The sequence below is a fragment of the Streptomyces sp. NPDC052687 genome (assembly GCF_040678395.1).
GTDB lineage: Bacteria > Actinomycetota > Actinomycetes > Streptomycetales > Streptomycetaceae > Streptomyces.
In genome coordinates this window covers 1-54,724 of sequence record NZ_JBFATR010000044.1, presented here as the reverse complement: position 1 = coordinate 54,724, position 54,724 = coordinate 1, and the positions used below count along the sequence as shown (strand labels likewise).

Here is a 54,724-nt window from a genome sequence, read left to right as displayed (position 1 = left end):
TGGCGGCGGAGGTAGTCGACGGCGAAGTAGTGGTACTCGCGCTCCGGCAGCCGCCAGCAGCGCAGCGCCACCGCCGCGCAGTCGGCCTCGCCGGGGCGGGGCATGCCCGCGAGGACCGTGCGGGACAGGGCGCGGCGCTCGGGCGTGGGCAGGCCGAGGAAGGGGGCGACGTCCTTCATGTAGGCGCGCATGGACGCCGCCCGCGCGGGGTCGGCGGCGGCGCCGTAGACGGCGGTGAGCCGTGGCAGCAGGGTGTCGGCGAGCTCGCTGTGCGGGATACCCGCTGTTCCGGTGCCGGTCGCTCCGGTTTCTGACGTTCCGGGGCCGGTCGACCCGGGGCCGGTCGACCCGGGGCCTGAGGTTCCGGTGCCTGACGTTCCGGTGCCTGTGACGCCCATGAGACGAACCATACGGCGATCACACACATATGTCGGTTAGTGTCACCGGATGCTTGATGCCACCACCCGCTCTGGCGGCACTGCCACGGTCTCGGCCTCTCCCCGGGCCACCGTCCTGGCCGGTCCCCCGGAACTCGCCGTCGCCGTCCCCGCGCGTGCCGGTCTCCCCGCGCGCTGCGCGCGGGTCCTGCTGTCGCCCTGGTCCCGTTTCGCGCTGCTGGTCGCGCTGCTCGTCGGTGCCGCGTCCTGTGTGCTGCTGTTCGAACCGCAGCGGCTGCTCGCGCACGGCTGGCCGCCGCAGCTCTCCGGTGCCGCGGCGGCGCTGGTGTTCGCGGTGGCCTACGGCCTGTGCACGGTGGCGTTCGTGCCCCGGCCGCTGCTGAACCTGGCGGCGGGCGCGCTGTTCGGTTCGCAGCTGGGGCTCGGCGCGGCGGTGGGCGGCACGGTGCTCGGCGCTGGGCTGGCCTTCGGGCTGGGCCGGGTGCTGGGGCAGGACGCGTTGCGCCCGCTGCTGAGGGGGCGGGTGCTGACGGCCGTGGACGGTCAGCTGAGCCGGCACGGCTTCCGCTCGATGCTGGCGGTGCGGTTGTTCCCCGGAGTGCCGTTCTCGGCGGCGAACTACTGCGCGGCGGTGTCCCGGATGGGCTGGCTGCCGTTCCTGCTCGCGACGGCGATCGGTTCGGTGCCGAACACCGCCGCGTACGTCGTGGCCGGCGCCCGTGCCTCGGCGCCGACGTCGCCGGCCTTCCTGATCGCCATGGCCTGCATCGCGTTGCCCGCGCTGGGCGGTGCGGTGGTGGCGTGGCGCAAGCGCCACCACCTGCGGGGCCGCTGAGCCGCCGGACCCCCTTGGAGGACCGTCCGTCAGATCCCTTCGAGGATCATCGCGTTGGCGAGGCCGCCCGCCTCGCACATGGTCTGCAGGGCGTAGCGGGCGCCGCGGGCCCGCATGGCGTGGACGAGGGTGGTGGTCAGCCGGGTGCCGCTGGCGCCGAGCGGGTGGCCGAGGGCGATGGCCCCGCCGTGGACGTTGATCCTGGCCGGGTCGGCGCCGGTCTCCTGCTGCCAGGCGAGGACCACGCTGGCGAACGCCTCGTTGACCTCGAACAGGTCGATGTCGTCGAGGGTCAGGCCGGCCCTGCGCAGCACCTTCTCGGTGGCCGGGACGACGCCGGTGAGCATCAGCAGCGGGTCGGAGCCGGTGACGGCGAAGCTGTGCAGCCGGGCGAGGGGGCGCAGGCCGAGGCGGGCGGCGGTCTCGCTGGTCGTGACGAGCACGGCCGAGGCGCCGTCGTTGATGGGGCTGGCGTTGCCCGCGGTGATGTTCCACTCGATCTGCGGGAACCGTTCGGCGAAGCCGGGGTCGTGGTAGGCGGGCTTGAGTCCGGCCAGGATCTCGGGGGTGCTGGAGGGCCGTACGCACTCGTCGCGCGCGACGCCGTCCAGGGGCGCCACCTCGGCGTCGAACAGGCCCTGGTCCCAGGCTGCGGCCGCCTTGTGGTGAGAGGAGACGGCGAACGTGTCCATCTGCTCGCGGGTGAGCGACCACTTGGCCGCGATCAGCTCGGCGCTGATGCCCTGCGGGACGAGGCCGTCGGGGTAGCGCTCGGCGACGCCGGGTCCGAATGGGTCCGCGCCGGGCGGCACGTTGGACCACATGGGCACCCGGCTCATGGACTCCACACCGCAGGCGACGGCGAGGTCGTACGCGCCGGACATGACGCCCTGGGCGGCGAAGTGCACGGCCTGCTGGGAGGAGCCGCACTGGCGGTCCACAGTGGTCGCGGGGACCGACTCGGGGAAGCCTGCGGACAGCACGGCGTAGCGGGTGGTGTTCATGGCCTGTTCGCCGACCTGGTCGACGGTGCCGCCGATGACGTCGTCGATCAGCGCGGGGTCGACGCCGGAGCGTTCGACGAGGGTGCGCAGGGTGTGGGCGAGGAGTTCGACGGGGTGGACGTGCGCGAGGGCGCCGGTCGGCTTGCCCTTGCCTATGGGGGTGCGAACGGCTTCGACGATGACTGCGTCACGCATGGTGCGGGCCTCCTTGGCCGCCGTGGCGATGACCGGCGGCGCGCGCCGGCCGCCCACCGGATCGATTACCAGTGAGTAGGAAATCTGGACTCACCATAGCCGGGTGGGTTGGAAAATCAAACCCTCCCCTAGACTTCTCCTCATGGCCGCTCGCAAAGACCCGCGTCCCTGCTCGATCGCCGACGCCCTGACGCTCGTCGGCGAGAAGTACTCCCTGCTCGTCGTGCGGGAGGTGTGTCTCGGCAACGGCCGCTTCGACCAGCTGGTGCGCAACATCGGCGCCCCGCGCGACGTCCTGGCCACCCGGCTGCGCCGCCTCGTGGACGCGGGCGTCCTCACCAAGCGGGCCTACAGCGAACGCCCGCAGCGCTTCGAGTACCGGCCCACCCAGGCCGGCCTGGAGCTGGTCCCCGTCCTGCTGACGCTCATGGAATGGGGCAACCGCCACCTGCGCCCGGACGGCGACCGCCCCATGGTCAACGAGCACGTCTGCGGCCACGAACTCGTCCCCGTGGTCACCTGCCAGGCCTGCGGCGAGGCCGTCCACCACCAGGACCTGACCCCGCACCCGCAGTCCCCGGGCTGGACGGTGTCGGGCCCGACGGCGGCCTGACCCGGCCGGCCGCGAAGAGGATCAAGCCCGGTCCGGGAACCCGGTGGTCCCCGTCGTCCCCTGTCCGTAGACGTCCAGTCGCCCGCACATCCGGAACCGCCCCCGCGCGGAGGGCCGCCCCGCCCGTACGACGGCGTCGGCGAGGTGGGAGGCGTCGCCCTGTTCGAGGCGGTCGAGCCGGTCCCCGGTGGCGGCGGCTGCCGCACCGCGCTCCCAGCGGGCCCGCCACTGCGCGATCCGGGGCCGTACCAGCGCGGCGGCGGCCCGGTGGAAGCCGGCCGGCGCCTCGGGGCCGCCCGCGCGGAGCGCGCGACAGCCCTCCAGCGCCAGATCGCGCCGCGCACGGCCGATCCGCTCCTGTTCGGCCTCCGGCGCGCCGGCCGGGATCGCGGTCGCGGCGGCGTACGTCTCGGGGTCGGCCGGGTGACGCGGGGGCAGCGTGAGCACCGCGTCCCCCGCCTCGGGCAGGCCGCTGTTCTGCATGAGGACGGTGATGCGCAAGCCGCCGTCGTTGACGAGCCGGTGGACGGTGCCCGGCGTGAACCAGGCGACCGTTCCCGGCGCGGGCGGCGTGACCTCTTACCCGGAGACGGTGAGCGTCTGAACGGACCCGTGTCCGCCGGTCACGGCGTACCCCTCCGTACAGACCAGGTGCAGCTGGGGCGTGCTCCCGCACACCCCGTCCGCGGCCGGCCAGTCGTACACCGAGAAGCCGGAGACGGCAATCCCGCCGGGCAGCCCCTGGAAGGCACCCGCGCTCACCACGGGTGCGCCTCCAGGTACGCGGCGATCTCCTCCCGTCCCCACGCCCCGTCGGCCACCACGACCCGGTAGCGACGACTGAGGGTGTCGCCAGGCGCCAGCTCCAACTCGTCGAAGAACGCCCAGGACGGCGCGACGGCCGCGAACGGGTCGTTGCGTACGAACCAGTGGGCGGGGTGGGCTCCGCGCGTCCCCGCGTGGTCGTTCTCCGGGGCGTGCGCGAAGACCAGCGTGGCGTGGCCGTCCACGCCGTCGTGCTCCCCGGTGTAGGCGAGCCAGGGCGCCTTTCGGCCCATCAGACCGGGCCCCTCGCCGTCGGGGCCGGTGATGCGGCCGCCCCGGAAGGCGCGCGGGCCGCGCCAGAACAGGCCGGTGTAGCCGGCCATCTCCCGCCCGGCGGTGGTCGGGCTGCCGAACCGCAGCGGTTCGCCGCGCCGGTTGGTGATGGCGCTCGTCCAGGTCAGCGCCCACGAGCCGGCCGCCGGATCGACGTCGTGCACCTCGATTTGCCGCCGCTCCTCGGCCCACAGCTCCCCGCTGTGCGGATGCCAGGTCAGCCGCTCCGCGAGGACGACCCGGCCGCCGTCCGCGCTCACCTCGTCGAACGCCACGTGCGCCATCGAGCCGACCCGCTCGGGCAGCGCCACGTAACCCTCGCCGTGCACGTAGGAGTTGCCGCCCCACAGGTTCGCCCCGGACAGGTGCGAGGCCGTCATCTGCAGGCCCTTGTGCCAGCGGTGGTCGTTGGGCCGGTAGCCGGTCACGACGGCGCCGGACAGGGTGCGCAGCGGGTGGAGATACGGCTTCGGGGCCTCCCAGGCCGCCTCCGGCCGGTAGACGTAGGCGAGGAGTCCGACGCCGGTCTCGCCTTCGGTGACGGTGACGCGGTCGCCGTGCGTGTGGGTGACCTGCAGCGCGGTCATACGGCCATCTCCCGGCCCTCGCCGAAGGCGCCGCCGGCCGGTCCGGCGGGCCGGGCGGCGGGCCCGTCGGCACCGGGCGCCCAGCCGGGCGCGCCGCCGTGCAGCTCGGTGTAGTAGGGGTCGCCGGGGCCGATCTCGCCCCGCCGCACGGTGGTGTCCGTGAACGCCGACTTGTACAGCGCGGTGACCAGCTCCAGGCTCTTGCGTCCGTCCGCGCCGCTGCTGCGCGGCCGCTCCCCCGCGCGCATGCTGGCGATCAGCTCCCGCAGCTGCGCCAGGTGGGAGCTGGGCACGTCCGGCCCGAAGTCCCGCCAGGCCGCGGCCTCCGCCTCGGGCACGCCCGGCGCGGGCGTGATGCGCCAGGACGCGTTGCTGTAGCCGTACAGGTGGGTCAGCTCGATGGTGCCCCGCTCGCAGTCGACGCGGATCCGGCTGACCTCGTCGGGGCTGAGCACGCTGTTGACGACGGTGGCCAGCGCCCCGCTCTCGAACCGCACCAGCGCGGTGGAGACGTCCTCGGTCTCCACGTCGTGCACCAGCCGCCCGGCCATGGCGCGCACCTCGCGCCACGGGCCGAGCACGTCGAGGAGCAGGTCCATCTGGTGGATGCCGTGCCCCATCGCCGGACCGCCGCCCTCCGAGCGCCAGCGCCCGCGCCAGGGCACGGCGTAGTAGGCGCTGTCGCGGTACCAGGTGGTCTGGCAGTGCGCGACCAGCGGCCGGCCGACAGCGCCCTCGGCGAGCAGCCGGCGGACGTGGGCGGCGCCGGACCCGAAGCGGTGCTGGAAGACGATCGCGGCGTACGGGCCGCCGTCCGTCCCCTCCTCCGCCTCGACGGCGGCGAAGTCGGCGAGCGAGGGCACGGGCGGCTTCTCGCACCACACCCAGGCCCCGGCGCGCAGCGCGGCCACGGTCTGCTCGCGGTGCAGGGTCGGCGGGGTGCAGACGCAGACGAGATCGGGACGCTGCTCGCGGAGCATCCGCTCCAGGTCGGTGTACGGGTGCGGGATCCCGCCCTCCGCGCAGAACGCCTCGACGGCCGCCGCGTCGATGTCGACCGCCGCGACCACCTCCGTCTCGCCCTCCTCGGCGAGCCGGGCGAGGGCGGGCAGATGGTGACCGCGGGCGATGGCGCCGGTGCCGATGACGGCAACGCGGACCGGGCGGACCGGGCGGACGGGGCGGCCGGCGAGGGAAGCGGACGTGGACATGGATCTGATCAGCACTCCTCCGGGGTGGCGAGCCAGGAGAGCACCCGCCATAGCAAGCGCTTTCCCTCGCCTGGCAACGTAGGTGCCCGCGCACCGGCCGGTCAACACCCGGAGCGGATCACCCCACCGATCACGGCCCGACGGCCGCCGGCCCGCTTCGAAACCCCTGTGTCGGGCTCTTCACCCCGGGACGCTACGCTGCCCCTCGACACACCTGATCACCGCGCGCGCGGGCCCGGTGTGCCCGTCTTCACCGCGCGCGGAGGCAAGGACGTGTCCGTCGTCCGTTCCACGATCGGCACTTGGACTCCTTAACTTCCATGTCTTGGTTCGAATCACTCATCCTCGGACTCGTCCAGGGGCTGACCGAGTTCCTCCCCGTGTCCTCCAGCGCCCACCTGCGGCTGACCGCAGCCTTCTCGGGCTGGGACGACCCGGGCGCCGCCTTCACGGCGATCACCCAGATCGGCACGGAGACCGCCGTGCTGATCTACTTCCGCCAGGACATCGGCCGGATCCTCGCCGCGTGGTCGCGCTCCCTGTACGACAAGGCATGGCGCAAGGACCACGACGCCCAGATGGGCTGGCTGGTGATCGTCGGGTCCATCCCGATCGGCGTGCTCGGCGTGACGCTCAAGGACCAGATCGAGGGCCCGTTCCGCGATCTGCGGCTCACCGCGACCATGCTGATCGTGGTCGGCGTGATCATCGGCATCGCCGACCGGCTGGCGGCCCGCGACGAGACCGGCGGCCGGCACCGCGCGGTCAAGCAGCGCAAGGGCCTGCAGGACCTCGGCGTGCGGGACGGCCTGATCTTCGGCCTGTGCCAGGCCGCCGCCCTCATCCCGGGCGTCTCCCGCTCCGGCGCGACCATCAGCGGCGGCCTGTTCATGGGCTACCAGCGCGAGGCCGCGGCCCGCTACTCCTTCCTGCTCGCCATCCCCGCGGTGCTGGCCTCCGGCCTGTTCGAACTCAAGGACGCGATGGAGGGCGGGCACGTCTCGTGGGGGCCGACGATCTTCGCGACGATCATCGCGTTCGGCACCGGATACGCGGTCATCGCGTGGTTCATGAAGTTCATCTCCACCAAGAGCTTCATGCCGTTCGTCTGGTACCGGCTGGTGCTCGGTGTGGTGCTGATCGTGCTGGTCATGATGGGTGTGATCAGTCCGCACGCGGGCGAATCGGCCCACTGATCGGCGTCTCCTTCCCGATCATCTCCACTCGTCTCCCACTCGTCTCCCACTCGTCTCCCGCTCTCCCGGCGATGCCGCCGAAAGGCCCCGGCGGCATCGCTCCGCAGGGGCCTTCCCACATGGGTGAACCCAGTGGGCGCGCACCCACAGCAGGGCCGTGACGAGATTCGCCGGACCAGCTCGTTCGAGAGATGGCACAACGGCAAAATGCACATAAAGGGCGAATACGGCACATCGCGGTGGTTACTCCGAACACAACCCCCCACAGAACGGAGACCATCTGATGATCATCAAGAAGATGCACGACTTGGGCGTCCGCAGCGAACACGCCTACATGGCCGCCTTCGCCTCCATCGGCCTCACCGTCGTCGCCTGGGCCGCCAGCCTGAACGCCGAACCCGGCACCGGCGTCGCCCGAGCCGACCGATGGGGCATCTTCGTCGGCGAATGGGCCCCCACCTTCTTCGGCCTCGGCCTCGCCCTCTCCCACTACGAACAGCAGGACGGCACCCTGACGGGCAGCGTCCACGAGCTCCGGCCGACAGCACAGGCCGGCTGACTCCGGCCAGGGGAGAGCCGGCGCGTTCCGCGCTCGTGACGGACTCCATACGGATCGAGTAGCCGTGCGGTAGCGCAGTGTCAGTGCTACCGCCTAGGCTTGCCCGCATGTCCCCAGATTCCGGTGCCCCTGGTTCCGTGCGCTCTGCGGCCGAGGTGAATGAACAGATCCGCGCGCTGTGGCTGCGCGCGGGCGGCACCCTGTCGGCTCAGGAGCGCGAGGAGTACGAGCTGCTGGTGGTCGAATGGGCCGCCGCCATGCGGGGCGAGATGATCGAAGCGGCGTGACACCGCGGCGTCGGCCAGGCCCGCGGGTGGGCCGGCGCCCCGTGGTCCGGGCGAGACCCGGACGTGCGCGGGCGCCCCGCCGTCCGGCCTACGCCAGCAGATGCGCCAGCACCTCGTCGTCCAGTGGATACGGCCGCTCCGCCGGGAGCAGTCCGGCAGCCTGGTCCGGCTTCCCCGCCCAGACCAGGCCGTGGATCTCCGTGGCGAGCGGTGTCACGTCCTCGATGCCGACGATCCACTCGTCCGCGTACCGCGCCGCCGCCTCGCCCGCGAGCCCCAGCTGCAGCGACCGGTGCGGCAGGGCGGTGAAGCGCAGGTCGCGTTCGGGGTCCCATTGCACGCGCGCGGGGGCCCGCCGCAGCTGCCGCTGCCAGGCGGCCCGGTCGGGGTGGAGTTCCGGGACGTAGTGGGAGAGGCAGGCGTGGCGCAGCGCCCACAGGAAGCCCTCACGGGTGATCTCGACGGCGAGGACGGTCTCCTGGTTCTCCTTCGTGCCCCAGCCGCAGCGGTACATCATCCACAGGAAGGACGGCTTGATCCAGGTCATCCGGTCGCGCTTCCAGGTGGCCGGGAAGCGGCCGGTGCGGGCGGCGACCCGTCCGATCTCCGGGCGGTAGGCCTGGTAGACGGTGAGCGTGGTGTGGGTGTGCCGGGCGCGGACCTGGAACCGGGGTTCCGGATCCGGCCGTTCGTCGTACTGATCGTTCACGCCGCTCACCCTGCCCCACGCCACCCGCTCGGAGCCACCGGATATCGCTGCCCGCATGCCCTCTTGGCGGGACCGGTCCCGTGGCCAACACTGAGCCGATGACGCAGCGCGCGGAGCTCGCGACCGTGATGGACCGGCTGGCGGTGGACGGGCTGATCACCGACTACGCCGTGGCCGTGGACGACGGCGACTGGCAGGCGTACCGAGAACTGTTCGCTCCGGACGGACGGGCGGACTACCGCTCGGCCGGCGGGATCGAGGGCGAGGCGCGGACGGTCGCCGCCTGGCTCGCCGAGTATCTGGGGGCGTTTCCGGTGCGGCAGCATCTGATCGTCAACCGCCGGGTGCGGTTCGGGATCCTGGAGCGCGACACGGGTGACACGGCGTGGGTGCAGGCCGACTACGTCACTTCGATGGGCCCGGCCGCCCCCGGCGGCGCGTCCGGGCCGGCCGGGCTGTTCTGCGGCGGCCGGTACTCCTTCGGCCTGCTGCGCACGGTCGACGGGTGGCGGCTGCGCGAGGTGATCGCGCGGGAGAAGTGGCGCCGGTCCCCGGGGGACGAACGGGCGGCGGGGACCGGCTGAGCCGGTGCCCTCTGTACCGAGATCGTCCGCAGCGCGCACACTGGACCCACCAGCAGGGAGGCGCCGTATGAAGACGTTCGGTCAGTGGCTCGACTCCCCGTGGCGGCGTTCCGTCCTCGCCGCGGCGGCGGGCGCGCTGCCGGTGTTCGCGTTTCCCGGCCCGTCCCTGTGGTGGTTCGGCCTTGTCGCGCTGGTGCCGTGGATCCTGCTGGCCCGGACCGCGCCGACGGGCCGGCGGGCGCTGCACGACGGCTGGTGGGGCGGGTTCGGGTTCATGCTGGCGGTGCACCACTGGCTGCTGCCGAACCTGCATGTGTTCACGTTCGTCATCGCGGCGCTGCTCGGCGCGCTGTGGGCGCCGTGGGGATGGCTGGTGCGCCGATTCCTGGGCGGCGCTCCCACGCCGGGCCGGGTCGCGGCCGCCCTGGCCGTGCTGCCGTCGGCCTGGCTGGCGGTGGAGCTGGTGCGCTCCTGGCAGGGACTCGGGGGGCCCTGGGGGATGCTGGGCGCCAGTCAGTGGCGGGTGGAGCCGGCGCTGCGGCTGGCCTCGGTGGGCGGGGTGTGGCTGCTGAGCTTCCTGGTGGTGGCCGTCAACACGGCCGTCGCGGTGCTGATCGCGGTGCGTGCCGCACGGGTGCCGGCGGCGGCCGGGCTGCTGGCCGCGGCGGCGGTCACGGCGACGGCCTGGTCGTGGGCGCCGCGCCCGGAGGTGCGCGGCGAGGTGCGGATCGCGGTCGTGCAGCCGGGGGTGATCGACGGCCCCGGCAAGCGGTTCGACCGGCAGGAGCGGCTGACCCGGCAGCTGGCCGGTCAGGACCTGGATCTGATCGTGTGGGGCGAGAGCAGCGTCGGCTTCGATCTGACGACCCGGCGCGACCTGGCGCGGCGGCTGGCGGACCTGTCCCGTCTGACGGACACGCCGGTGCTGGTCAACGTGGACGCGAGGCGCTCGGACCGGCCCGGTATCTACAAGAGTTCGGTCCTGGTCGGCCCCGGCGGGGTGACCGGCGACCGGTACGACAAGATGCGGCTGGTGCCGTTCGGTGAGTACATCCCCGCGCGGTCGCTGCTCGGCTGGGCCACGTCCGTCGGCGAGGCGGCCGGCGAGGACCGGCGGCGCGGCACCCGGCAGGTGGTGATGGACGTCGGCGGCGGTCTGCGGGTGGGGCCGATGGTGTGCTTCGAGTCGGCGTTCCCCGACATGAGCCGCAGCCTCGCCCGCTCCGGGGCGGACGTGCTGATCGCCCAGTCGGCGACCTCGACGTTCCAGCAGAGCTGGGCGCCCGCGCAGCACGCCTCGCTGGCCGCGCTGCGCGCCGCGGAGACCGGCCGCCCGGTGGTGCACGCGACGCTGACCGGGATCTCCGCGGTGCACGGCCCCGAGGGGCAGCGGATCGGCTCCTGGCTGGGCACGGACGAGAGCACCGCCGAGGTCTACGCGGTGCCGCTGGCCGCCGGGACGACGCCGTACGCCCGCTTCGGCGCCTGGCCGGTGTACGGGGCGCTGCTGGTGCTCGCGGGGTGGGCGGTCGCCGAGGGAGCGGTCAGGCGGCCGGGCCGGAGCGCTCCTGCACCGCGCGTACCACCCGCTCGCACAGTTCGTGCGTCGCCAGCGCGTCCCGGGCGCTGAGCACCTTGCCCGCGCGGACGGCGTCGAGGAAAGCGAGGACGGCCTGCTCGATGCCGCGCTGCCGGGCGACCGGCACCCAGTCGCCGCGCCGCCGCACGGTCGGCTGCCCCTTGTGGTCGATCACCTCGGCGAGGTTGGTCACCTGCCGCTTGGTGTCCTGTCCGGACACCTCGAGGATCTCCTCGTTGGAGCCGCTGAGCCGGTTCATCACGCCGAGCGCGGTGAAGCCGTCCCCGGCGAGCTGGAGCACCACGTGGTGGAGCAGTCCGGCTTCGGCCCTGAACCGCACGGTGACGTCGTCGACCGGCCCCGGCACCAGGAATCGCAGGGTGTCCACGACGTGGATGAAGTCGTCGAGGATCATCGACCGCGGCTCTTCCGGCAGCCCGACGCGGTTCTTCTGCATGAGGATCAGCTCGCGCGGATGGTCCGCGCACTGCGCGTAGGCGGGCGCGTGCCGGCGGTTGAAGCCGACGGCGAGGCTCACCCCGCGCTCCTCGGCGAGGGCGACGAGCCGTTCGGAGTCGGCCAGTTCGTAGGCGAGCGGCTTGTCGACGTACGTCGGTACACCCGCCTCCAGCAGCCGGGTGACGATCTCCGGGTGGACGGCGGTGGGCGCGTGCACGAAGGCCGCGTCGAGGCCCTGGGCGAGGAGCGCGTCGAGGTCGGCGTGGCGCTGCCGGGCGGGCAGGTGCAGGCTGTCGGCGACCCGGTCGAGGGTGGCGGGGGTACGGGTCTGGAGGTGCAGTTCCACCCCGGGCAGGAACCCGAGCACCGGCAGGTACGCCTTTTGCGCGATGTCTCCGAGCCCGATGCAACCGACCTTCACGTCTGCTCCCCTGCCGCGGTGCCCGCGTCCGCCCCGTTGGTTCCGGTGGAAGCATACGGGGGCTGCGGAGGCCGCCAGTCGGCGATCCCGTCGAAGCCGCGCAGGACGAGCGCGGGGGCGGCCAAGGAGAGGGTGGTGAGCGCGGTGTTCCGTACGGCCGCGAGCGCGCGGCTGCCGGTCATGTTGAGCCGGGCGATCCTGACGGCCTGGCGGGCGATCGCCGTCGTACGGGGCAGGCGGGCGGCGGTGTAGGCGGGCAGGTCCCGGGCGTGGTGGGCGAGGACGACGGCGTCCTCGACGGCCTGGTTGCCGCCCTGGCCGAGGGTGGGCGGCATGGCGTGGGCGGCGTCGCCGAGGAGGGCGACCCGGCCGCGGTGGTAGGCGGGCAGCGGCTCGGCGAGGTGGTACACGTCGTGGCGCAGGACGTCCTCGGGGCGGGCGGCGGCGAGGACGGCGGGGATCGGGTCGTGCCAGTCGCCGTAGCGGCGCACGAGTTCGGCCCGCTCGTCGGCGGCGCGTCCGCCGGCGGGGGTGACGGCGGCGGCGTACGCGTACACCCGGCCGTCCTTGAGGGGATGCGTGCCCCAGATGCGGCCGCGGCCCCAGGTCTCGTGGGACGCGAACCGCACGCCGGGCACCGGGATGACGACGCGCCAGGTGGTGAAGCCGGAGTAGGCGGGGCCGGGGTGCTCGGGGAAGAGGGCGCGGCGTACGGCGGAGCGGATACCGTCGGCGGCCACCACCAGGTCGGCCTCCAGCTCGCCGTCGGGGGTGGTCACGCGGGCGGGGCGGTGGGCGTCGCCGGGGTCGGCGAGCCCGGCCGGGCAGGCGGTGCGGATCACGCCCTCGGGGAGCAGCGCGGCGAGATGGTCGATGAGGGTGGCGCGGTGCAGGAGCACCAGGGGGCCGCCGAAGCGCCGTTCGGCCGCGGCGGCACTGGAGCGGGAGAGCCAGCGGCCGGACGGGGTGCGCAGGCCGCCGTCGCCCTGCCAGGCGGACAGGTCGCGGATGGTGTCGCCGAGGCCGATGACGTCCAGTACGCGCAGGGCGTTGGGGGCCAGCGAGATGGCGGCGCCGACGGGCTCCAGCGAGCGGGCCCGTTCCAGGACGGTGACGGCGTGGCCGCCGCGGTGCAGGGCGACGGCCGCGGTGAGGCCACCGATGCCGCCGCCGATGACGACGGCGCGTGCGGGCTGTGCCATGGCTCCTCCTTCGGACTACACGTGTAGTGCCTGGCTCGGTCAGACTGTACTACGGCCGTAGTGAGGCGAGGTGGCCGGGCGGTAGATTGATCGCCATGTCCGTACACACCGCCCGGGACGCCCGGACACGTGCCGACCTCGTCGCCGACACCGCCCTCGCCCTGCTCGCCGAGCGCGGGATGCGCGGGCTGACCCACCGGGCGGTCGATGAGGCGGCCGGGCTGCCGCAGGGCTCGACGTCGAACGTGGCGCGCACCCGGCAGGCGCTGCTGGAGCTGGCGGTGCGCCGGCACGCGGACCGGGAGGCGCGGATCCTCGCCCTGAACGAGATGCCGGACCCGCGAGGCGGACTCGACTCCGTCGTGGACGGGCTGTCCCTCGCGGTGCACCGCTCCCTGACCGACCACCGCGACCTGCTGATCGCCCGCTACGAACTCGCCCTGGAGGCCACCCGCCGCCCCGAACTGCGCGCCTTCTACGACGCGACGGGCGCCCGGTTCCGCGACCAGCTCTCGGCGCTCGTCACGGCGATGGGGTCCACCTCCCCCGAGCGGCACGTCCTGTCCCTGGTCGCCTGGGCGGACGGGCTGATGTTCTCCTGCGCGGCGGGCTCGTTCAACGACCGGGTCCCCTCCCTGGACGAGGTGCGGGCGGGGCTGCGGGAACTGCTGGGCGCGATGCTGGGCACCTGACCGGAGGCCGGCCCGGACGTCACCCCCGCGCCTCGGGAACCCTCCGCACGGGGACGGAGATCACCCGTACGGCGTAACGTCCGCCCACCCCTCGTGTCGCGGACACGCCGGACCCGCCATGGTGGCCCGGTGCATCGAACGACGACCACCGCAACCCTCCTGGTCACCGTCGCCGTGTCGGCCCTCTCCGGCTGTACGACGGTCCCCCGGCCGCCGGCGCCCGGACCGTCGGCCGCGCCATCCCCACCACCGGCGGCGGAACCGAGCGGGCGGGCCGCACCGCAGATCGTGCAGGCGCCGGCCCGGGAAGCCCTGGAACTCGTCGGGCCGTCCCCGCGCCGGACCCCCTCCGCCCCCGGGCCGCACTCCCCCACGGCACCCGCGACCGCCTCCGCGCCCACCGCGCCGACCGCCGCGCCCCGGACCGGGCCCCGGCCCGAACGGCAGCGGCCTGCGCACCCGCGACACCCGCAGCAACGGGAACCCCGCGCCGCGAAGCCGCCCCGGACGAACGTCCCGGCCGTCCCGGACCTCCCGCGGTCCGGACGCCCGGACGTCGGCAAGCACACCCCGCAGGGTCCGGCGCACGTCTGCGCCCTCGGCCGCACGTACGGCGGCTGGCAGCCGGGCAGCCCCGAGTCGAGGATCTGCGACGACACGTACGGCCGCTGAACCGGGAGGGCCCCCGCCCCGGCCGCCCGCGCGCCGCCCGCGCTCAGGGCCGGTGCTGCGGCGGCGGCCCCCACGGTCCGCCGCCCGGAGGGTCGCTCTGCGGGCCGGCGTCGGCCAGGGTCAGCTCCAGCCGGCCGATCGCCGCCCGCACCCCGTCGCCGTAGCTGTCGTCGGCGAGGGCGTCGGCCGCACCGCGGGCGCGGCGCAGGTGGGTGCGGGCGGCGTCGTGGCGGCCGAGCTTGACGTAGTCGGCGGCCAGGTTGAGGTGGAGGGAGGGGTAGAGGGCCCGCACGGCGAGCGTGCCGTGGTGGGCGGCGAGGCGGTCGTCGCTCAGCTCCTCCGCGGCCGTCAGGGCGCGCAGGTCCCAGGCCAGCTCGTCCGAGGGGTCGTCCTGGGTGTCGGCCAGGTAGTGCGCCAGCGTGCAGCGGTGCAGCGGATCCCCGTCCTCCCCGATCTCCGCCCAGAGCTGGAGGAATCTCAGCCGCGCCTCTTCCCGGTCCCCCGCGTGATGCAGCATCACGACCTGTCCGATCCGGCCCATCACCGCGTCCGGCACCGCCTGCTCCTGCCGCTCCATCACCACACCCCTCCGCCCGCTCACCGTCGATCCCGTCCCTCCCGACGCTAACCGCCCCCACCGACAATCCGGACCAGGCGGCTCCGGTACGGCGGGACGGACCGCACGCGCGTCGTCGCGACGGCCGGACACCCGCGGGCTCCGCCCCCACGACGACGCAAGGCCGGCCCGCCGCGACGCCGAAGGGCTGGCCCACCGCGACGCCGAAGGGCCGGCCCGTCCCCGACCGCGAAGGACCGCCCACCCGCAACGCCGAAGGGCCGGCCCGTCCCCGACCGCGAAGGACCGCCCACCCGCAACGCCGAAGGGCCGGCCCGTCCGCGAGCGCGGAGCGGAGCCGGCCCCTCGGGCGGGCCCTGTCAGGCGCCCAGGTTCGGGATGCGCCAGTCGATCGGCTCGTGGCCCTGGCGGGCGACGGCCTCGTTGATCTGGGTGAAGGGGCGCGAGCCGAAGAACTTCTTCGCGGACAGCGGGGAGGGGTGGGCGCCCTTGACCACCACGTGCCGGGTCTCGTCGATCAGGGGCAGCTTCTTCTGGGCGTAGTTCCCCCACAGCACGAAGACCGCCGGGTCCGGGCGCTCGGCCACCGCGCGGATCACCGCGTCCGTGAACTTCTCCCAGCCCTTGCCCTTGTGCGAGTTGGCCTCGCCCGCGCGGACCGTGAGGACCGCGTTCAGCAGCAGCACGCCCTGCCGGGCCCACGGCATGAGGTAGCCGTTGTCCGGGACGGGCAGGCCCAGCTCCTCCTGCATCTCCTTGTAGATGTTCCGCAGCGACGGCGGGGTCTTCACGCCGGGGCGGACGGAGAAGCACAGACCGTGTCCCTGGCCCTCGCCGTGGTACGGGTCCTGGCCGAGGATGAGCACCTTCACCCGCTCGAACGGCGTGGCGTCGAGCGCGGCGAAGACCTCCTCCCGCGGCGGGTAGACGGGACCCTTCGCCCGCTCCTCCTCGACGAACTCCGTCAGCTCCTTGAAATAGGGCTTCTGGAGTTCGTCGCCCAGGACCCCGCGCCAGGACTCGGGCAGCATGGCGATGTCGGTCACGTCAACTTCCTTACGGTCTGCGGTCGCTTGCCGGTCTGTAGGTCTCAGAACCTACAGGCGACCACTGACAACGCCCCGCGCGGGAGCCGTCACCAGCTGGTCTTCCGGTCCAGCTCCCACATCAGCATGATCGTCGACGGGTCGAGCGCCCGCTCGCCGCCGGAGATCTCCTCGCTGGCCGCGATGTACTGCTTGCCCTGCCACAGCGGCAGCAGCCGCGCGTCGTCGACGAGGATCTGCTGGGCCGCCTCGAACTCCCGCTCCACCTGCCCGCGGTCGGTCTCCCGGCGGGAGCGGGGCAGCAGGTCACCGGTGATCTCGGGCGCCGGGTAGGGCGTACCGAGGGCGTTCTCCTTCCCGACGAACGGCGCGATGTAGTTGTCGGCGTCGGGGAAGTCGGGGAACCAGCCGCGCCCGAACACCGGGTACTCGCCCTTCTGGTAGCCCTCGACGTACGTCTTCCAGGGCCGGCTCTTCAGGGTGATCTCGAACAGGCCGGACGCCTCCAGCTGGCGCTTCAGCTCCTGGAAGAGCACCGCGGTCTCGGAGCCGTAGCGGTCGGTGGTGTACCAGAACGTGAGCGGGACCGGCTCGGTGATGCCCGCCTCGGTGAGGATCGCGCGGGCCTTGTCGGCGTCGGGGTCGCCGTAGTCGTCGAAGTAGCCGGTGGAGTGGCCGGTGATGCCGTTGGGGACCATGGAGTACAGCGGCTCCACGGTGTTCTTGTAGATCTTGTGGGCGATGGTCGCCCGGTCCACGATCTGCGCGACGGCCCTGCGCACGGCGGTCTTGCCGGCCCACCGGTCGCCGGGGTTGAACACCAGGTAGCTGATGTCGATGCCGGCGCCCTCGACCAGCTGCAGCGGCTCGTCGGGGTCCTTGCTCTGCAGGTCGACGATGTCGTCGGCGGCGAGACCGCGGTAGGTCAGGTCGATCTCCTGCGCCTTGAGGGCCTTCACCATGGCGCTCGAGTCCTGGAAGTACCGGATGGTCACCGCGTCGTTGCGGCGCTCGGCGTACCCCTCGTAGTGATCGTTGGTGACGAGCTCCGCGTGGTCGTTCTCCTGGTACGACTGGAGCTTGTACGGCCCGGAGCCGACGATGTCGTCGCCCTCGCGCAGCGCGTCGGCCGGGTAGCTGCCCGGCGGGACGATGGACATCGCCGGGGTGGCGAGGACGAACGGGAAGGTGGCGTCGGAGGTCCTCAGGTGGAAGACGACCTCGCGCTCGCCGCGCGCCTGCACCCGGTTCAGGCTGCCCAGCAGCCCCGCGGGCCCGGACGGCGCCTTGATGTTGAGGATCCGGTCGATCGAGTGCTTGACGGCCTTGGCGTCGAGCGCGCTGCCGTCGGAGAACTTCAGCCCCTCGCGCAGCTCGCACCGGTAGACCCGGTTCGCGGTGTCGGTGAACTCGCAGCTCTCGGCGGCGTCGGGCTGGGGCGTGGTCGAGCCGTTGGGGTAGCTGAGCAGCGTCTGGTAGACGTTCCGGAACAGCTCCCAGGAGCCGTCCCAGGACGCGGCGGGATCCAGGGTGGTGGGCGCGCTGGTGGTCCCCACGACGATCGGGCTCTCGTCGGCCTCCCCGCTGTCGGAGAACAGGCCGCAGCCGGTCACCAGGGATATGGAAGCGATCGCCGCCACTTGCCGCAGGCATCGGTTCCGGTTGAACACGCGCACGCTCCTCGATCTGCCATACCAAATGTCGGCAGACACTACCGCAGCAACACGCCGTGTGGACCGTCCGTGCGAAAGGTAGTCGATCACCTTTTGCATGACGACGTTGTCAGGGCCAGGACCGTGCCGATACGGCGACACGGGCGCCGTTTCGTCAACATCGATCGCGTCACGCGCGGGGCACGAAACCGTATCGACGCGGAAGGCGGCGCCCGTGCGTCAGGCCCCCGGACGCCGGGCCGCCGCGGGGGTCGGCCCACCGCGGCGGTCGGACAGCCGGACAGCCGGACGGATCAGGCGACACCCGAGTTCAGGAAGACGCCGCCGTCCACGACCAGGGTCTGGCCGGTGATCCAGTCCGCCTGCTCGGAGGTGAGGAACGCGGCGGCGCCGCCGATGTCGGACGGCACGCCGAGCCGCTTCAGCGGGTAGACCGCGGCCGCCTCCTCCTCGCGGCCCTCGTACAGGGCCTGGGCGAACTTGGTCTTGACCACGGCCGGGGCGATCGCGTTGACCCGGACGCCGGGCGCGAACTCGTGCGCCAGCTGCACCGTCAGGTTGATCATCGCGGCCTTGCTGATGCCGTAGGCGCCGATGAAGGGCGAGGGCGCGAGGCCCGCGACGGAGGCGATGTTGACGATCGCGCCGCCGTTGTCCTTCTGCCAGGCGTGCCAGGTGCGCTGGGCGAAGCCGAGCGCCGAGACCACGTTGGTCTCGAAGACCTTGCGGGCGACATCGAGGTCGAGGTCGGCGATCGGGCCGAACACCGGGTTGGTCCCGGCGTTGTTGACCAGGTAGTCGACCCGGCCGAAGGCCTCCATGGTGCGCTCGACGGCGCGCGCCTGGTGGGCCTCGTCGTGGGCCTTGCCGGCCACGCCGATCACCCGGTCGGCGCCGAGCTTCTCGACGGCCTCCTTCAGGGCGTCCTCGCCCCGTCCGGTGATGCAGACCCGGTCGCCGCGGGCGACCAGCGCTTCCGCGATGCCGTAGCCGATGCCCCGGCTGGCGCCCGTGATGAGCGCGACCTTGCCCGAGAGTTCAGTCATGGTTCGTGTTCCCTAGTCGAGCGGTCCGCCGGCGACGTACAGCACCTGGCCGGAGACGAAGCCGGCCGCCTCGCCGGTGAAGAAGGCGACGGCGTTGGCGATGTCGTCCGGCTCACCGACGCGCTGCACGGGGATCATCGAGGCGGCGGCGGCCTTGAAGTCCTCGAAGCCCATGCCGACCCGCTCGGCGGTGGCGGCGGTCATGTCGGTGGCGATGAAGCCGGGGGCGACGGCGTTGGCGGTGATGCCGAACTTGCCCAGCTCCTTGGCGAGGGTCTTGGTGAAGCCCTGGAGACCGGCCTTGGCGGCGGAGTAGTTGGCCTGGCCGCGGTTGCCGAGCGCGGAGGACGAGGAGAGGTTGACGATCCGTCCGAAGCCGGCGTCGACCATGTGCTTCTGGACGGCCCGGGTCATCAGGAACGAGCCCTTGAGGTGCACGTTCATGACGGTGTCCCAGTCGGAGACGCTCATCTTGAACAGCAGGTTGTCGCGGAGCACACCGGCGTTGTTGACGAGGATCGTCGGCGCGCCCAGCTCGTCGGCGATCCGCGCGACGGCCGCCTCGACCTGCGCCTCGTCCGAGACGTCACAGCCGACCGCGATCGCCTTGCCGCCCGCCGCGGTGATCTTCTCCACGGTGTCCTTGCAGGCGGCCTCGTCGAGGTCGATCACGGCGACCGCGCGGCCCTCGGCGGCCAGTCGTACGGCGGTGGCGGCGCCGATGCCGCGCGCGGCGCCGGTGACGACCGCGACCCGCTGCTCAGTGGTGGACATTGCTGCTTCTCCTCGCCCTAGGGATGCGGCTCCCGCGGTACGCCCATCCAGTGAGCGACCGCTTAGTACCTTCAGCAGACGTGACGCTAGAAGCCCTGGCACGCGGTGTCAACGCCCCACGGGCGCGTGTGATCCATCACCCGGCGGTCCAACCCGGGGACATCCGTTCGGCCTACTGCCGCGCGCCCGCCGGCAGCACGGCACCTAGCGTCGGAGGCCGAGCCATCCGTGCCCGGAAAGGAGGCGCTCCATGCGCCGTCACACCGGCGCCGCCGGCATAGTCCTCGCGATCGCCGCGACCATGCCGCTGGCAGGCCCCGCCCACGCCCAGGACGACCTCGACTGCCGTCACTTCGCCTATCAGGAGGACGCGCAGAGCGTCTACGACTCCGACCCCCGCGACCCGCACGGTCTGGACGAGGACCAGGGCGCCGACGACGGCGTCGCCTGCGAGGTGCTGCCGCGCCGCGGCGGTGGCCTCACCTCCTCCACCTTCGCGCCCCGGCGGACCGCGACCCCCGCCGTCACGGCGACCACCCTCGCCCCGGTTCCCGTGACCACGCCGGCCGCCCCGGTGGCCACCGCCACGCAGACGCCGCGCGGCGTGCGGGGCGGGCTGGGCGGTGCGTCGCAGACCGGTCCGGGCACCTGGGACCTGGCCGTCGGCGCGGCCTTCGTCGCGGGCGCCGCGCTCACCACCGCCTACGTGGTCCGGCGCCGCAGGAACTGACGGAGCCGGGGCCTTCAGCGGCCGCCCGCCCCTCCGCAGGCGCCCTCGGCGAGGCCCCGCGGGCCCCTCACCGCACCAGCAGCTCCAGCAACCGCTCCGTCTCCGCGGCCGGATCCGTGGTGAGCCCCGTGTGCACCGGTCCGGGCTGGACGATCGTCGAACGGGGGGCGATCAGCCAGCGGAAGCGGCGCCCCGCGTCGTCGCCCGCGGCCTGGCCCGCCGCCTCGCCGCCGCCGCACACGCTCTCGACGGCGCGCAGCGCGGCCCGCACCCCGGCCACGTCGGCCCGCGGGTCGAGGGCCAGCAGCCGCGCCTCGTCGAGGTGGGTGCGGGCGCCGACGTAGCCCTTGGCGCGGCAGTAGACGAGCACGCCCGCGTTGATGCACTCGCCGCGCTCGACGCGCGGGACGACCCGCAGCAGCGCGTACTCGAAGACGTCCCGGTCGTCGCGCCGGCCGGCCCGGATGATGTGGCGCTCGGTCACGTGGTTCCCTCGATTCCGGTGACGCGGTCGTGGACGACGGCGGCGCGCTCGAGCAGCGGCCTCGCGTACGCCATTCTCAGGTCGTCCGGCGAGCCGAAGCCGGGCTCGTCCGCCAGCCAGGCGTCCGGGATCTGGGCCGTGACCTCGGCGAGCAGTTCCTCGGTGACGCGCGGCGCGAGGTCCGCGGCGGCGGCCCGGACGTCCGGCGCGAAGGTCCGCAGGGCGTGGTCGGAGGCGTCGTACGGGCGGGCGGCGGAGGTCTGCGCGGACGGCCAGTTGTGGTGCCAGATCATGGTGGCGCCGTGGTCGATGAGCCACAGCTCGCCCCGCCACATCAGCAGGTTGGGGTTGCGCCAGGAGCGGTCGACGTTGTTCACCAGCGCGTCGAACCAGACGATCCGCCCGGCTTCCTCGGGGCCGACCGGGAAGGCGAGCGGGTCGAAGCCGAGCGCGCCGGAGAGGAAGTCCATGCCGAGGTTGGTGCCGCCGCTGGACTTCAGCAGCTCCTGCACCTGCTGGTCGGGCTCGCCGAGCCCGAGGTCGGGATCGAGGTCGACGGTCACCAGCCGGGGGGTGCGCAGGCCGAGGCGGCGGGCGAGTTCCCCGCAGACCACTTCCGCGACCAGGGTCTTGCGTCCCTGCCCCGCTCCGGTGAACTTGAGGACGTACGTCCCGAAGTCGTCGGCCTCGACGAGTCCCGGCAGCGAGCCGCCCTCACGCAGCGGCGTGATGTAACGGGTCGCGATGACTTCCTTGAGCATCGCCCCAGGTTACTGGGGCGTCGGGCGGCACCCGACCGGGGCGGTTCGCTGCGGACCGGGGCGGGCGGCGCCCCTATCGGGTGAAGAACCGCGCGGCGGCTGAACCGGAGCCGCGCGGCGGCCGTACTGCTGGACATCACACGGCACACCACAGCACGAGCACACCCCAGCACGAACAGACCGACGGCATGAACAGACCGACGGCATGAACAGACCGACGGTACGCGCAGTCAGCGGAAGGAAACCTCAGGATGGCCACGGAATCGCTTCACCCCGGGTCGGGCCCGGCCCGTCGTACCGTCATGGCGGCGGCCGGAGCGGCGGGTCTCACCGCCGCGCTGGCCGCGTGCGGGTCGGGCGACGGCGACGGGAACGGGGACGGGGACGGCGGGGAGGCCTCGTCCGGCACCGTGCTCGGCGCGACCTCCGAGATCCCCGAGGGCGGCGGCAAGGTGTTCGCCGACGCGGGCGTGGTGGTCACCCAGCCGACGGCGGGCGACTTCAAGGCCTTCTCCTCGAAGTGCACCCATCAGGGGTGCGCGGTGAAGGACATCCGGGACGGACTGATCATCTGCCCCTGTCACGACAGCCACTTCTCGGCCACCGACGGCAGCGTCAAGAAGGGTCCGGCGACCAAGCCCCTGCCGCCGGCCGGGATCACCGTGGAGGGCGAGGAGATCAAGCTGACGTGACCCCGGGCGCCGCGGGCGCCGCCGCCTCCGTGCCGACCCGCTCCCCCGCCGCCCGCAGCGCCCGTACCGCCGCCCGGATCGACGGCCGGCGGTCGGCGTCGGCGCGCCAGACGACGTAGACATGGCGCCGCACCCGCTGCCTCAGCGGCAGGGCGACGACCCCGGGCGGCAGCGGGTGGCGGCCCAGCAGCGGCACCACGCACACCCCGAGCCCGGCGGCGACCAGTCCCAGCTGGGTGTGCGTCTCGGCGGCGCGATGGCCGAGGATCGGCTCGATGCCCTTGGAGCGCAGGGTGAACATCAGCCACTCGTGGCAGAACTCCCCCTCGCCCCAGGTGATCCACTCGTCCTCGGCGAACTCCGCGAGGTCCACCTCGTCCCGCCCGGCGAGCCGATGGCCGACCGGCATGGCCACGTCGGCGGGATCGTCCAGGATCGACGCCTTGACCAGGCCGTCGGGCAGCGGCATCGGCTTGTTGTACCAGTCGAGGACGACCGCGAGGTCGAGGTCGCCGCGGACCACCCCGCGGATGCCGCGCTCGGGTTCCAGTTCGCACGAGCGCAGCCGCAGCGCCGGGTGCTCGGCGCGCAGCGCGGCGAGGGCGGTGGGGAACAGGCCGCGCGCGGCGGTCGGGAACGCCGACAGCCGCAGTTCGCCGGCCACCTGGCCGCGCTGGGCCTCCAGGTCGGACTGGGCGATGGCCACCTGGGACAGGATCCGCGCGGCGTGCTCGGCGAGCAGCCGGCCCGCGTCGGTGAGCCGGACGCCGCGGCCGTGCCGGACGAGCAGCCGCTGCCCCACCTCCCGCTCCAGTTTGGCCAGTTGCTGGGAGACGGCCGAGGTCGTGATGTGCAGTCCCTCGGCGGCGCCGCTCACCGATCCGTGGCGGGCGAGCGCGTCCAGGGTGCGCAGTCGGTCCAGGTTCAGCATCCCGCGATCGTACGACCCGACGCTTAAGCAGCGCTACGAGATATCGCGTGCGAATTCTCGATTGTGCTACGAGATCCACACCGGCAAGGTGGGCTGCATGACCACCGCCGCCTCCGCCACCCGCACCCCGTCCGCCGCCCTCCCCCGCCCTCGCCGCACCGTCGACTGGCGGGTCCGCTTCGCCGTGCTGTCACTGATCTGGGGCTTCAGCTTCCTGCTCATCAAGGTGGGCACCGAGAGCTACGCGCCGTTCCAGGTCACGCTCGGGCGGCTGGTGTTCGGTACGGCGGTGCTGGCGGCGGCGATGGCCGTGAGGCGGGAGCGGCTGCCGCGGGGCGCCCGCACCTGGGCCCACCTCACGGTGGCCGCCTTCCTGCTGAACGCGCTGCCGTTCTCGCTCTTCGCCTACGCCGAGCTGACCATCCCGTCCACGCTCGCCGGCATCTGCAACGCCACCTCACCGCTGTGGGGCATGGCCCTCTCGCTGGTCGCGCTCTCCGAGGACCGCCCGTCCCGGGTGCGGGTCGCCGGGCTCGGTCTCGGCTTCCTGGGCGTCCTCACCGTGCTCGGCGCCTGGCAGGGTTTCGCCGGTCTCGACGCCGGCGGCACGGCGATGGCCCTGCTGGCCTCGCTCAGCTATCCGGTCGGCTGGATCTACGTCCGCCGTACGCTCGCCGGTTCCTCCCACTCGCACCTGTCGCTGACCGGCGCCCAGCTGCTGCTCGCGACCGTCCAACTGGCCGTCGTCACGCCGCTGTTCACCACACTGCCGGCCACGTTCCCCGTCGTTCCGCTGCTGGCCGTCGCCGCGCTGGGCGCCCTCGGCACCGGCTTCGCCGTCCTGCTCCAGTACGGGCTGGTCGCCGAGGTCGGTCCGACCACCGCCCAGATGGTCACCTACTTCATCCCCGTCATCGCCACGGCGGCCGGTGTGCTACTGCTCGGTGAGTCGCTGACGTGGTCGACGCCGGTGGGCGCGGTGATCGTGCTGGCGGGCGCGGCGCTGACCCAGGTGCGGCGCGGGGAGCGGTCGTAGTCGTGGCGGTGGCGGCGGTCCCGGAACCGGTCGCTGCCACTGCCGCTGCCACTGCCGATGCCGATGCCGCGCCGGTGGTGGCGGTGGCGCCGCGCGGGCTCACGCGTAGCCGCGTACGGCTCCCGGCGCCACCGCCACCGCCGCCGCGACGGCCTCGGCCAGCGCGCCCGTCTCGGTCTCGGTGAGCCCGGAGACGGTGATCCGGATGCCGGGCGGCGCGCCGATCCGGAAGCGGGCGCCGGGGGCGACCGCCCAGCCCGCGTGCAGGAGGCGGGCGACGGCACCGGTCTCGTCGGGGACCGGGATCCACACGTTCATGCCGCTGCGCCCGTGCGCGGCGATGCCGCGGTCCGCGAGGGCGTCGACGAGGGCGTCCCGGCGCCGCCCGTACGCCGCCGCCACCGCGCGCGCGTCCACCGCGCCGTCGGTCCACAGCCGCACCACCGCCCGCTGGGTGATCCGGCTGACCCAGCCGGGCCCGAGCCGCTGCCGGCCGCGCACCCGGTCGACGGTGACCGGGTCCCCGGTGAGCACGGCGAGCCGCAGGTCGGGGCCGTAGGCCTTGGCGACCGAGCGCACCATGGCCCAGTGGCGGGTGGTGCCGGCCAGGGGGTGCAGGGGGAGGTCGACGATCCGGTACCCGTGGTCGTCCTCGATCAGCAGGGTCTCCGGGTGCTGCCGGAGCACGGACCGCAGGGCACGCGCGCGGGTGGCGGACACCGCGGCACCCGTGGGGTTCTGGGCCCGGTCGGTCACGATCAGGGCGCGGGCGCCCGCGGCGAGGGCGGCGCGGACGCCGTCGGGCAGCGGCCCGTCGTCGTCCACCCCGACGGGGAGCGTGCGCAGCCCGAGCGCCGGGACGAGGTCGAGCAGGCTGCCCCAGCCGGGGTCCTCGACGGCGACCGTGTCGCCCGGCTTCAGATGGGCGGCGAGGACGCGCTCGATGGCGTCGAGGGAGCCGGAGGTGACCGCGACGGGGCCGCCCGGCACGCCGTCGGCGTCGAGGTCGGCGCGGGCGATCCGCTCCAGCTCCGGCTCCACCGCCGCCTCGCCGTAGAGCACCGGCTGCCGGTCGCTGTGCGCGGCCGCCGCCGCGAACGCCGCCGCCAGCGAGGGCAGCAGCGCCGGGTCGGGGTTGCCGGCGGCCACGTCGCGCACGCCTTCCGGCACCTCCACCCGGATGTACTCCCGTCCGGTCGTGGCCGGCGTGGCCCGCACCCGGCTGCCGCGACGGCCGTCGGTCTCGATGACCCCGCGTTCGCGCAGGATGCGGTACGCGGCCGCGACGGTGTTCGGGTTCACGCCGAGGTGCTGCGCCAACTCCCGCATGGGCGGCAGCAGTTGACCAGGCTCCAGGTCACCGCTCGCCACCGCCTCCTCGACGCTCGCGGAGATCTCCGCTGCACGCCGCCCCCTGATCGGATATTCTCCTAGCACAAAGCAGATTATGCACTAGTGCCAATGGAGAGCGCCAATGCAGGGGACCCAGCAGACGCCGTCACCGCCCGCCGCCTACACCCCCACCGACCGCACCGTCCCCACGCGCTCCGCCGACCGCGCCTCGTACGACAGGGAGTTGGTGCACGCGATACTCGACGAGGGCTACGTCTGCCACCTCGGCTTCGTCCGCGACGGGGCCCCGGTGGTGCTCCCGACGCTCTACGGCCGCGTCGGCGAGCGGCTCTACGTGCACGGCTCCACCGGTTCGCGCCCGCTGCGCATGACCGGCAAGGCCGAGCCGGGCCTCCCCGTCTGCCTCACGGTCACCCATGTCGACGCGCTCATCCTGGCCCGGTCGGCGTTCCACCACTCGATCAACTACCGCTCGGTGGTGGTGCACGGCATCGCCCACGACGTGACCGACCCGGAGGAGAAGCGCGAGGCCCTGGACGCCCTCGTGAACCACGTGGTGCCGGGCCGGGCGGCCGACTCCCGCCCCGCCAACAGGAAGGAACTCGCCGCCACCGCCGTCATCCGCCTCGACCTCGACGAGGTCTCCGCCAAGCTGCGCACCGGCGGAGTGAACGACGAGCCCGAGGACCTCACCCTCCCGCACTGGGCGGGCGTCGTCCCCCTCCGCAAGGGCTACGACACCCCGGTCGCCGACCCCGCCCTGCCCCCGGGCACGCCATTGCCGGAGTACCTCGCGGCGCTGTGACGCGGCTGGAGGGGGCGGTGGGCACCGAGCGGATTTGATCTCCCGACTGGGTTCGGATCAACGCCGGGTGGGAGGCGGTCCGGCAGGGACGACTCACCGGCCTGGGGCGCGCTCGGCGGGCAGTACGGAAGCCGCAGGGTGGACGGTACGGCAGCCGCAGGGTGGACAGTACGGCAGCCGCAGGGTGGACAGTACGGCAGCCGCAGGGTGGACAGTACGGCAGCCGCAGGCGGACGCACGGACGGTCAGGCGCGAGCCGAAGCCCCGCACGGACGATCAGGTGCCGGTCGAAAGCCCCGCACGCACGGCCAGGCGCGAGCCGAAGCCCCGCACGCACGGCCAGGCGCGAGCCGGAGCCCCGTACGGACGAGCAGGTGCCGGTCGGAGCCCCGCGCGGACGATCAGGTGCCGGTCGGAGCCCCGCGCGAACGCCCCGGCGTCAGACAGTTCTCCGCGCGGACGGCTCCCGCTCCGCCTCCGGCCCGCCGCTCGCCACCGGCTGCGGACCGCTCTTCGCGGGCGTCGAGGACTGCGCGATGAACGCGCCCGCCAGCACCATCGCGCCGCCGGCCAGCTGCGGGGCGGACAGGTGCTCACCGAGCAGGACCCAGGCGAGCACGGTCGCGACGACCGCCTCGAGGCAGGCCACGACACCCGCGACCGGCGGTGACAGCCGCCGGACGGCCACCACACCGGTGACGTAGGCGACGACCGTGGCGACGAGCACGATCCAGCCGAGCAGCACCCAGGCCGCGACCGGGGTACCGTCCATGCGCGCGGTGCCGCTCAGCACCGACCAGTCCATGCCCCAGGGCCGCGCCACGACGGTCAGCACGGCGGCGCCGACGAGCAGGCCGTAGGCGATGACGCCGAGCGGGTCGGGCGCGCCCTCTCCGGAGTCGCTGCCCTGGTCGGACAGGACGAAGTAGCCGACCTGGCAGCAGGCGGCACCGAGCGCGAGCAGCAGGCCGAGCGCGTCGAAGCCGAGCCCCGCCCACACCTCCACGACACAGGCCAGCCCGCCGACCGCGAGCACCACCCCGAGCGCGGCGGCCCGGGTCACCGGCCGCCGCTGCACGAACCGCACCCAGCCGAGGACGAGAGCCGGCGCCAGGTACTCCACGAGCAGTGCGACCCCGACCGGGATGCGGGAGATCGCGGCGAAGTAGCAGGCCTGGACGCCTGCCACGGCGAGCAGTCCGAATCCGGCGAGCAGCGCGGGCCTGCGGCGCAGCAGCGCCCGGTGCCGTACGGCGAGCGGCAGCATCACCAGGGCGCCGCCGGCCACGCGGAGCCACACCACGTGCAGCGGATCGAGTCCGGCCTCGATCAGCGGCTTGGCCGCGACTCCGGACCCGCCGAACGCGACGGCCGAGACGAGCGCGAGACCGAGCCCGAGGCCCTTCTCATGGCTGCCGTGACTGCTCTCAGACGTATGCACCGGCACATGATGGCAGGCGATGACATGAGCGTCACCCTTGATGACACCTGTCTCAACCGCTGGACGCGGGCGCGCCGTCAGGCCCACCCACCGGTCGGTCATCCATCGCCCGGTGGGCGACCTGCCGGTCATCCATCGGCCGGTCACCCACCGGCCGGTCGTCGAGCCGCGCCCGCAGCCCCACCACGTCCACCCCGGCCCGCCCCAGCACCTCGACCGCCCGCGCCCCGGGATCGGCGACGATCCCCGCGAGGAGATCGGTCCCGCACGGCCGGCCGTCACCGCGCCCCACGGCCCGCCCGCAGGCGTGCGCCAGCGCCGCCACGGCGACCGGCGACCAGCCGGCCGGGCCGGGGACCGCGGGCGCGGCGCCGGAGTCCTCGACACTGCCCTGCCAGCGCAGGCCGTAGCCGATGCTGCGCTGCACCAGATAGCCGAGCAGCCGGGCGAGCTGCGGTCCGCCGTCGAGGAGGGCACGCACCTCGGGGTCGTACTCCAGCAGCGAGTGGAGCAGATGCGCGGTGTCGGTCTGCCGGTCCCCGTCCCGCACGGCCCGGCGGCGGGCAGCGGTGAGCACCGAGGCCAGCTCGGCGCCGAGCCCGGCATCGTCGTCCACGTGGTGGGTGCCCTGGTCGTGGCCGGGCTGCCGGAGATTACGGGGTCGCACATCCCCCACCCCATCAGTCGCCGGAGATCGAGGCATCCTCGGCGGGATGCATTTGTGCGTCCCACACAGAGCGGACATCACCGGCCGGCATCTCCTCCCTACGGATGAGATCACGCCGTATCTGTTCCAGGGGCGCGCGCCGCCTTGCCGTGCGCCGGGAGGTCAGTCCTCGTCGGCGAGGATCAGATACAGCTTCTTGCGGGCGTCGTTGACGACCCCCAGCGCCTTCTCGCGCTGCTCGGGCGTGCCGGTCTTCCAGACCTGGGAGAAGGCCTCCATCAGACCGATCCCGGCCTGGCGGACGTCGTTCAGCGCCTCCCAGTCGACCCCGCGCGAGGCCTCTTCCCAGGGGGCGTCGGGGCCCTCCTCGGCCGCCGCGCGGCCCGCCTCGGTGAGCGAGAACAGCTTCTTGCCGCCCTCGGTCTCACTGGAGATCAGACCCTCGTCCTCCAGCAGCTGGAGGGTGGGGTAGACCGAGCCGGGGCTCGGCTTCCACGCGCCGCCGCTGCGCTCGGCGATCTCCTGGATCATCTCGTAGCCGTGCATCGGCCGGTCCTTCAGCAGCGCCAGGATCGAGGCCCGTACGTCACCTCGCCGCGCCCTGCCGCGCGGTCCCCCGCGCCCTCGCGGACCCCAGGGGCCCGCACCGAAACCCGGCCCGCCGAAACCGGGGCCACCCGGCCCGAAGGGACCGAAGGCGGCGCGCCGCCCCTCGGGCCCGCCACCGAATCCACCGAAACCTCCGAAACCACCCCGGCCGTGACGGCCGGGACCACCGTGTCCACGCTCGAATCCGTGGCTACGCATGGCGATCACTCCATTCAGTCATCGATCTTTCATGATCACTCTCTGATCTGTCGCGTATCGTTCGCGATGCTTCAACGATATATCGGAAGACCGCGTACGACAAGCCCCCTCCCGAGGCGGCGCGGCAAGCCGTCCGCCGAAGCGGTCCCGCGCAAATCGGTCCAGCATTCCCGGATTGGCCTTGGTCCGCGGCTCCGCCGACCCCCTAGCGTCACACCATGCGGATTCGAATCGTCGACGCCTTCACCGACCGCCCCTTCGCCGGCAACCCGGCCGGAGTGCTGCTCCTCGACGCCTTCCCGGACGACGCCTGGCTGCAGAACGTGGCCATGGAGGTCAACCACGCGGAGACGGCCTTCGCGCACCGCCTGCCCGAGGGCGGGGAGGCCGACTGGGCACTGCGCTGGTTCACCCCGGTCGCCGAGGTCGCCCTGTGCGGTCACGCCACCCTGGCCACCGCCCATGTGCTCGCCACCACCGGCGCCCACGAAGGTCCCGTGCGCTTCGCCACCCGCAGCGGCGTCCTGATCGCCACCCCCCGCGAGGACGGCTCGATCACCCTGGACTTCCCGACCGCCCCGCTCAGCCCCGCCGAGATCCCGGACGGGGTCGCCGAAGCCCTGGGCGCCGAGCCGCGCGCCGCCCTCGACACCGGGCCGCACGTGGGCGACCTGCTGCTCGAACTCGCCGACGAGAAGACGGTGCTCGCCCTGGAGCCCGACCACAAGGCGCTCGCCGCGTACTCCCGCCGCGGCGTCATCGCGACCGCCCGCGCCGAGGATCCGTCCCGCGGGTACGACTTCGTCTCCCGCTGCTTCTTCCCCGGCCTCGGCATCGACGAGGACCCGGTGACCGGCAGCGCCCACACCGCGCTGGCCCCGTTCTGGTCCGAGCGCCTCGGCCGCCCCGCCCTCACCGGCCTGCAGGCCTCGCCGCGCTCCGGCCGGGTCCACGTCGAACTGCGCGGCGACCGCACCCTGCTCGGCGGCCACGCGGTCACCGTGATCGAGGGCGACCTGCACGCCTGAGCGACACCGAGCGGCACCGGCCGCCGTGGCTCAGACGGCCGGCGGCCGCAGCTCAGACGGCCGACCGCCTGAGCGGCGGTCGGCAACCGTCGTCAGCGGTTGGCAGCCGTCGCTCAGGCGATCCGCCGGCCGCCGCTCAGGCGGTCGGCAGCCAGTCCACCTTGCCCGCCAGCAGCGCGTAGCCCACGAACGCCCCGATGTCGAGCAGCGAGTGCGCCACCACCAGGGGACCCACCCGCCCCCAGCGCCGGTACAGGCAGACGAAGACGACGCCCATCACCAGGTTCCCGATGAACCCGCCAATGCCCTGATAGAGGTGGTAGGAGCCGCGCAGCAGCGCGCTGCCCATCAGCGCGCTGCCGGGCGACCATCCCAACTGGGTCAGCCGGCGCAGCAGGTAGCCGACGACGATGACCTCTTCCAGTACGGCGTTCTGCACCGCCGAGAGGATCAGCACCGGGTACTTCCACCACACGTCCGGCAGTGCCTCGGGCACCACGGTCAGATTGAAACCGAGGCCCCGCGCGGCGAGGTAGAAGGCGATGCCCGTACTGCCGATCACGGCGGCGATCGCCGCGCCGCGCCCGAGATCGGGCCAGGGCCGGGTGCGGTCGAAGCCGAGGGTGCGCAGGCTCTGCCCCTCGTGCAGCAGGAAGTGCGCGACGAGGGCGACGGGCACCAGCGCCGTCGTGATGCCGAACAGCTGCCAGGCCAGGTCGAGCCACGGGCGGCCGGGCGCGGCCGAGGCGTTGAGGGTGGCGGCCTGGTCCTTGAGGCCGCCCGGCCGCGTCACCGAGCCGATGAAGCTGATCAGCGCGGAGACTCCGCTGGCACCCAGTGACAGGGCCAGCACCAGTACCGTCTCGTCCCGCAGCACCCGCCGCCGCGGCCGCTCCGCCGACGAGGCCCCCGCCACCGCACCCGCCTCGCCCTGCACCCTGCCTCCCGATGCCTCACGGCCCGCCCTCTGGCCGTGGCGGATCCGAGACAGAGCTTACGAACCAGGCGCCCTCCGGTTCACCGGCCCCCTCGTGCGGCACCGCCGCCCGTGGGCACCGGCTCCGGCAGCCCCACCGGCCACAGGTGCACCGGGTCGCCCGCCCGCATGAGTTCGGCGTACCGCCGGGTCGTCGCAGCCAGCGCGGCCGGCCGCGACAGCCCCGCCTCCAGCGCCTGGTGGAACGTGGCGACCTGCCAGGACGCCCCGTTGACCCGCCGGCGGCACCGCTCCTCGATCACCCCGAGGTACAGATCCCGGTCCGCCGGTTCGACGCCCCACGCGTCCAGCCCCGCCTCGGCCAGCGGGAGCAGTTCGTCGCGGACGATGCTCACCGCGTCGACCTCGGCCAGCCCGCCGTTGCGTCCGCGCGGCCACGCGAACCGCGCGTCGATGCCGTACCGGCAGGCCGCGTCGAAGTTGGCGGCGGCCGTCTCGAACGGCAGCCGGGTCCACAGCGGCTTGGCCTCCTCGGCCAGGGCCCGGACCAGGCCGTAGTAGAAGGCCGCGTTCGCCACGACGTCGGTCACGGTCGGCCCGGCCGGCAGCACCCGGTTCTCCACCCGCAGATGCGGCATGCCGTCGGCGACGTCGTACACCGGCCGGTTCCAGCGGTAGACCGTGCCGTTGTGCAGGACCAGCTCGGACAGGGCAGGTACGCCGCCCGCGTCCAGGACGTCCAGCGGCTCCTCGTCGTCGCAGATCGGCAGCAGCGCCGGGAAGTAGCGCAGGTTCTCCTCGAACAGGTCGTACGCCGAGGAGATCCACCGCTCCCCGAACCAGGTCCGCGGCCGCACCCCCTGCGCCTGCAGCTCGGGCGGGCGGGTGTCGGTGGACTGCTGGAACAGCGGCGGCCGGGACTCGCGCCAGAGCTCCCGGCCGAACAGGAAGGGCGAGTTGGCGCCTACGGCTATCTGCGCGGCCGACGCCGCCTGCGCGGCGTTCCACACGTCGGCGAACCGGTCCGGCGTGACCTGCAGATGCAGCTGCACCGAGGTGCAGGCGGCCTCCGGCGTGATGGACCGCGCGGTGCAGACCAGGTGCTCCACACCCTCGATGTCGAGCGTGAAGTCCTCTCCGCGCGCGGCCACGATCTGATCGTTCAGCAGCGTGTAGCGGTCGACGTCGGAGAGGTTCGAGGAGACCAGATCGTCGCGCTCCAGGGTCGGCAGAATGCCGATCATCACGATTCCCGCGTCGACCTCGCCGGCTTTCCGGTGCGCATACGCCAGCGAGGTGCGCAGTTCCTCGGCCAGCCGGTCGAATACCCGCCCACCCAGCCGGTGGGGAGTGACGTTGACCTCCAGATTGAACATGGCCAGTTCCGTTTGGAAATCCCGGCTGGCGATCCTTTCGAGTACTTGACCGTTCAGCATTCTCGGCATGCCGTCGGCGCCCGCGAGATTCAGCTCGATCTCCAGGCCCATCAGATTCTTGGGCCGGTCGAACCTCTTCTCCTCCAAGAGCCGCTCCAGGCCCCTGAGGCACTTGTGGAGCTTGTCGCGATACCGCTGCCGATCGGACAGGTCGAACGCGCCTGCCACGACCTTCTCCCCCATCGAAGCGTCCCTCCTTCGGTGGGCGGGCCGGGCGCTCCGGCCGCCGGTGTCCGGGTCAGGGGGGATGATGCCCCGCCAAAGCGATCCATAACGTGCCCGGCCGACGCCCCGGAGGGTTACTCTGGTCCCATCGGTCGGCGTTGATCGACGGCACATTCCGCGGGCATGACGCAGCGGGCAATTCCCGTCGCGTGTTCCCTCGTGAAAAACGCCGACGACAAACAGCCGACCGCGCCCCGGGCTGCTACCGAGGTCAGCACCGCGCAGTCGGCTCGGAATCGGGATGATTCCCCGCGTTCCGGCGGGGCCTCACCGGCTGAATGACTTCTTGCCAAGGTGCCCCGGAACAGCTAGACGAAACACCGAGTGAACATCTGTCGTATAAACTCCGCGAACAAGGCAGAGAAGGTTGGCGCCCGGTCGCCGGAGCCTGTCGTCGGCACTCCACGGCAGCCCTCACCCACACACCTGTGAGCAGACCCTGGCCCCCGCCTCTCTGACCTCGTGAGCTGACAGCGCCGTCCGCCCCCACCCCCTCGCTGCACCGTGCCTGTCGAATGAGAGGCGACCCACCATGCCGCTGCATGTCCCCCCGGCTCCCGCGCCCGCACTTCGCTCCGTCCTCACGGCACTCGGTTCCCCCACCGCGGTCCGCGAGGCGCGAACCCCCTCGCTGCTCAGCGCCCAGGGTCCCGTCACCCCCGAGTTGCCGCTGCCGGTACACGTACTGGACAGCGTCAGCGCCAAGGGCGTCCCCGCCACCCGGCTGGCCGGCTGGCGCTTCCTGATCCGCTCCGGCGAGCGCGCCGTGGCCGCGGCGGAGACCATGCTGACGCCCGACGGCTGGGCGTTCTCGCACTTCTTCGAAGGGCCGTACATCCGGTCCACAGAGCAGGCACTGCACCAGGCCGAGACCACGCTGACCCAGGCGTACCAGCCGCGGCTGCTGTCCGTGCCGCGCCTCTACATGCTCACGCTGTGGCTGCACGGGGACTGCGCCACGGACGGCACCACCGGCGTGCCCGCGGCCACCGATCTGCTGGTCCCGCTGGCACCGGCCCCGCCCGGGATCGCCGCGCACCGCCCGCACCGGGTCGCCGACCTGCTTCCGGTGCTGACCCTCCGCACCACGCCGCCGCCCTTGCTGGGCTCGCCCGCCTGACGGACCCATCACGGCCGTCGCCCGCACCCCGCCACGCGACCGTGTGGCGGGGTGCGCGCGTGCGCCGCCACCGCGTACCAGGGCATGGGCGTTCGCCACACCCCCCGCCCGAACTAGCCCCGAACCAGCCCCCGACTAGCCCCTTCCGGCCACCGAGAACCATCCAAAAGGACAGTGGGGTCGGGCTGAACCGTCCGGGCGGGTGACGCGTCATGAACCTGTGAGAAGCGGTGCTGCGAAATCCCTGCGGATCGACGCCCGTAGGGCAACACTGGGTTCGACCGACACATCGCATACGGGGGCGGCCATGAACACGACAGAGCGAAAGATCCCTTCCATGTGCCAGCACCAGCCACCGTGCCCGACAGCCGACTCCGCCGACCGGGAATCCGCCCGTCTCGTGGCGCACCACCCGGAGCAGGGATGGAGCCTGCTGTGCAACGGCGTCGTGCTCTTCGAGGACACCGGTGAGCTGCTGCCGGACGGCCAGATCATCGCCCCGCACCGGCCTGCGGACACCAGCCGGGTGATGACGGCCGCCTGAGCGCCACCGCACCGAAGGGGCCGGCCCACGGACCGGCCCCGACGCATGCCGGCACCGGTCAGGTCCCCGCCTCGTAGGCGAACCAGTCGAACGCCGCCCGCCCCTCGGTGACGTACATGCCGATCACCCGCCCGGTGAACCCGCCGGCCACCTCGGTGGACAGATACCGCCCGTCCAGCTCCGCCAGCCGCACGACCTGACCGGGACTCCGGTGCGGCTCCCCGTCGGGCCCACCGCCCGAACCCTGGCGCGGCCCCTCGTCGGGTCCCCCGGCCGGGCCGCCCTCCCGAGGGCGCCCACCTGGCGTATCGCCCGGTCCGCCGTCCGCCCCCACGCCCGGTCCCCCGCCCTGCCCCGCACTCGATACACCGCCCGTATCCCCGTCAGGCGCCTCACCCGCACTGCCGCCCACAGGCCCGACCGGCGCGTCGACCAGCCCACCCCCCGGCACCTCCACCGAGAAGACGAGCGTGTCGGGCCCGCCCGCCCGTACGCCGGGGGTCATCGGGTCGTCGCCGGGCCGCACGGCCGTCGGCGGGCGGACGTCGTTCGTCCGGATGTCCACGGCGAGGACGACCGGGCCCGGCGGCACCGGATGCTCGGCGAGGCACTGACGCACCGGCCCGATCCGGGCGATCACGCGGGCCGCTCCCCCGGCGACCTCGATGGCGTAGTGGTGGGCCTCGTCCATCCGGACCGCGAGCCCGGCCCGCCCGGCCCCCGGGTCCAGCCGTACGGCGGCCCGGCAGTCGTGATGCTGCTGCCGCCGGCCGACGAAGGTGTGGCCGGGGCGGTCCAGGCTGTCCCCGGTCGCGGTCAGGGTCAGCCAGCCGGGCCGCTCGGTCAGCGACCAGGAGCCCTCGGGGCGGCCGTGCGGGGAGATCCAGTGCGGGGCGAGGGCCGTGCCCTCGAAGTCGTCCCGTGCCGGGTCGGCCGTCCCCGCCGCCCCCGCAGGCCGCCAGGCCGCGGGCGTCGGCTGCCGCTCGCGCACGGGTCCGACCCGGGGCCAGCCGTCGGCCCACTCGACCGGGACGAGGAACGTCTCGCGGCCCAGGACGTGGTACTCCGGGAAGAAGCCGCGCGGCCGGGTGCCGAGGAGCACCATCCACCAGCTGCCGTCGGCCGCCTGGACCAGATCGGCGTGCCCGGTGCACTGGACGGGCTCGCGGCTGCCGCTGTGGGTCAGGACCGGGTTGTGCGGCGCGGGCTCGTACGGGCCCAGGGGGCTGCGGGCGCGGGCGACGGACACGGAGTGGCCGCGTGCCGTGCCGCCCTCGGCGACCAGCAGATACCACCACTCCCCGATCCGGTACAGATGCGGCCCCTCCGGGTCGCGCTTGCCGGAGCCGGACCACACCGGCACCGGCTCCTGCAGCACCTTCCCCGTGGCCGGGTCGATCCGGGCGACACCGACGCCCGCCAGGGCGACCCAGCAGGTGCCGTCGTCGTCCCAGGCCAGATCGGGGTCGATGCCGGGCAGGTCGATCCACACCGGGTCGGACCAGGGGCCCTCGGGCCGCTCGCTGGTGACGAGGAAGTTGCCGCCACCGCCGACGTTGGTGGTGATGACGTGGAACCGCCCGTCGTGGTGGCGGATCGTCGGGGCGTAGATCCCGCCCGACGCCGGCACGTCGGGCGGCAGCGGCAGTTGCCCCGGCCGGTCCAGGACGTTGCCGATCCGGCGCCAGTGCACCAGGTCCCGGCTGTGGAAGACGGGTATGCCGGGGAAGTACTCGAAGCTGGAACAGACCAGGTAGTAGTCCTCGCCGACCCGGCACACGCTGGGGTCGGGGTGGAAACCGGCGAGCACCGGGTTCTCGTATGTCCGCATGCGTCACAGCCCTTCGTGAGTCATCCCGAGCCTGCGACACCGTCGACTCCGGTAAACCCGCGTCAAGAAACCCCTTTCCGCCCGTCAGCGTCCCGTCAAGCCGCCCCCCTCGGCCGGTGCGGCTCCCTAGCGTCGAACACATGAAGCCCCCCGACGGCACGCGGCCCGACCTGCCCCGGTTACCGGAGCGGCACCCGGGCCCCACGGCGTACGACCGCCAGTGGACACGGCAGCTGCACGGCGCGCTGGGCTCCGCCGCCGTACTGCTCGCAGGCCTGATCCTGGTCGACTGGGCCGCCGCCACCCTCAGCCCCTGGCGCGGCGCCCTCTGGCTGACCCTGGCCGTGCTGCTCTTCCTGGTGCTGTGCCCGCCGCGTGTCGCGGCCGGCACCGGCTGGCTGGAGACGCGGTTCCTGCTGCGCACCCACCGGGTGCGCACCGATCTGCTGGTCTCCGTGCGGTGCTGCGACGGCATCGCCCAGCGCCTGGTCCTGCGCGACGCGCTCGGCGCCCGCGTCGAACTCGACCCCCGGGTCCTCGTCGCCAACCCCGACCTGTGGCGCCGGCTCGACGAGGACGCCCACCGCGCGCGGAGCGCGGGCGCGCTGCTGTGCGGCCGTACCGCGCTCGACCGCCTCGGCCGCCGGATCGACTGCGAGACCGCGCTCGCCGTGTTCCGGGTGTCGGGTCTGGACGATCCCTGAAACGGGCCGCCCTATCGTGACGTGCATGCACTCCTACACGATCGGTCAAGCCGCGCGGCTGCTCGGCGTCAGCCCCGACACCGCCCGCCGCTGGGCGGACGCGGGCCGGGTGGCGACCCACCGCGACGCGTCCGGACGCCGGCTCATCGACGGCCGGGACCTCGCCGCGTTCTCGGTCGTCGAACTCGCCCAAGCCGGCCACGCCGAGGAGGACACCCCCTACACCTCGGCCCGCAACGCCTTCCCCGGCATCGTGACCGCGATCAAGCTCGGTGACGTCGCCGCCCAGGTCGAGATCCAGGCGGGCCCGCACCGCCTGGTCTCCCTGCTCACCCGGGAGGCCGTCGAGGAGCTGGGCCTGGAGGTCGGTATGGAGGCCACCGCCCGGGTGAAGTCGACGAATGTCCATATCGACCGCAGCTGACAGCCCACACGCCCCGTACGAACGCACATGCGCGCCCAGACCCGAGTGCACGCTTGCTCATGCGATGCTCCAGCAGACGTCACCCTCGCAACTGCGGCAATATGATCGGCGTCAGCCCGCAGTCGCCGGAGGAGTGGACCATGACGACCCGTACCGCCCGCCGGGCCTTGCGCATCGCCGCCGCCGGCGCGGGCGCCATGGCACTGCTCACGCTGAGCGCCTGCTCCGCGTCCTCCTCGCCGCCCTCGTCCTCGTCCTCCGGTGACACGGCCGCCCGTACCTCGGCGTCCCCCAAGCTCTCCGGCACGGTCACCGTCTTCGCCGCCGCCTCCCTCAAGGAGAGCTTCGAGAAGCTGGGCGAGGAGTTCGAGCGGCGGCACCCCGGCACCGAGGTCACCTTCAACTTCGGCGGCAGCGACAGCCTCGCCGCGGGCATCACCAACGGCGCCCCCGCCGACGTCTTCGCCGCCGCGAGCCCGAAGACCATGTCCCTGGTGACGGACCAGGACGGCACGGCCGGCAAGCCGGTCACCTTCGTGCGCAACCAGCTGGAGATCGCCACCCTGCCGGGCAACCCCGACGGGATCGCCTCGCTCAAGGACCTCACCGAGTCCGGCGTGAAGGTCGTCCTGTGCGACAAGGAGGTGCCCTGCGGGGCAGCCGCACAGAAGGCCCTCGACGCCGCCGGGGTCGACCTGGAGCCCGTCTCCTACGAGCAGGACGTCAAGGGCGCCCTGACCAAGGTGGAGCTGAAGGAGGCCGACGCGGCGCTCGTGTACCGGACGGATGTCCGGGCCGCCGGTGACAAGGTGGACGGCGTGGACTTCCCCGAGTCGGCCGACGCCGTCAACGACTACCCGATCGCCCTGCTCAAGGACGCGCCGAACAGCACGGCCGCCAAGGCCTTCATCGAACTGGTCCGGTCCGCCGAGGGCCGCGAGGTGCTGACCGGGGCCGGGTTCCTCACGCCATGAGCCCCGAGAGCCGGGCGGGCGGACCGCCTCGTACGCGCACCGGGGGCGCCCGTCTGGTGCCCCTGCCGCTGCTGCTGCCCGCCCTCGTGGGCCTCGCGTTCCTGCTGGTCCCGCTGCTCGCCCTGCTCGTGCGCACGCCCTGGAGCAGCCTGCCCGACCAGCTGACCAGCCCCGGAGTGTGGGAGGCGCTGCGGCTGTCCCTCATCTGCGCCACGGCCGCGACCGCGCTCAGCCTGGTCCTCGGGGTGCCCCTGGCGTGGCTGCTGGCCCGCACCGAGTTCCCCGGCCGCGGCCTGGTCCGGGCCCTGGTGACCCTGCCGCTCGTGCTGCCGCCCGTGGTGGGCGGTGTCGCCCTGCTGCTCGCGCTCGGCCGCAACGGCGTCGTGGGCCGGTGGCTGGACGCGTGGTTCGGCATCACCCTGCCGTTCACCACGGCGGGCGTCGTCCTCGCGGAGACCTTCGTCGCCATGCCCTTCCTGGTCATCAGCGTCGAGGGCACCCTGCGCGCCGCCGACCGGCGCTACGAGGAGGCCGCCACGACGCTCGGCGCCTCCCGGTTCACCGCCTTCCGCCGGGTCACCCTGCCGCTGATCGCCCCCGGCGTCGCGGCGGGCGCCGTCCTCGCCTGGGCCCGCGCCCTCGGCGAGTTCGGCGCGACGATCACCTTCGCGGGCAACTTCCCCGGCCGCACCCAGACCATGCCGCTCGCCGTCTACCTGGCCCTCCAGAACGACCCCGCCGCCGCCATCGCCCTCAGCCTGGTCCTCCTCGCCGTCTCCATCGCGGTCCTGGCGGGCCTGCGGGACCGCTGGATGAGAACCGCATGACCCACATGACAGAGAACGACGCACCGAGGACCAGCACCCCGGGCGACGGCCTGGACGCCCACCTGGTCGTCGACCGCCGCACCTTCCGCCTGGACATCTCCCTCACCGCCGCCCCCGGCGACGTCGTCGCCCTCCTCGGCCCGAACGGCGCGGGCAAGACCACCGCGCTGCGCGCCCTCGCCGGGCTGACCCCGCTCACCGGCGGCCACCTCCGCCTGGACGGCACTGCCCTGGACCGCACGCCGCCCGAGTCCCGCCCGGTCGGCGTCGTCTTCCAGGACTACCTGCTCTTCCCGCATCTGACGGCGCTCGACAACGTGGCGTTCGGCCCGCGCTGTAGGGGCGCGAGCAAGGCGGAGGCCCGCGCACAGGCCGCCGCCTGGCTGGAGCGCATGGGCCTCGCGGAGCACGCCCGCGCCAGACCGCGCCGCCTCTCCGGCGGCCAGGCCCAGCGCGTCGCCCTCGCCCGCGCCCTGGCCACCCGCCCGCGGCTGCTCCTGCTGGACGAACCGCTGGCCGCCCTGGACGCCCGTACCCGCCTGGACGTACGGGCGCAGCTGCGCCACCACCTGGCCGGTTTCGAGGCGGTCGCCGTCCTGGTCACCCACGACCCGCTGGACGCCATGGTGCTGGCCGACCGGCTGGTGGTCGTGGAGCACGGCCGGGTCGTCCAGGAGGGCACCCCGGCCGAGATCGCCCGCCGCCCCCGCACCGACTACGTCGCCCAGCTGGTCGGCCTGAACCTCTACAAGGGCACCGCCGACGGACACACCGTCCGCCTCGACGCGGGCCCCGCCATCACCACCACCGAAGACCTCCACGGCCCGGTCTTCGTCGCCTTCCCGCCGGGAGCGGTCACCCTCTACCGCGACCGCCCCACGGGCTCCAGCGCCCGCAACCTGTGGCGCTGCGCGGTCACCGGCCTGGAGACGCACGGCGACCAGATCCGCGCCGCCCTCACCGGCGAGCTTCCCCTGGTCGCGGACCTGACCACGGTCGCCGCCGCCGAGCTGGACCTCCACGCGGGCGCCGAGGTCTGGGCCACGGTCAAGGCCACCCAGACACACGCCTACCCCGCCTGAAAGCCGCGGGGGCCGATAGGTCCGCGAGGTCGGCGATGCCCCCGGAGCGGCCCCGGAACGCGCAAGGGCCCCGCCCCGGCCTGTCCAGACCGGAGCGGGGCCCCACTCACCTCATCAGGGGCGCGAGCGGAATCAGTCCTCGTACGCGTCCAGCGGCGGGCACGAGCACACCAGGTTCCGGTCACCGAACGCCTGGTCGATCCGGCGCACCGGCGGCCAGTACTTGTCGGTGACGGAGACCCCGCCCGGGAAGACGGCCTCCTCGCGGCTGTACGCGTGCTCCCACTCCCCGCCGAGCGCGTCGGCGGTGTGCGGGGCGCCCCGCAGCGGGTTGTCGTCCGCGGGCCACTCACCGGAGCCGACCTTCTCGATCTCCGCGCGGATGGCGATCATCGCGTCGCAGAACCGGTCCAGCTCGGCCAGGTCCTCGGACTCGGTCGGCTCGATCATCAGCGTGCCGGCCACCGGGAAGGACATCGTCGGCGCGTGGAAGCCGTAGTCGATGAGCCGCTTGGCGACGTCGTCGACGCTCACGCCGGTCGCCTTCGTGATCGGACGCAGGTCGATGATGCACTCGTGCGCGACCAGGCCGCCGGGGCCGGTGTAGAGCACCGGGTAGTGCGGCTCCAGGCGCTTGGCGATGTAATTGGCGCTGAGCACGGCCACCTGCGTGGCCCGCTTCAGGCCCTCGCCGCCCATCAGGCGGACGTACGCCCAGGAGATCGGCAGGATGCCCGCGGAGCCCCACGGCGCGGCCGAGACCGGGCCGACGCCCGTCTCGGGGCCGGCGGCCGGCTGGAGCGGGTGGTTCGGCAGGTACGGCGCCAGGTGCTCGCGCACGGCCACCGGGCCGACGCCGGGACCGCCGCCGCCGTGCGGGATGCAGAAGGTCTTGTGCAGGTTCAGGTGCGAGACGTCGCCGCCGAAGTGACCCGGCTTGGCGAGGCCGACCAGCGCGTTCAGGTTGGCGCCGTCGACGTACACCTGGCCGCCGGCCTCGTGGACCTGGGCGCAGATGTCGGAGACGTGCTCCTCGAACACGCCGTGCGTCGACGGGTACGTGATCATGAGCACCGCCAGCTCGTCGCGGTACTGCTCGATCTTGGCCCGCAGGTCGTCGACGTCGATCTCGCCGTCGTCGGCGGTCTTGACGACCACGACCTTCATCCCGGCCATGACAGCACTCGCGGCATTGGTGCCGTGCGCGGAGGAGGGGATCAGGCACACGGTGCGCTGCTCGTCGCCGTTGGCCCGGTGGTAGCCGCGTACGGCCAGCAGACCGGCCAGCTCGCCCTGCGAACCGGCGTTCGGCTGGAGCGACACCTTGTCGTAGCCGGTGACCTCGGCGAGACGCTCCTCCAGCTCGCGGATGAGCGTGAGGTAGCCCTCCGCCTGCTCGGCGGGCGCGAACGGGTGCAGCTGGCCGAACTCCGGCCAGGTGACCGGCTCCATCTCCGTGGTCGCGTTGAGCTTCATGGTGCAGGAGCCCAGCGGGATCATGCCGCGGTCGAGCGCGTAGTCCCGGTCGGCGAGCCGGCGCAGGTAGCGCAGCATGGCCGTCTCGGAACGGTGCTGGTGGAAGACCGGGTGGGTGAGGAAGTCGTCGGTGCGCAGCAGCGCGCCCGGCAGCGCGTCCTCGGTGGCCGCGTCCAGCGCCTCGATGTCGCCCTCGACGCCGAAGGCGCTCCACACGGCGGCCAGCTGGGCGCGGGTGGTGGTCTCGTCGCAGGCGATCGACACCCGGTCGGCGTCGACGAGCCGCAGGTTGACGCCGTTCTCGCGGGCGGCGGCCACGACCTCGGCGGCCCGGCCCGGCACCCGCGCGGTGACCGTGTCGAAGAAGGAGCCGTGGACGACCTCGACCCCGCCGTCGCGCAGGCCCGCGGCCAGCAGCGACGCATACCGGTGGGTGCGCCGCGCGATGCCCGTCAGGCCCTCCGGACCGTGGTAGACGGCGTACATGCCGGCCATCACGGCGAGCAGCACCTGGGCGGTGCAGATGTTGCTGGTCGCCTTCTCACGGCGGATGTGCTGCTCACGCGTCTGCAGCGCGAGGCGGTACGCCTTGTTGCCGTCGGCGTCCACGGACACGCCCACCAGCCGTCCGGGCAGGCTGCGCGCCATCTTCTCCTGGACGGCCATGTAACCGGCGTGCGGGCCGCCGAAGCCCATGGGCACACCGAACCGCTGCGTCGTGCCGACGGCGATGTCCGCGCCCAGCTCACCGGGCGACTTCAGCAGCGTCAGCGCCAGCAGGTCGGCAGCGACGGTGACCAGCGCGCCCCGCTCGTGCGCCTGGTCGATGACGGGCTTGATGTCCCGTACGGCACCGGAGGCGCCGGGGTACTGGACGAGGACGCCGTTGATCTCCCGCCCGTCCAGCTCGGCCGGGATGCCCTCGGCGAGGTCCGCGACGACGACCTCGACGCCGGTCGGTTCGGCGCGGGTCTGGATCACGGCGATGGTCTGCGGCAGCGCGTCCGCGTCGACCAGGAACAGGCCCTTCTTGTTCTTGCCCATGCGCCGGGACAGCGCCATCGCCTCGGCGGCTGCCGTGCCCTCGTCGAGCAGCGAGGCACCGGAGGTCGGCAGGCCGGTGAGGTCGGCGACCATGGTCTGGAAGTTCAGCAGCGCCTCGAGCCGCCCCTGGGAGATCTCCGGCTGGTAGGGCGTGTACGCCGTGTACCAGGCCGGGTTCTCCATCACGTTGCGCAGGATGACGGGCGGCGTGAACGTGCCGTAGTAGCCGAGCCCGATCATGGAGTCGAGGACCTGGTTGCGGTCGGCCAGCTCGCGCAGCTCCGCCAGCACCTCGGCCTCGGAGCGCGCGCCCGGCAGGTCCAGGGCGTCGGCGTTCTTGATCACATCCGGGACCGCGGCGGCGGTGAGCTCGTCCAGCGAGCCGTAGCCGACCTGCGCGAGCATCTTGGCCCGAGCCTCCTGGTCGGGCCCGATGTGGCGCTGCTCGAAGGGAATGCCCTGCTCGAGCTCGGAGAGCGGAATGCGATGGGCGGTCATTGCGGAGGCCTCCTGGTCTGACGCGACCTTCGAGGGACACCACGGCGCGGGTGTCCCGACGGCCTCCCCCTCTGTCATCTCAACCTGAGAGCTTCACCGGATCGCCCCAGGGAGATCCGGCTTTCACCGTCGGTGAGAGCGGAAGCCGTCGACACCCGCCCTGCTTTCCAGAGTGACCTCGTCCGTGCGGTACGTGGGCCTGAGAGATTCCGGGGAGGATTTGCTCCTTCGGCGCCTCCGAGCGAACCGGAGGACTCTCCCGCACGGGGTCAGCAGCCGTTGTCAGCGTACCAGCGAGGTCAACGCCCAGGCGTTCGAGTGGCCGCGTGACCCAAAGTGCTCTTTCGTAGTGCTATCGGATGAGATGCGACCACGTGGAGGGCCCGTGCAGACCGACATCGATCCGCGCAACCTGATCGGCCGCAAGGCGTTCGACCGCAACGGCACCAAGATCGGCACCATCGACGAGGTCTACCTCGACGACGCGACCGGCGTCCCGGAGTGGGCGGCCATACGGACCGGCCTGTTCAGCAGGGACGCCTTCGTCCCGCTGGAGCCCAGCGAGCTGATCGAGGGCAGCCTCCACGTGCCCTTCGACCGCGCCCTGATCAAGGACGCCCCCGACTTCGGCGTGGGCCGCCACCTCTCCCCCGAGCAGGAACTCCAGCTCTACCACCACTACGGCCTCGACCTCGCGCCCCCGCCGGCCCTGCCCGACCGCGACTTCGGCAAGGTCGCGGGCACGGACGAGACCTGAAGACCCCGGGGTGAGCGGGCAGGGGCAGGGCCGAACCGGGCACCCACCGGCTTCACCCACCGAGCCCGCTCGCCCACCACAGCCCCGACCGCTCACCCCGGGCACCATCCTCACCGCCCTCGCTCAGCTCTCCACGGCCCTCACAGCCCGCCCAGCTCTCACGGCCCTCCGGGAGCACCACGCATCCGGCCCCTCATCCAGGCACCACTCGCGCCCCGTCCCCCGCGGCCGCCTCTCCCCCGGGTCTTCGCGCGACCAACGGCAACGGCTCGGCCGGCTCCAGCGCCGGATCGTCGGTCCGGAACGTCCGCACCCGCCCCGGCTCCGAGTCAGGGGTCTCGAACCGCACGGTCACCCTCCCCAGCCCGCTGCCCTGCACCCAGCCGTGTCCGTACTCGGCGTGCCGCACGTCGTGCCCCGCCGGCCACCGCCGCTCGGCCTGCTCCGCCTCCACCGGCGCCTGCTCCTCGGGCGCCTCCTCCAGGGGTCCGTCCTCCCGCACCCCCGCCGCCTGTGCGAACAGATCCTCCTGCGTGTAGTCGGCGAGACCGGTGACCCCGACCCCCAGCAGCCGTACGCCGCCCGTGGTGTCCACCGACTCCAGCAGCCGCGCCGCGGCCTCCCGCACCACCGCCGGGTCGTCCGTGGGCCCGCGCAGCGTCTCGGACCGGGTCAGCGTGGAGAAGTCATACCGCCGCACCTTCAGCACGATGGTCCGCCCCGACAGCCCCGCGCCCCGCAGCCGCCGCACACACCGGTCCGCCAGCCGCCGCACCTCCAGCCCCACCCGGAGCCGGTCGTGGATGTCCACGTCGTAGGTGTCCTCGACCGACACCGACTTGGCCTCCCGCTCGGCCACCACCGGCCGGTCGTCCCGCGCCAGCGCCATCGCGTGGAGCGCGTGCCCGTGCGCCTTGCCCAGCAGCCGCACCAGCTCGTCCTCGCCCGCCTCGGCCAGCTCACCGACCGTGGTGATGCCGGCCCGCCGCAGATGGTCGCCCGTGGCCGGCCCCACCCCCGGCAGCGTGCGCACCGGCATCGGCTCCAGCAGCGCCCGCTCCGTGCCCGGCGGGATCAGCACCAGTCCGTCGGGCTTGGCCTGCTCGGAGGCGATCTTCGCGAGCATCTTGGAGGCCGCCAGCCCCACCGACCCGGTCAGGCCGGTCACCTCCCGGATGCCGGCGCGCAGCCTCGCCCCGGCCAGCCGCGCCGACTTCTCGTCCCACGCCGCGCCCCCGGCCTCCAGATCGACGAACGCCTCGTCGAGACTCAACGGCTCCACCAGTGGCGACAGCGACCGCAGCAGCCCCATCACCTGCTCGCTGATCGACCGGTAGAACTGGAAGCGCGGCACCAGATACGCGGCATTCGGCGCCAGCCGCCGCGCCTGCGCCATCGGCATCGCCGAGTGCACCCCGAAGACCCGGGCCTCGTACGAGGCGGTGGCCACCACCCCTCGTGGCCCCAGCCCGCCCACGATGACGGGTTTCCCGCGCAGGCTCGGCTTCGACGCCTGCTCCACCGAGGCGAAGAAGGCGTCCATGTCGAGATGCAGGATCGTCGGCGCGGTTCTCACATCTCCGATGCTGCACCACACCACTGACAATGCGGCCACGCGGCCACGTCACCGGCCGGCCAGCACACCGCGCGGACCGCTGCGGGCCGCGTCCGCACCGCGGAAACCGCTTCACTCCCCGCGACCGATCAGCCCCGTCTCAGGGCGCCACAGGGCGCGACCGTCTCAGACCGCGCGGTTGCGCCGCCGCGCCAGCTCGTCGGCCGGATTGTGCCCGACCAGCGTCTCCCCCGTGTCGACGCGCTCACCGTGCAGCTGGGACAGCGCGTTCTCGACGTCCCGCCACACCACGCCGACCGCGATCCCGAAGATCCCCTGACCGCCTTGGAGCAGCGCGTGGACCTCGTCGGGCGAGGTGCACTCGTACACCGTCGCACCGTCGCTCATCAGCGTCATACGCTCAAGATCACGGAACCCGCGTTCCCTGAGGTGCTGAACGGCGGTGCGGATGTTCTGCAACGACACCCCGGTGTCGAGGAACCGCTTGACGATCTTCAGGACCACCACGTCCCGGAAGCTGTACAGCCGCTGCGTCCCCGACCCGTAGGCGGGCCGCACGCTCGGTTCGACCAGGCCCGTGCGCGCCCAGTAGTCCAGTTGCCGGTAGGTGATGCCCGCCGCCGCGCAGGCCGTCGGACCTCGGTAGCCGACCTCCTCGGTCGCATCGGACGCCGCCCCTCCGTCGCCGGGTACAGCCACCGGCCGCGGCGCAGCGTGACCGGCCGCCCGCCCAAGCGGGTACGGACCGCTCTCCGCCGGACTGCGTCCGGTGGCACCCCCAGCCGTACCGTCGCCGCTGCTTCTCACGCCGACCTCCGTCCTTGACCTGCCTTCTCGACGGTAGGCAGTCACCAAGGGTGCGTCAACGATCGCCACACTCGGCACGCCGAGTGATAATCACCCTAAGAGTGGTTTCCCGTACCCCACCGCGGGGAAAGGCTAGCCGAATGCTCTCGGCGGAGGCCGCAGGACGCTCTCAGGCGCCGCCGGCACATGCCGCGGCGCGCTGCACCAAGGGGCCGGTCCGCCGCCGAGGCCCGCCGGACCGTTCCGCCTCACTGGTTGCTGGTGCCGAAGTCCTCGGGCGAGATCTGGTCCAGGAACTCGCGGAACTTCTCCACCTCGTCCTCCTGCTCGTCCGGGATCGCGATACCGGCGTCGTCCAGCACCCCGTCACTGCCGTAGATCGGCGTTCCGGTGCGCAGGGCCAGCGCTATGGCATCGGACGGACGGGCGCTCACCTCGACCCCGCTGGCGAAGACCAGCTCCGCGTAGAAGACGCCTTCCCGCAGATCCGTGATGCGGACTTCGGTGAGCTCCTGGCCGACGGCCTCCAGCACGTCCTTGAACAGGTCGTGGGTCAGCGGTCGCGCGGGGGCCATGCCCTGCTGGGCGAAGGCGATCGCCGTCGCCTCCCCCGGCCCGATCCAGATGGGGAGGTAGCGGTCGCCTCCCACTTCGCGCAGGAGCACGATCGGTTGGTTGGAGGGCATCTCGACCCGGACACCTACGACATCGAGCTCGTTCACACAGCAACCCTAGGCCGTGCTCGGGACGTTTGGGTAGTCGGGTCGGCATCAGGCGCCCGATCCGGCCGCTCACGCCCCCTGCGACCCGCCGCCCACGCATCCTCGGACCCCGCCGCCCGCGCCCCCTGGGGACCTGCCGCGCGCGTACTCGAGAAGCCCAGCTCAGGGCAGCCGCACCCCGAGGGCGGTCTGCACGAGCGCCGCGTGCAGTTTCACCGCGAGCCCCGCCAGTTCCTTGGTGCGGGCCTCCGCTAGTGCCCTGGTCTGGGGGTTGCGGTGTCGTTTCAGCGGGGCCACGACCTGGTCCACCAGCCCGGCCTCTCGCTCCGCCGCGGCCTTCATCGACCGCAGGTGCCGCGGCTCGATCCCGAACCGCCCCAGCTCGGCGACCAGCGTCGCCACGGTGACGCACTCCGCGTCGTACACACCCTCCGCGACCGCCCTGATCAGCCCGTACGCCTCCCACTCGGCGAGCTGCCCCTCGTCGATCCCGGCGGCGGCCAGCAGCTCGGCGCGCCCGATCCGGGCGGCCGTGGGCCCCTCGGCCGGCTCCGGCACCGCTTCGCCGTCGCGCTGCCGGCCGAGCGTGGGAAGGCGCACCTCCTCGCCGCGCTCCAGCGCGTCCAGGTGCTCACGAATCACCTTGAGGGGCAGATAGTGGTCCCGCTGCATCCTCAGGACATGGCCGAGACGCTCCACGTCACCGGCGCTGAACTTGCGATACCCCGAGGGGGTCCGCTGCGGCTCGATCAGCCCTTCCGACTCCAGGAAACGGATCTTGGAGATGGTGACCTCGGGAAACTCCTCGCGCAGCACGTTCAGCACCGTGCCGATGCTCATCAGCCCAGTGCCCGCGGCGGCGGTACCGGTCCCGGCACCGCCGCTCGGTGTTTGAAGCATGGACCTTCCCTGGGGTTCCCCCCGGACTGCGTCTGGGGGAGGGTCAGATTCCCTGCCGGCTCGCGTAGAAGACCAGTCGGTACTTGCCGATCTGCACCTCGTCACCGTTCGACAGCGCGACCTGGTCGATCCGCTCACGGTTGACGTACGTGCCGTTCAGGCTGCCGACGTCGGCCACCGTGAACGAGCCGTCCGGGCTGCGCCGGAACTCCACGTGCCGCCGGGAGACGGTGACGTCGTCCAGGAAGATGTCGCTCTGCGGATGACGCCCCGCCGTCGTCAGGTCGCTGTCGAGCAGGAAGCGGCTGCCCGAGTTCGGCCCGCGGCGCACCACCAGGAGCGCGGAGCCCAGCGGCAGCGCGTCGACGGCGGCCTGCGCCTCCGGGGAAAGCGTCGGCATCGGCGTCTGACCGGTGGCCTCCGCGTCGTAGGCCTCGAGACCGCTGATGGAGATCGTGGAGGTCGTCTCGGACGAACGCTCCGCCCCCGCCCGCAGCGGCGCGCCGCAGTGGGAACAGAAGCGGCTGCTCTCCGCGTTGCGGTTACCGCACCTCGTACACACCAGGACCGACATGGACGGACCCTCCTGCCGCGGCTGCCCCGCCGGGGCATTGGACGCGTACGGGCCGGAGGAGAACCCTCCACCCGTACTTGAGGTTGACGGTTGCCCGAAACCTATGCCGCCGGACTGGGCAGGGTCAACAGACGGCGCGCCCTGACCTCCCGGAATGTCACCGCCCGGACCAGCCACCTGGTCCCGGAACAGCGGCCGCTGGCCCTCCGCGTCAGGCTGTGCGCGATGACGGGCGGTCGCGTTGCTGTCGCTGCCCTCTCGCGCGCTCTTGCCAAACAACTTCGCAAACAACTTCACGGGCGATTCCCCTTGACCGAAACAGACCCGCCCGTGGGGCAGGACGAACCCTGATTGCACACACTGGTCGAGCCGGACATCCTCACAACGTCCGTGTCCACCAGACAGTTTCCACCACGCACCACCCAATCGGTGCGCCGACCCCCCGCAACCTCATGCCCTCGCCGGACGTCAGCCATGCACCGCCGGTTCACTGGGAGGACGACCGAGCGTAGTCAGGTCGCTCCGCGGGTCGCAAGGCGTCGACGATGATCTTGTCGGACCGCTCGACGGTCACGGTGGCCTGCTCCTTCTCAAGCGTCTGCACCACGCCTCCAGGGATGTTCAGCGCCGGTTCCAGGTCCTGCGGCTTGCCGATGACCTTGAAACGATAGGGCGCGTTGATCTTGTTCCCGTCGACGCTCACGCTTTTGCCGGAATCCGTGAGGTAGGTTCCCGCGACCACCCGCACACCGTTCACCTGGATCGCCTCGGCGCCCGCCGCGCGCAGTTCCTGGATCGCGTCGAGCAGCATGTCCGCCTCGACCGTCCCCTTCGTGTCCTGGATCGTCATGGTGATGCCGGGGCCCTCCGCGGCCACCGTGCCCGCGAGGACGCCGAGTTGCCTCTCCTTCTCGATCGTCTGCCGCCGGGCCTCCTCGGCCTGGTTCGAGCTGTTCTCCAGCTCGTCCCGCTGCTCCTCGAGCCCCTGCTTCTCGTCTTCAAGACGCTCTGTGCGGTCATCGAGTTCATCGAGGATGCGGACCAGATCCTCCTGGCGCGCCCCGCGCAGGGCGCTGTCGCCGTCGCTGTTCGAGGCGACCTGCACGGCCAGCCCGAAGCCCAGCCCGAACAGCAGCAGCGCGACGATGAGTTGGGCACGGGTGACGCGCGGCGGCCACAACCCCTTCACCAGGCGCTGCCGGCCGGTCAGCGCGGGCTCGCCCGTCTCCTGCGGCTCGGCCGCCTGCGGCGCGGGGGCCGGCACCTCCTCCGGCAGCTCCTTGCGCAGCCGGTTCTCGCCCGTCTCGTCCTGGGTGCTCATCGGCCTCACGCCCGGAACACGTGCCGGCGGATCGCCGCGGCGTTGGAGAAGATCCGGATGCCGAGCACGACCACCACACCCGTGGACAGCTGGGCGCCCACACCCAACTTGTCCCCCAGGAACACGATCAGCGCGGCGACGACCACGTTCGACAGGAACGACACCACGAAGACCTTGTCGTCGAAGATGCCGTCGAGCATGGCCCGCAGACCACCGAAGACGGCGTCGAGTGCCGCCACGACGGCGATCGGCAGATAAGGCTCGACGACCGCCGGAACCTCGGGCCGGACCAACAGGCCGGCCACGACTCCCAGGACGAGGCCCAGTACGGCGATCACGATGTGCCCTTCTCAGTTCTCGGCTGTGCTGACTCAGTTCTCGGCTGCGCGGTGCGCACGGTCACACTCGGCGCGGCCGGAAGCCGGAGATCGTCCTCCACGGAGATGCCGGTCCGGATGCCGAAGTTCTCCTGCAAGGCATGCAGGTACAGCCCGTCCGCGCTGTTCTGGAACCGGGTGCTCAGCCGCTCCCCGTCCCCCACCGCGAGCACGGTGTACGGCGGCACCAGCGGCCGGTTGTCGACCAGTATGGCGTCGCCCGCGGCCCTGATCGCCGACAGGGCCGTCAGCCGCTGCCCGTTGATCGAGACGGCCTCCGCGCCGGACTCCCACAGCCCGTTGACCACCCGCTGCATGTCCCGGTCGCGCACCCGCCCGGTGTCGGCGAAGCCGGAGGACCCGCGCGGATCCCCGTCCTCCCCGGAACCGGATCCCTTGGCGTCGTTCACCACGAGCTTCACGCCCGGCCCGTGCACCTCGGTCGCGCCCGAGAGGATGCCGATCAGCTCCCCCTGACCGTCCCCGCCGCTGTGCTTCAGCGCGGCCCGCCGACGCGCGTCGACCTCGTCGCGCAGCGTGTCGACGGCGTCCTCCAGCTCGTCGGCCGCGTCGCTCTCCCGGTCGATGCGGTCGATCAGCTCCTCGCGCTCCTTGGCCACGGCGGGAGCGGCCACCCGCGCCTGCGCCGCCCCGACAGTGACCACGAGGGCCGCCAGGACCAGCCCGGCGGCGAGCCCCAGCCGGGCCCGGAGCGTCTTGGGCATGCCCCCGCCACCCGAGTCCCGCTTGCGCGCCGCCGCCTCGGCGTACCCGTCGTCGAGGCTGTGATCCATGACGTTGGTGAGCAGCGACATCGACGCGTCCGGACGCGCGGGCGGACGCGTCGACGTGCTCCGAACGGGGGGCTGCTGCGACATGCCGCACATCGTCGCACGTCGCGCCCGGTACCTCCGAACGGCCCCACCGGCGTGCCGGACAGGCCCCCTTCAGGGACACTTGTCCGGCACGCACGCGTGCGGGGCGTTTTACCGGCCGGCGCTCTCCACGACCGCCGACCACTCGTCGAGCAGGGCCTGGGCGGACGCGTCGTCCGGCCCCTCGGCCCACAGGTGCGTGACCGCCTCGGCCGGGTCGGGCAGCACCATGACCCAGCGCCCGTCGGCCTCCACCACGCGGACGCCGTCGGTGGTGTCCACGAAGCGGTCTCCGGCCGCCTCGACGACCCGCCGCATGACCAGCCCCTTGACGGCCCACGGCGTCGCCAGGTCCCGCTTGAGCACGTGCGCCCGCGGAATCCGCGCGTCGATCTGGCTCAGCGTGAGCTGCGTGCGCGCCACCAGCCCGATCAGCCGTACGAAGGCCGCCGTACCGTCGAAGACACTGCTGAACTCCGGAACGATGAAGCCGCCCTTGCCGTCGCCACCGAAGATCGTGGACTCCTCGGCCCCGACCCGCGTCAGATCGTCCGGCGAGGTGGTCGTCCACTCGACCTGCGTCCCGTGGTACGCCGCCACCTGCTCCGCGATCCTCGTGGTCGTCACGGGCAGCGCCACCCGCCCGCTGCGCCGCTCGGCGGCCACCAGGTCGAGCATCACCAGCAGGGCCCGGTCGTCCTCGACGATCCGCCCCTTCTCGTCGACCAGCGACAGCCGCTCGCCGACCGGGTCGAACCGCACGCCGAAGGCCGCCCGCGCGGACGCGACGATCTCGCCCAGCCGCATCAGCCCCTTGCGCCGCGCCTCCGCCGACTCGGTCGGCCTCGACTCGTCCAGACCCGGGTTGATCGTCAGGGAGTCCACTCCGAGCTTGCCCAGCAGGCTCGGCAGGACCAGACCCGCGCTGCCGTTCGACGCGTCGACGACGACCTTCAGCCCGGACTCGGCGATCCCCGTCGTGTCGACATTCCGCAGCAGCGACCCGGTGTACGAGTCGAACACGCTCGCCGGGAAGTGCAGATCACCGATCTCACCGGGGAACGCCCGCCGGTACTCCTGCCGCGCGAACACCCGGTCGAGCTTGCGCTGGCTGGCCTGCGACAGGTCCGCGCCCTGGCTGTCGAAGAACATGATGTCCACGGAGTCCGGCACCCCGGGCGTGGTCCTGATCATGATCCCGCCGGCGCTGCCTCGCGCGGTCTGCTGCCGCGCCACCGGCAGCGGTACGTTCTCCAGATCGCGGACTTCGATCGCGCTGGCCTGGAGCGCGGAGATCACGGCCCGCTTCAGCGCGCGGGCACCACGGGAGTGGTCGCGGGCCGTGGTGACCGTCGCGCCCTTCTTCAGCGTGGTCGCGTACGCGCCGGCCAGCCGCACGGCCAGCTCCGGCGTGATCTCGACGTTCAGGATGCCGGAGACACCGCGGGCCCCGAAGAGATGCGCCTGGCCTCTCGACTCCCAGATGACCGAGGTGTTGACGAAGGCACCGGCCTCGATCGTCTTGAACGGATAGACCCGCACATTGCCCTGCACGATCGATTCTTCACCGATCAGGCACTCGTCGCCGATGACCGCGCCGTCCTCGATCCGCGCGGCGCGCATGATGTCGGTGTTCTTCCCGACCACGCATCCGCGCAGATTGCTGTGCGGCCCGACGTACACGTTGTCGTGCACCACGGCCTTGTGCAGGAACGCGCCGCTCTTGACGACCACGTTCGAGCCCACGACGGTGTGCTCGCGGATCTCGGCGCCGGCTTCGACCTTGGCGTAGTCGCCGATGTAGAGCGGACCGCGCAGAACGGCGTCGGGGTGCACCTCGGCGCCCTCGGCCACCCACACACCCGGGGAGATCTCGAAGCCGTCGATCTCGACGTCGACCTTGCCCTCGAGGACGTCGGCCTGCGCCTTGACGTAGCTCTCGTGCGTGCCGACGTCCTCCCAGTAGCCCTCCGCGACATAGCCGTAGATCGGCTTGCCTTCCTTCATCAGCTGCGGGAAGACATCGCCGGACCAGTCGACGGGCACATCGGGCTCGACGTAGTCGAAGACCTCGGGCTCCATCACATAGATGCCGGTGTTCACCGTGTCCGAGAAGACCTGGCCCCAGGTCGGCTTCTCCAGGAAGCGCTCGACCTTGCCCTCCTCGTCGACGATGGTGATGCCGAATTCCAAGGGGTTGGGCACGCGCGTCAGACAGACGGTGACCAGAGCGCCCTTTTCCTTGTGGAAGTTGATCAGGTCCGTGAGGTCGAAGTCGGTCAGGGCGTCACCGGAGATGACAAGGAAGGTGTCGTCCTTCAGCGCCTCTTCGGCGTTCTTGACGCTTCCCGCGGTACCGAGGGGCTTCTCCTCGTTGGCATAGGTGAGCTCCATGCCGAGCTCTTCGCCGTCACCGAAGTAATTCTTGACCAGTGAGGCGAGGAACTGCACGGTGACAACGGTCTCGTTGAGCCCATGCCTTTTGAGCAGCCGCAGAACGTGCTCCATGATCGGCCGGTTGGCCACCGGCAGGAGCGGCTTGGGCATGCTTGAGGTCATAGGGCGAAGGCGCGTGCCTTCGCCGCCGGCCATCACGACGGCCTTCATGTCGGAAGCGTCCTCCTCGAAGAGACGACGGTACAGCCGACTTCACCCGTCCGAATTGTCCCGCACTTTTCCCCAGCGGGCCATCGCGCCGTTACGACGTTGGAATCGACGATCGACGAGCTCAATCGGTCAGGGCGTCCGCACGAACCAGACGGCGGACCTGTACCACGTAAAGAACTCCTGCCCACCAATACAGCGTTGTACCCCATCCGGCGAACGCCCATCCGAAAATAGCAGCGAGTGACGAGATCCATCCACTTCCGTCACTGAGCAGCAGCAGCGGGAAGGCATACATCAGGTTGAAGGTCGCTGCCTTCCCGAGGAAGTTCACCTGCGGCGGCGGATAGCCGTGGCGGCGGAGGATCCCCACCATCACCAGCAGAACCAGCTCTCGCGCCAGCAGTACGGCGGTCAGCCAGAGCGGCAGAATCTCACGCCAGGTGAGACCGACCAGGGTCGAGAGAATGTAGAGCCGGTCGGCCGCGGGATCGAGAAGCCGGCCGAGGCTGCTGATCTGGTTCCACCGCCGCGCCAGCTTGCCGTCCAGGTAATCACTGACGCCGCTCAGAGCCAGTACCAGCAGCGCCCAGCCATCGCTCTTGGGGCCGCCGAACTCGGGCCTGAGAATCAGCCACAGGAAGAGGGGCACGCCGACGAGACGCGCCATGCTGAGGATGTTCGGGATGGTGAGCACCCGGTCTGTCTGAACACGGGTCTCCTGGACCTCCACCCGGGGGCCTCCTGTGGGAAACGTACCAACGATGCCCCCCGACCTTACCTCAACACAAAAAAGCTCTGGCCCTCGGGCTGTATGCCCAAGAGCCAGAGCTCTAAAAGGAGTTCGGCGGCGTCCTACTCTCCCACAGGGTCCCCCCTGCAGTACCATCGGCGCTGTGAGGCTTAGCTTCCGGGTTCGGAATGTAACCGGGCGTTT

55 protein-coding genes, 1 rRNA gene, 1 pseudogene and 1 riboswitch (1 of these 58 cut by a window edge) are annotated in these 54,724 nt (G+C 72.6%); of the genes and pseudogenes, 22 read left to right on the top strand and 35 right to left on the bottom strand.

What is annotated here, in order from left to right:
* Positions 1 to 398, bottom strand: the start of a protein-coding gene (locus AB0K92_RS27065) for a DNA alkylation repair protein (RefSeq protein ID WP_365926988.1). The gene continues 415 nt to the left of window position 1, outside the view; the window shows 398 of its 813 coding nt (coding positions 1-398); it begins with the start codon at positions 396 to 398; the stop codon falls past the left edge of the window.
* A gap of 49 nt (positions 399 to 447) precedes the next feature.
* Between AB0K92_RS27065 and AB0K92_RS27060 the strand changes: the two genes are divergently transcribed.
* Positions 448 to 1,233: a TVP38/TMEM64 family protein gene (locus AB0K92_RS27060; RefSeq protein WP_365926987.1), complete on the top strand. Its 786-nt coding sequence runs from the start codon at positions 448 to 450 to the stop codon at positions 1,231 to 1,233.
* Between the two features lie 29 nt (positions 1,234 to 1,262).
* On the opposite strand, the gene AB0K92_RS27055 is transcribed toward AB0K92_RS27060, so the two are convergent.
* The gene (locus AB0K92_RS27055; RefSeq protein WP_365926985.1) at positions 1,263 to 2,432 is read right to left on the bottom strand and encodes a thiolase family protein; all 1,170 of its coding nucleotides are present in this window, start codon (positions 2,430 to 2,432) and stop codon (positions 1,263 to 1,265) included.
* Between the two features lie 142 nt (positions 2,433 to 2,574).
* Here AB0K92_RS27055 and AB0K92_RS27050 point away from each other — a divergent pair, with 142 nt between their 5' ends.
* Entirely contained in the window at positions 2,575 to 3,045 is a 471-nt protein-coding gene (locus tag AB0K92_RS27050; RefSeq protein WP_165996433.1) for a helix-turn-helix domain-containing protein, read from the top strand.
* A 21-nt stretch (positions 3,046 to 3,066) separates the two neighbouring features.
* Here the strand turns inward: AB0K92_RS27050 and AB0K92_RS27045 are convergent.
* The 3 genes and pseudogenes from AB0K92_RS27045 to AB0K92_RS27035 all read right to left on the bottom strand — a co-directional run bounded on the left by AB0K92_RS27045 (position 3,067) and on the right by AB0K92_RS27035 (position 5,941).
* Positions 3,067 to 3,810 (bottom strand): annotated as a pseudogene (locus AB0K92_RS27045) (cupin).
* Positions 3,804 to 4,730 carry a PmoA family protein gene (locus AB0K92_RS27040; RefSeq protein ID WP_365926982.1) on the bottom strand — a complete coding sequence of 309 codons (927 nt, stop codon included), beginning with the start codon at positions 4,728 to 4,730 and terminating at the stop codon, positions 3,804 to 3,806. Before AB0K92_RS27040 ends, AB0K92_RS27045 begins: the two are co-directional and overlap by 7 nt.
* On the bottom strand, positions 4,727 to 5,941 hold the full coding sequence (locus AB0K92_RS27035) for a Gfo/Idh/MocA family oxidoreductase (RefSeq protein ID WP_365926980.1): 1,215 nt from the start codon (positions 5,939 to 5,941) through the stop codon (positions 4,727 to 4,729). The genes AB0K92_RS27040 and AB0K92_RS27035 overlap by 4 nt, the downstream gene beginning before the upstream one ends.
* Before the next feature lie 320 nt (positions 5,942 to 6,261).
* Between AB0K92_RS27035 and AB0K92_RS27030 the strand changes: the two genes are divergently transcribed.
* The 3 genes from AB0K92_RS27030 to AB0K92_RS27020 all read left to right on the top strand — a co-directional run bounded on the left by AB0K92_RS27030 (position 6,262) and on the right by AB0K92_RS27020 (position 7,983).
* Complete coding sequence (locus tag AB0K92_RS27030) at positions 6,262 to 7,137, top strand: undecaprenyl-diphosphate phosphatase (protein ID WP_165996439.1); 876 nt, start codon at positions 6,262 to 6,264, stop codon at positions 7,135 to 7,137.
* 283 nt (positions 7,138 to 7,420) lie between these two features.
* Positions 7,421 to 7,696 (top strand): hypothetical protein, encoded by a 276-nt coding sequence (locus AB0K92_RS27025; protein ID WP_165996441.1) that lies wholly within the window; start codon positions 7,421 to 7,423, stop codon positions 7,694 to 7,696.
* A gap of 107 nt (positions 7,697 to 7,803) precedes the next feature.
* On the top strand, positions 7,804 to 7,983 hold the full coding sequence (locus AB0K92_RS27020) for a hypothetical protein (protein ID WP_365926978.1): 180 nt from the start codon (positions 7,804 to 7,806) through the stop codon (positions 7,981 to 7,983).
* A gap of 88 nt (positions 7,984 to 8,071) precedes the next feature.
* Here AB0K92_RS27020 and AB0K92_RS27015 read toward each other — a convergent pair whose 3' ends face one another.
* Positions 8,072 to 8,692 carry a DUF4291 domain-containing protein gene (locus AB0K92_RS27015; RefSeq protein ID WP_365926976.1) on the bottom strand — a complete coding sequence of 207 codons (621 nt, stop codon included), beginning with the start codon at positions 8,690 to 8,692 and terminating at the stop codon, positions 8,072 to 8,074.
* Positions 8,693 to 8,790: 98 nt separating this feature from the next.
* Here AB0K92_RS27015 and AB0K92_RS27010 point away from each other — a divergent pair, with 98 nt between their 5' ends.
* Together AB0K92_RS27010 and lnt are read left to right on the top strand one after the other, a co-directional pair.
* Complete coding sequence (locus AB0K92_RS27010) at positions 8,791 to 9,276, top strand: nuclear transport factor 2 family protein (protein ID WP_365926974.1); 486 nt, start codon at positions 8,791 to 8,793, stop codon at positions 9,274 to 9,276.
* A 67-nt stretch (positions 9,277 to 9,343) separates the two neighbouring features.
* A complete protein-coding gene (gene lnt / locus AB0K92_RS27005) occupies positions 9,344 to 10,906 on the top strand; it encodes an apolipoprotein N-acyltransferase (protein ID WP_365926972.1) in 1,563 nt (520 codons plus the stop codon).
* On the opposite strand, the gene AB0K92_RS27000 is transcribed toward lnt, so the two are convergent.
* Complete coding sequence (locus AB0K92_RS27000; RefSeq protein WP_365926970.1) at positions 10,821 to 11,735, bottom strand: Gfo/Idh/MocA family oxidoreductase; 915 nt, start codon at positions 11,733 to 11,735, stop codon at positions 10,821 to 10,823. The two genes, lnt and AB0K92_RS27000, sit on opposite strands and share 86 nt — an antisense overlap.
* Entirely contained in the window at positions 11,732 to 12,937 is a 1,206-nt protein-coding gene (locus tag AB0K92_RS26995) for an FAD-dependent monooxygenase (protein WP_365926968.1), read from the bottom strand. The genes AB0K92_RS27000 and AB0K92_RS26995 overlap by 4 nt, the downstream gene beginning before the upstream one ends.
* 95 nt (positions 12,938 to 13,032) lie before the next feature.
* Between AB0K92_RS26995 and AB0K92_RS26990 the strand changes: the two genes are divergently transcribed.
* Positions 13,033 to 13,629 carry a TetR/AcrR family transcriptional regulator gene (locus AB0K92_RS26990; RefSeq protein ID WP_365926966.1) on the top strand — a complete coding sequence of 199 codons (597 nt, stop codon included), beginning with the start codon at positions 13,033 to 13,035 and terminating at the stop codon, positions 13,627 to 13,629.
* Between the two features lie 129 nt (positions 13,630 to 13,758).
* Positions 13,759 to 14,301 (top strand): hypothetical protein, encoded by a 543-nt coding sequence (locus tag AB0K92_RS26985; RefSeq protein WP_365926964.1) that lies wholly within the window; start codon positions 13,759 to 13,761, stop codon positions 14,299 to 14,301.
* A 43-nt stretch (positions 14,302 to 14,344) separates the two neighbouring features.
* Here the strand turns inward: AB0K92_RS26985 and AB0K92_RS26980 are convergent, their stop codons facing one another.
* The 5 genes from AB0K92_RS26980 to fabG all read right to left on the bottom strand — a co-directional run bounded on the left by AB0K92_RS26980 (position 14,345) and on the right by fabG (position 19,417).
* Positions 14,345 to 14,881, bottom strand: coding sequence for a hypothetical protein (locus AB0K92_RS26980; RefSeq protein ID WP_365926996.1), 537 nt, complete (start codon positions 14,879 to 14,881; stop codon positions 14,345 to 14,347).
* Between the two features lie 356 nt (positions 14,882 to 15,237).
* Complete coding sequence (gene ung, locus AB0K92_RS26975) at positions 15,238 to 15,924, bottom strand: uracil-DNA glycosylase (protein WP_165996458.1); 687 nt, start codon at positions 15,922 to 15,924, stop codon at positions 15,238 to 15,240.
* An 89-nt stretch (positions 15,925 to 16,013) separates the two neighbouring features.
* Positions 16,014 to 17,594, bottom strand: a complete 1,581-nt coding sequence (locus tag AB0K92_RS26970; RefSeq protein ID WP_365926962.1) for an ABC transporter substrate-binding protein — start codon at positions 17,592 to 17,594, stop codon at positions 16,014 to 16,016.
* A gap of 296 nt (positions 17,595 to 17,890) precedes the next feature.
* Complete coding sequence (locus tag AB0K92_RS26965; protein WP_365926960.1) at positions 17,891 to 18,643, bottom strand: SDR family oxidoreductase; 753 nt, start codon at positions 18,641 to 18,643, stop codon at positions 17,891 to 17,893.
* Between the two features lie 12 nt (positions 18,644 to 18,655).
* A complete protein-coding gene (gene fabG, locus AB0K92_RS26960; RefSeq protein WP_165996462.1) occupies positions 18,656 to 19,417 on the bottom strand; it encodes a 3-oxoacyl-ACP reductase FabG in 762 nt (253 codons plus the stop codon).
* A 250-nt stretch (positions 19,418 to 19,667) separates the two neighbouring features.
* Here fabG and AB0K92_RS26955 point away from each other — a divergent pair, with 250 nt between their 5' ends.
* Positions 19,668 to 20,147, top strand: a complete 480-nt coding sequence (locus tag AB0K92_RS26955) for an excalibur calcium-binding protein (RefSeq protein WP_365926958.1) — start codon at positions 19,668 to 19,670, stop codon at positions 20,145 to 20,147.
* Between the two features lie 67 nt (positions 20,148 to 20,214).
* Here the strand turns inward: AB0K92_RS26955 and AB0K92_RS26950 are convergent, their stop codons facing one another.
* Both AB0K92_RS26950 and AB0K92_RS26945 read right to left on the bottom strand, forming a co-directional pair.
* Positions 20,215 to 20,631, bottom strand: coding sequence for a DUF3037 domain-containing protein (locus tag AB0K92_RS26950; protein WP_365926956.1), 417 nt, complete (start codon positions 20,629 to 20,631; stop codon positions 20,215 to 20,217).
* Positions 20,628 to 21,392 (bottom strand): HipA family kinase, encoded by a 765-nt coding sequence (locus tag AB0K92_RS26945; protein ID WP_365926954.1) that lies wholly within the window; start codon positions 21,390 to 21,392, stop codon positions 20,628 to 20,630. Before AB0K92_RS26945 ends, AB0K92_RS26950 begins: the two co-directional genes overlap by 4 nt.
* Positions 21,393 to 21,643: 251 nt before the next feature.
* Between AB0K92_RS26945 and AB0K92_RS26940 the strand changes: the two genes are divergently transcribed.
* Entirely contained in the window at positions 21,644 to 22,084 is a 441-nt protein-coding gene (locus AB0K92_RS26940) for a Rieske (2Fe-2S) protein (RefSeq protein ID WP_365926952.1), read from the top strand.
* Here AB0K92_RS26940 and AB0K92_RS26935 read toward each other — a convergent pair.
* Positions 22,071 to 23,015: a LysR family transcriptional regulator gene (locus AB0K92_RS26935; RefSeq protein WP_365926950.1), complete on the bottom strand. Its 945-nt coding sequence runs from the start codon at positions 23,013 to 23,015 to the stop codon at positions 22,071 to 22,073. The two genes, AB0K92_RS26940 and AB0K92_RS26935, sit on opposite strands and share 14 nt — an antisense overlap.
* Positions 23,016 to 23,112: 97 nt before the next feature.
* On the opposite strand from AB0K92_RS26935, the gene AB0K92_RS26930 reads away from it, so the two are divergent.
* Positions 23,113 to 24,051 carry a DMT family transporter gene (locus tag AB0K92_RS26930; RefSeq protein ID WP_365926948.1) on the top strand — a complete coding sequence of 313 codons (939 nt, stop codon included), beginning with the start codon at positions 23,113 to 23,115 and terminating at the stop codon, positions 24,049 to 24,051.
* Between the two features lie 99 nt (positions 24,052 to 24,150).
* On the opposite strand, the gene AB0K92_RS26925 is transcribed toward AB0K92_RS26930, so the two are convergent.
* Positions 24,151 to 25,488: an aminotransferase class I/II-fold pyridoxal phosphate-dependent enzyme gene (locus AB0K92_RS26925; RefSeq protein ID WP_365926946.1), complete on the bottom strand. Its 1,338-nt coding sequence runs from the start codon at positions 25,486 to 25,488 to the stop codon at positions 24,151 to 24,153.
* 37 nt (positions 25,489 to 25,525) lie between these two features.
* Here AB0K92_RS26925 and AB0K92_RS26920 point away from each other — a divergent pair, with 37 nt between their 5' ends.
* A complete protein-coding gene (locus AB0K92_RS26920; RefSeq protein ID WP_365926944.1) occupies positions 25,526 to 26,209 on the top strand; it encodes a pyridoxamine 5'-phosphate oxidase family protein in 684 nt (227 codons plus the stop codon).
* A gap of 439 nt (positions 26,210 to 26,648) precedes the next feature.
* Here AB0K92_RS26920 and AB0K92_RS26915 read toward each other — a convergent pair whose 3' ends face one another.
* The 3 genes from AB0K92_RS26915 to AB0K92_RS26905 all read right to left on the bottom strand — a co-directional run bounded on the left by AB0K92_RS26915 (position 26,649) and on the right by AB0K92_RS26905 (position 29,124).
* Positions 26,649 to 27,656 carry an EamA family transporter gene (locus tag AB0K92_RS26915; protein WP_365926942.1) on the bottom strand — a complete coding sequence of 336 codons (1,008 nt, stop codon included), beginning with the start codon at positions 27,654 to 27,656 and terminating at the stop codon, positions 26,649 to 26,651.
* 46 nt (positions 27,657 to 27,702) lie between these two features.
* On the bottom strand, positions 27,703 to 28,317 hold the full coding sequence (locus AB0K92_RS26910) for a Clp protease N-terminal domain-containing protein (RefSeq protein WP_365926940.1): 615 nt from the start codon (positions 28,315 to 28,317) through the stop codon (positions 27,703 to 27,705).
* A gap of 162 nt (positions 28,318 to 28,479) precedes the next feature.
* Complete coding sequence (locus tag AB0K92_RS26905) at positions 28,480 to 29,124, bottom strand: PadR family transcriptional regulator (RefSeq protein ID WP_365926938.1); 645 nt, start codon at positions 29,122 to 29,124, stop codon at positions 28,480 to 28,482.
* 218 nt (positions 29,125 to 29,342) lie between these two features.
* On the opposite strand from AB0K92_RS26905, the gene AB0K92_RS26900 reads away from it, so the two are divergent.
* A complete protein-coding gene (locus AB0K92_RS26900) occupies positions 29,343 to 30,152 on the top strand; it encodes a PhzF family phenazine biosynthesis protein (RefSeq protein ID WP_365926936.1) in 810 nt (269 codons plus the stop codon).
* Positions 30,153 to 30,288: 136 nt separating this feature from the next.
* On the opposite strand, the gene AB0K92_RS26895 is transcribed toward AB0K92_RS26900, so the two are convergent.
* Both AB0K92_RS26895 and AB0K92_RS26890 read right to left on the bottom strand, forming a co-directional pair.
* Positions 30,289 to 31,068 (bottom strand): type II CAAX endopeptidase family protein, encoded by a 780-nt coding sequence (locus AB0K92_RS26895; RefSeq protein ID WP_365926994.1) that lies wholly within the window; start codon positions 31,066 to 31,068, stop codon positions 30,289 to 30,291.
* Positions 31,069 to 31,169: 101 nt separating this feature from the next.
* Positions 31,170 to 32,708 carry a glutamate--cysteine ligase gene (locus AB0K92_RS26890; RefSeq protein ID WP_365926934.1) on the bottom strand — a complete coding sequence of 513 codons (1,539 nt, stop codon included), beginning with the start codon at positions 32,706 to 32,708 and terminating at the stop codon, positions 31,170 to 31,172.
* A gap of 574 nt (positions 32,709 to 33,282) precedes the next feature.
* Between AB0K92_RS26890 and AB0K92_RS26885 the strand changes: the two genes are divergently transcribed.
* Together AB0K92_RS26885 and AB0K92_RS26880 are read left to right on the top strand one after the other, a co-directional pair.
* Positions 33,283 to 33,870 carry a hypothetical protein gene (locus AB0K92_RS26885; RefSeq protein WP_165996487.1) on the top strand — a complete coding sequence of 196 codons (588 nt, stop codon included), beginning with the start codon at positions 33,283 to 33,285 and terminating at the stop codon, positions 33,868 to 33,870.
* Between the two features lie 337 nt (positions 33,871 to 34,207).
* Positions 34,208 to 34,414, top strand: coding sequence for a DUF5999 family protein (locus AB0K92_RS26880; RefSeq protein WP_365926932.1), 207 nt, complete (start codon positions 34,208 to 34,210; stop codon positions 34,412 to 34,414).
* Between the two features lie 58 nt (positions 34,415 to 34,472).
* Here AB0K92_RS26880 and AB0K92_RS26875 read toward each other — a convergent pair whose 3' ends face one another.
* A complete protein-coding gene (locus tag AB0K92_RS26875; protein WP_365926930.1) occupies positions 34,473 to 36,245 on the bottom strand; it encodes a glycoside hydrolase family 43 protein in 1,773 nt (590 codons plus the stop codon).
* A 140-nt stretch (positions 36,246 to 36,385) separates the two neighbouring features.
* On the opposite strand from AB0K92_RS26875, the gene AB0K92_RS26870 reads away from it, so the two are divergent.
* The 5 genes from AB0K92_RS26870 (at position 36,386) to AB0K92_RS26850 (ending at position 40,256) form a co-directional block, all read left to right on the top strand.
* Entirely contained in the window at positions 36,386 to 36,949 is a 564-nt protein-coding gene (locus AB0K92_RS26870) for a hypothetical protein (protein ID WP_365926928.1), read from the top strand.
* A 25-nt stretch (positions 36,950 to 36,974) separates the two neighbouring features.
* The gene (locus AB0K92_RS26865) at positions 36,975 to 37,373 is read left to right on the top strand and encodes a helix-turn-helix transcriptional regulator (RefSeq protein ID WP_365926926.1); all 399 of its coding nucleotides are present in this window, start codon (positions 36,975 to 36,977) and stop codon (positions 37,371 to 37,373) included.
* A 140-nt stretch (positions 37,374 to 37,513) separates the two neighbouring features.
* Positions 37,514 to 38,347, top strand: a complete 834-nt coding sequence (gene modA / locus AB0K92_RS26860; RefSeq protein WP_365926924.1) for a molybdate ABC transporter substrate-binding protein — start codon at positions 37,514 to 37,516, stop codon at positions 38,345 to 38,347.
* Entirely contained in the window at positions 38,344 to 39,174 is an 831-nt protein-coding gene (gene modB, locus AB0K92_RS26855) for a molybdate ABC transporter permease subunit (RefSeq protein ID WP_365926922.1), read from the top strand. The genes modA and modB overlap by 4 nt, the downstream gene beginning before the upstream one ends.
* A gap of 5 nt (positions 39,175 to 39,179) precedes the next feature.
* Positions 39,180 to 40,256, top strand: coding sequence for an ABC transporter ATP-binding protein (locus AB0K92_RS26850; RefSeq protein WP_365926992.1), 1,077 nt, complete (start codon positions 39,180 to 39,182; stop codon positions 40,254 to 40,256).
* A gap of 132 nt (positions 40,257 to 40,388) precedes the next feature.
* On the opposite strand, the gene gcvP is transcribed toward AB0K92_RS26850, so the two are convergent.
* Complete coding sequence (gene gcvP / locus AB0K92_RS26845) at positions 40,389 to 43,274, bottom strand: aminomethyl-transferring glycine dehydrogenase (RefSeq protein WP_365926920.1); 2,886 nt, start codon at positions 43,272 to 43,274, stop codon at positions 40,389 to 40,391.
* Between the two features lie 177 nt (positions 43,275 to 43,451).
* Positions 43,452 to 43,546: riboswitch (glycine riboswitch) on the bottom strand.
* 113 nt (positions 43,547 to 43,659) lie between these two features.
* On the opposite strand from gcvP, the gene AB0K92_RS26840 reads away from it, so the two are divergent.
* On the top strand, positions 43,660 to 44,031 hold the full coding sequence (locus AB0K92_RS26840) for a PRC-barrel domain-containing protein (RefSeq protein ID WP_165996497.1): 372 nt from the start codon (positions 43,660 to 43,662) through the stop codon (positions 44,029 to 44,031).
* A 193-nt stretch (positions 44,032 to 44,224) separates the two neighbouring features.
* Here AB0K92_RS26840 and AB0K92_RS26835 read toward each other — a convergent pair whose 3' ends face one another.
* The 11 genes from AB0K92_RS26835 to rrf all read right to left on the bottom strand — a co-directional run.
* Positions 44,225 to 45,607 carry a DNA polymerase IV gene (locus AB0K92_RS26835; RefSeq protein WP_365926918.1) on the bottom strand — a complete coding sequence of 461 codons (1,383 nt, stop codon included), beginning with the start codon at positions 45,605 to 45,607 and terminating at the stop codon, positions 44,225 to 44,227.
* Positions 45,608 to 45,772: 165 nt separating this feature from the next.
* Entirely contained in the window at positions 45,773 to 46,459 is a 687-nt protein-coding gene (locus AB0K92_RS26830) for a MerR family transcriptional regulator (RefSeq protein WP_166004667.1), read from the bottom strand.
* 203 nt (positions 46,460 to 46,662) lie between these two features.
* Positions 46,663 to 47,136, bottom strand: coding sequence for a bifunctional nuclease family protein (locus AB0K92_RS26825; RefSeq protein WP_067026588.1), 474 nt, complete (start codon positions 47,134 to 47,136; stop codon positions 46,663 to 46,665).
* Between the two features lie 162 nt (positions 47,137 to 47,298).
* Positions 47,299 to 48,036 (bottom strand): MerR family transcriptional regulator, encoded by a 738-nt coding sequence (locus AB0K92_RS26820; protein WP_365926916.1) that lies wholly within the window; start codon positions 48,034 to 48,036, stop codon positions 47,299 to 47,301.
* Positions 48,037 to 48,079: 43 nt separating this feature from the next.
* The gene (locus AB0K92_RS26815) at positions 48,080 to 49,036 is read right to left on the bottom strand and encodes an FHA domain-containing protein (protein ID WP_365926914.1); all 957 of its coding nucleotides are present in this window, start codon (positions 49,034 to 49,036) and stop codon (positions 48,080 to 48,082) included.
* Positions 49,037 to 49,097: 61 nt separating this feature from the next.
* Complete coding sequence (locus AB0K92_RS26810) at positions 49,098 to 49,931, bottom strand: DUF881 domain-containing protein (protein ID WP_365926912.1); 834 nt, start codon at positions 49,929 to 49,931, stop codon at positions 49,098 to 49,100.
* Between the two features lie 5 nt (positions 49,932 to 49,936).
* Positions 49,937 to 50,269: a small basic family protein gene (locus AB0K92_RS26805; protein ID WP_009343209.1), complete on the bottom strand. Its 333-nt coding sequence runs from the start codon at positions 50,267 to 50,269 to the stop codon at positions 49,937 to 49,939.
* The gene (locus tag AB0K92_RS26800) at positions 50,266 to 51,195 is read right to left on the bottom strand and encodes a DUF881 domain-containing protein (RefSeq protein WP_365926910.1); all 930 of its coding nucleotides are present in this window, start codon (positions 51,193 to 51,195) and stop codon (positions 50,266 to 50,268) included. Before AB0K92_RS26800 ends, AB0K92_RS26805 begins: the two co-directional genes overlap by 4 nt.
* 99 nt (positions 51,196 to 51,294) lie before the next feature.
* Entirely contained in the window at positions 51,295 to 53,790 is a 2,496-nt protein-coding gene (locus tag AB0K92_RS26795; protein WP_165996509.1) for a mannose-1-phosphate guanyltransferase, read from the bottom strand.
* Positions 53,791 to 53,911: 121 nt separating this feature from the next.
* Positions 53,912 to 54,520 (bottom strand): CDP-alcohol phosphatidyltransferase family protein, encoded by a 609-nt coding sequence (locus AB0K92_RS26790; protein ID WP_365926908.1) that lies wholly within the window; start codon positions 54,518 to 54,520, stop codon positions 53,912 to 53,914.
* A gap of 109 nt (positions 54,521 to 54,629) precedes the next feature.
* Positions 54,630 to 54,724: ribosomal RNA gene (gene rrf, locus AB0K92_RS26785) — 5S ribosomal RNA — on the bottom strand; the annotation flags it as partial.

Excerpts from the sequence above, each read along its gene's own strand:
- AB0K92_RS26800 (WP_365926910.1), bottom strand. The coding sequence starts at position 51,195 with ATGTGCGGCATGTCGCAGCAGCCCCCCGTTCGGAGCACGTCGACGCGT.
- AB0K92_RS26955 (WP_365926958.1), top strand. The coding sequence starts at position 19,668 with ATGCGCCGTCACACCGGCGCCGCCGGCATAGTCCTCGCGATCGCCGCG.
- AB0K92_RS26990 (WP_365926966.1), top strand. The coding sequence starts at position 13,033 with ATGTCCGTACACACCGCCCGGGACGCCCGGACACGTGCCGACCTCGTC.
- AB0K92_RS26890 (WP_365926934.1), bottom strand. The coding sequence starts at position 32,708 with ATGGGGGAGAAGGTCGTGGCAGGCGCGTTCGACCTGTCCGATCGGCAG.
- gcvP (WP_365926920.1), bottom strand. The coding sequence starts at position 43,274 with ATGACCGCCCATCGCATTCCGCTCTCCGAGCTCGAGCAGGGCATTCCC.
- AB0K92_RS27010 (WP_365926974.1), top strand. The coding sequence starts at position 8,791 with ATGACGCAGCGCGCGGAGCTCGCGACCGTGATGGACCGGCTGGCGGTG.
- AB0K92_RS27025 (WP_165996441.1), top strand. The coding sequence starts at position 7,421 with ATGATCATCAAGAAGATGCACGACTTGGGCGTCCGCAGCGAACACGCC.
- AB0K92_RS26810 (WP_365926912.1), bottom strand. The coding sequence starts at position 49,931 with ATGAGCACCCAGGACGAGACGGGCGAGAACCGGCTGCGCAAGGAGCTG.
- AB0K92_RS26865 (WP_365926926.1), top strand. The coding sequence starts at position 36,975 with ATGCACTCCTACACGATCGGTCAAGCCGCGCGGCTGCTCGGCGTCAGC.
- AB0K92_RS26905 (WP_365926938.1), bottom strand. The coding sequence starts at position 29,124 with ATGCGTAGCCACGGATTCGAGCGTGGACACGGTGGTCCCGGCCGTCAC.
- AB0K92_RS26795 (WP_165996509.1), bottom strand. The coding sequence starts at position 53,790 with ATGAAGGCCGTCGTGATGGCCGGCGGCGAAGGCACGCGCCTTCGCCCT.
- AB0K92_RS27040 (WP_365926982.1), bottom strand. The coding sequence starts at position 4,730 with ATGACCGCGCTGCAGGTCACCCACACGCACGGCGACCGCGTCACCGTC.
- AB0K92_RS27060 (WP_365926987.1), top strand. The coding sequence starts at position 448 with ATGCTTGATGCCACCACCCGCTCTGGCGGCACTGCCACGGTCTCGGCC.
- AB0K92_RS26930 (WP_365926948.1), top strand. The coding sequence starts at position 23,113 with ATGACCACCGCCGCCTCCGCCACCCGCACCCCGTCCGCCGCCCTCCCC.
- modA (WP_365926924.1), top strand. The coding sequence starts at position 37,514 with ATGACGACCCGTACCGCCCGCCGGGCCTTGCGCATCGCCGCCGCCGGC.
- modB (WP_365926922.1), top strand. The coding sequence starts at position 38,344 with ATGAGCCCCGAGAGCCGGGCGGGCGGACCGCCTCGTACGCGCACCGGG.
- AB0K92_RS26940 (WP_365926952.1), top strand. The coding sequence starts at position 21,644 with ATGGCCACGGAATCGCTTCACCCCGGGTCGGGCCCGGCCCGTCGTACC.
- AB0K92_RS27050 (WP_165996433.1), top strand. The coding sequence starts at position 2,575 with ATGGCCGCTCGCAAAGACCCGCGTCCCTGCTCGATCGCCGACGCCCTG.
- AB0K92_RS26965 (WP_365926960.1), bottom strand. The coding sequence starts at position 18,643 with ATGACTGAACTCTCGGGCAAGGTCGCGCTCATCACGGGCGCCAGCCGG.
- AB0K92_RS26820 (WP_365926916.1), bottom strand. The coding sequence starts at position 48,036 with ATGCTTCAAACACCGAGCGGCGGTGCCGGGACCGGTACCGCCGCCGCG.
- AB0K92_RS27035 (WP_365926980.1), bottom strand. The coding sequence starts at position 5,941 with ATGTCCACGTCCGCTTCCCTCGCCGGCCGCCCCGTCCGCCCGGTCCGC.
- AB0K92_RS26900 (WP_365926936.1), top strand. The coding sequence starts at position 29,343 with ATGCGGATTCGAATCGTCGACGCCTTCACCGACCGCCCCTTCGCCGGC.
- AB0K92_RS26875 (WP_365926930.1), bottom strand. The coding sequence starts at position 36,245 with ATGCGGACATACGAGAACCCGGTGCTCGCCGGTTTCCACCCCGACCCC.
- lnt (WP_365926972.1), top strand. The coding sequence starts at position 9,344 with ATGAAGACGTTCGGTCAGTGGCTCGACTCCCCGTGGCGGCGTTCCGTC.
- AB0K92_RS27030 (WP_165996439.1), top strand. The coding sequence starts at position 6,262 with ATGTCTTGGTTCGAATCACTCATCCTCGGACTCGTCCAGGGGCTGACC.
- AB0K92_RS27055 (WP_365926985.1), bottom strand. The coding sequence starts at position 2,432 with ATGCGTGACGCAGTCATCGTCGAAGCCGTTCGCACCCCCATAGGCAAG.
- fabG (WP_165996462.1), bottom strand. The coding sequence starts at position 19,417 with ATGTCCACCACTGAGCAGCGGGTCGCGGTCGTCACCGGCGCCGCGCGC.
- AB0K92_RS26885 (WP_165996487.1), top strand. The coding sequence starts at position 33,283 with ATGCCGCTGCATGTCCCCCCGGCTCCCGCGCCCGCACTTCGCTCCGTC.
- AB0K92_RS26995 (WP_365926968.1), bottom strand. The coding sequence starts at position 12,937 with ATGGCACAGCCCGCACGCGCCGTCGTCATCGGCGGCGGCATCGGTGGC.
- AB0K92_RS26920 (WP_365926944.1), top strand. The coding sequence starts at position 25,526 with ATGCAGGGGACCCAGCAGACGCCGTCACCGCCCGCCGCCTACACCCCC.
- AB0K92_RS26880 (WP_365926932.1), top strand. The coding sequence starts at position 34,208 with ATGTGCCAGCACCAGCCACCGTGCCCGACAGCCGACTCCGCCGACCGG.
- AB0K92_RS26945 (WP_365926954.1), bottom strand. The coding sequence starts at position 21,392 with ATGCTCAAGGAAGTCATCGCGACCCGTTACATCACGCCGCTGCGTGAG.
- AB0K92_RS27020 (WP_365926978.1), top strand. The coding sequence starts at position 7,804 with ATGTCCCCAGATTCCGGTGCCCCTGGTTCCGTGCGCTCTGCGGCCGAG.
- AB0K92_RS26935 (WP_365926950.1), bottom strand. The coding sequence starts at position 23,015 with ATGCTGAACCTGGACCGACTGCGCACCCTGGACGCGCTCGCCCGCCAC.
- AB0K92_RS26850 (WP_365926992.1), top strand. The coding sequence starts at position 39,180 with ATGACAGAGAACGACGCACCGAGGACCAGCACCCCGGGCGACGGCCTG.
- AB0K92_RS26870 (WP_365926928.1), top strand. The coding sequence starts at position 36,386 with ATGAAGCCCCCCGACGGCACGCGGCCCGACCTGCCCCGGTTACCGGAG.